Annotated in this window: 56 protein-coding genes and 3 tRNA genes (1 of these 59 cut by a window edge); 11 read left to right on the forward strand and 48 right to left on the reverse strand. The window is 61.9% G+C overall.

Translation table 11 applies throughout. From position 1 onward, the window contains the following. Positions 1 to 169 precede the first annotated feature (169 nt). From I6E60_RS00005 to I6E60_RS00015, 3 genes are all read right to left on the reverse strand, one after another. On the reverse strand, positions 170 to 904 hold the full coding sequence (locus I6E60_RS00005) for an NAD(P)H-hydrate epimerase (protein WP_197178241.1): 735 nt from the start codon (positions 902 to 904) through the stop codon (positions 170 to 172). An 11-nt stretch (positions 905 to 915) separates the two neighbouring features. Beyond that, a complete protein-coding gene (locus I6E60_RS00010) occupies positions 916 to 1,698 on the reverse strand; it encodes a DUF427 domain-containing protein (RefSeq protein WP_197178242.1) in 783 nt (260 codons plus the stop codon). A gap of 124 nt (positions 1,699 to 1,822) precedes the next feature. Further along, on the reverse strand, positions 1,823 to 3,391 hold the full coding sequence (locus tag I6E60_RS00015; RefSeq protein ID WP_197178243.1) for a carbohydrate-binding domain-containing protein: 1,569 nt from the start codon (positions 3,389 to 3,391) through the stop codon (positions 1,823 to 1,825). Positions 3,392 to 3,563: 172 nt separating this feature from the next. On the opposite strand from I6E60_RS00015, the gene I6E60_RS00020 reads away from it, so the two are divergent. Next, positions 3,564 to 4,379 (forward strand): dienelactone hydrolase family protein, encoded by an 816-nt coding sequence (locus I6E60_RS00020; protein ID WP_197121802.1) that lies wholly within the window; start codon positions 3,564 to 3,566, stop codon positions 4,377 to 4,379. Positions 4,380 to 4,471: 92 nt separating this feature from the next. On the opposite strand, the gene I6E60_RS00025 is transcribed toward I6E60_RS00020, so the two are convergent. The 10 genes from I6E60_RS00025 to I6E60_RS00070 form a co-directional block, all read right to left on the reverse strand. Then, entirely contained in the window at positions 4,472 to 4,864 is a 393-nt protein-coding gene (locus I6E60_RS00025) for an HsmA family protein (protein WP_129072887.1), read from the reverse strand. A 50-nt stretch (positions 4,865 to 4,914) separates the two neighbouring features. Continuing rightward, entirely contained in the window at positions 4,915 to 5,244 is a 330-nt protein-coding gene (locus I6E60_RS00030; RefSeq protein ID WP_197178244.1) for an antibiotic biosynthesis monooxygenase, read from the reverse strand. A 338-nt stretch (positions 5,245 to 5,582) separates the two neighbouring features. Next, the gene (locus I6E60_RS00035) at positions 5,583 to 6,002 is read right to left on the reverse strand and encodes a hypothetical protein (RefSeq protein ID WP_197178245.1); all 420 of its coding nucleotides are present in this window, start codon (positions 6,000 to 6,002) and stop codon (positions 5,583 to 5,585) included. Positions 6,003 to 7,267: 1,265 nt separating this feature from the next. Continuing rightward, positions 7,268 to 7,343 (reverse strand) — tRNA-Arg (locus I6E60_RS00040). A gap of 86 nt (positions 7,344 to 7,429) precedes the next feature. Then, positions 7,430 to 8,179, reverse strand: coding sequence for an SDR family NAD(P)-dependent oxidoreductase (locus tag I6E60_RS00045; RefSeq protein ID WP_197178246.1), 750 nt, complete (start codon positions 8,177 to 8,179; stop codon positions 7,430 to 7,432). Next, positions 8,176 to 9,024, reverse strand: coding sequence for a fumarylacetoacetate hydrolase family protein (locus I6E60_RS00050; RefSeq protein WP_197121810.1), 849 nt, complete (start codon positions 9,022 to 9,024; stop codon positions 8,176 to 8,178). Before I6E60_RS00050 ends, I6E60_RS00045 begins: the two co-directional genes overlap by 4 nt. Beyond that, positions 9,021 to 10,127, reverse strand: coding sequence for a Gfo/Idh/MocA family protein (locus I6E60_RS00055; RefSeq protein ID WP_197121812.1), 1,107 nt, complete (start codon positions 10,125 to 10,127; stop codon positions 9,021 to 9,023). Before I6E60_RS00055 ends, I6E60_RS00050 begins: the two co-directional genes overlap by 4 nt. An 84-nt stretch (positions 10,128 to 10,211) precedes the next feature. Next, the gene (locus I6E60_RS00060) at positions 10,212 to 11,240 is read right to left on the reverse strand and encodes an isopenicillin N synthase family oxygenase (RefSeq protein ID WP_197121814.1); all 1,029 of its coding nucleotides are present in this window, start codon (positions 11,238 to 11,240) and stop codon (positions 10,212 to 10,214) included. Positions 11,241 to 11,330: 90 nt separating this feature from the next. Next, positions 11,331 to 12,785, reverse strand: coding sequence for a glyceraldehyde-3-phosphate dehydrogenase (locus tag I6E60_RS00065; RefSeq protein ID WP_197178247.1), 1,455 nt, complete (start codon positions 12,783 to 12,785; stop codon positions 11,331 to 11,333). 267 nt (positions 12,786 to 13,052) lie between these two features. Beyond that, complete coding sequence (locus tag I6E60_RS00070) at positions 13,053 to 13,415, reverse strand: DUF1801 domain-containing protein (protein ID WP_197178249.1); 363 nt, start codon at positions 13,413 to 13,415, stop codon at positions 13,053 to 13,055. A 61-nt stretch (positions 13,416 to 13,476) separates the two neighbouring features. On the opposite strand from I6E60_RS00070, the gene dgoD reads away from it, so the two are divergent. After that, on the forward strand, positions 13,477 to 14,622 hold the full coding sequence (dgoD, locus tag I6E60_RS00075; RefSeq protein ID WP_197121820.1) for a galactonate dehydratase: 1,146 nt from the start codon (positions 13,477 to 13,479) through the stop codon (positions 14,620 to 14,622). 48 nt (positions 14,623 to 14,670) lie between these two features. Here the strand turns inward: dgoD and I6E60_RS00080 are convergent, their stop codons facing one another. The 20 genes from I6E60_RS00080 to I6E60_RS00175 form a co-directional block, all read right to left on the reverse strand. Then, positions 14,671 to 15,408: an SDR family oxidoreductase gene (locus I6E60_RS00080; protein ID WP_197178250.1), complete on the reverse strand. Its 738-nt coding sequence runs from the start codon at positions 15,406 to 15,408 to the stop codon at positions 14,671 to 14,673. A gap of 31 nt (positions 15,409 to 15,439) precedes the next feature. Continuing rightward, complete coding sequence (locus I6E60_RS00085) at positions 15,440 to 16,189, reverse strand: FadR/GntR family transcriptional regulator (RefSeq protein ID WP_197178251.1); 750 nt, start codon at positions 16,187 to 16,189, stop codon at positions 15,440 to 15,442. Positions 16,190 to 16,240: 51 nt separating this feature from the next. Then, entirely contained in the window at positions 16,241 to 18,355 is a 2,115-nt protein-coding gene (locus I6E60_RS00090) for an alpha-galactosidase (protein WP_197178252.1), read from the reverse strand. Between the two features lie 87 nt (positions 18,356 to 18,442). Further along, positions 18,443 to 19,792 carry a sugar ABC transporter substrate-binding protein gene (locus I6E60_RS00095; RefSeq protein ID WP_197178253.1) on the reverse strand — a complete coding sequence of 450 codons (1,350 nt, stop codon included), beginning with the start codon at positions 19,790 to 19,792 and terminating at the stop codon, positions 18,443 to 18,445. Positions 19,793 to 19,889: 97 nt separating this feature from the next. Beyond that, complete coding sequence (locus I6E60_RS00100; protein ID WP_197121830.1) at positions 19,890 to 20,834, reverse strand: carbohydrate ABC transporter permease; 945 nt, start codon at positions 20,832 to 20,834, stop codon at positions 19,890 to 19,892. A gap of 3 nt (positions 20,835 to 20,837) precedes the next feature. Then, entirely contained in the window at positions 20,838 to 21,725 is an 888-nt protein-coding gene (locus I6E60_RS00105; protein ID WP_197121833.1) for a carbohydrate ABC transporter permease, read from the reverse strand. 145 nt (positions 21,726 to 21,870) lie between these two features. After that, a complete protein-coding gene (locus I6E60_RS00110) occupies positions 21,871 to 23,058 on the reverse strand; it encodes an ROK family transcriptional regulator (protein ID WP_197121835.1) in 1,188 nt (395 codons plus the stop codon). A gap of 99 nt (positions 23,059 to 23,157) precedes the next feature. Beyond that, positions 23,158 to 24,078, reverse strand: coding sequence for an ABC transporter substrate-binding protein (locus I6E60_RS00115; RefSeq protein ID WP_197178254.1), 921 nt, complete (start codon positions 24,076 to 24,078; stop codon positions 23,158 to 23,160). Between the two features lie 8 nt (positions 24,079 to 24,086). Continuing rightward, positions 24,087 to 24,866 (reverse strand): ABC transporter permease, encoded by a 780-nt coding sequence (locus I6E60_RS00120; protein WP_197121839.1) that lies wholly within the window; start codon positions 24,864 to 24,866, stop codon positions 24,087 to 24,089. A gap of 3 nt (positions 24,867 to 24,869) precedes the next feature. Next, positions 24,870 to 25,550 (reverse strand): ABC transporter permease, encoded by a 681-nt coding sequence (locus tag I6E60_RS00125; RefSeq protein ID WP_197121841.1) that lies wholly within the window; start codon positions 25,548 to 25,550, stop codon positions 24,870 to 24,872. A gap of 13 nt (positions 25,551 to 25,563) precedes the next feature. Further along, positions 25,564 to 26,385, reverse strand: a complete 822-nt coding sequence (locus tag I6E60_RS00130) for an ABC transporter ATP-binding protein (RefSeq protein WP_197121843.1) — start codon at positions 26,383 to 26,385, stop codon at positions 25,564 to 25,566. Between the two features lie 97 nt (positions 26,386 to 26,482). Next, the gene (locus I6E60_RS00135) at positions 26,483 to 27,841 is read right to left on the reverse strand and encodes a DUF1501 domain-containing protein (protein ID WP_197121845.1); all 1,359 of its coding nucleotides are present in this window, start codon (positions 27,839 to 27,841) and stop codon (positions 26,483 to 26,485) included. A gap of 91 nt (positions 27,842 to 27,932) precedes the next feature. After that, positions 27,933 to 29,828, reverse strand: a complete 1,896-nt coding sequence (locus I6E60_RS00140) for a DUF1800 domain-containing protein (protein ID WP_197178255.1) — start codon at positions 29,826 to 29,828, stop codon at positions 27,933 to 27,935. A 179-nt stretch (positions 29,829 to 30,007) separates the two neighbouring features. Continuing rightward, positions 30,008 to 30,544 (reverse strand): redoxin domain-containing protein, encoded by a 537-nt coding sequence (locus tag I6E60_RS00145; RefSeq protein ID WP_197178256.1) that lies wholly within the window; start codon positions 30,542 to 30,544, stop codon positions 30,008 to 30,010. Between the two features lie 30 nt (positions 30,545 to 30,574). Beyond that, on the reverse strand, positions 30,575 to 31,114 hold the full coding sequence (locus I6E60_RS00150) for a YaeQ family protein (RefSeq protein ID WP_197178258.1): 540 nt from the start codon (positions 31,112 to 31,114) through the stop codon (positions 30,575 to 30,577). A gap of 63 nt (positions 31,115 to 31,177) precedes the next feature. Further along, on the reverse strand, positions 31,178 to 31,783 hold the full coding sequence (locus tag I6E60_RS00155; protein WP_197178259.1) for a nucleoside/nucleotide kinase family protein: 606 nt from the start codon (positions 31,781 to 31,783) through the stop codon (positions 31,178 to 31,180). A gap of 79 nt (positions 31,784 to 31,862) precedes the next feature. Beyond that, positions 31,863 to 31,951 (reverse strand) — tRNA-Ser (locus I6E60_RS00160). 64 nt (positions 31,952 to 32,015) lie between these two features. Beyond that, the gene (locus I6E60_RS00165) at positions 32,016 to 33,314 is read right to left on the reverse strand and encodes an LCP family protein (protein WP_197178260.1); all 1,299 of its coding nucleotides are present in this window, start codon (positions 33,312 to 33,314) and stop codon (positions 32,016 to 32,018) included. 45 nt (positions 33,315 to 33,359) lie between these two features. After that, positions 33,360 to 33,444 (reverse strand) — tRNA-Ser (locus I6E60_RS00170). Positions 33,445 to 33,532: 88 nt separating this feature from the next. Continuing rightward, positions 33,533 to 35,149 carry a PucR family transcriptional regulator gene (locus I6E60_RS00175; protein WP_197178261.1) on the reverse strand — a complete coding sequence of 539 codons (1,617 nt, stop codon included), beginning with the start codon at positions 35,147 to 35,149 and terminating at the stop codon, positions 33,533 to 33,535. Between the two features lie 133 nt (positions 35,150 to 35,282). Between I6E60_RS00175 and I6E60_RS00180 the strand changes: the two genes are divergently transcribed. Next, positions 35,283 to 36,602, forward strand: coding sequence for an aspartate aminotransferase family protein (locus tag I6E60_RS00180; protein WP_197178262.1), 1,320 nt, complete (start codon positions 35,283 to 35,285; stop codon positions 36,600 to 36,602). A 105-nt stretch (positions 36,603 to 36,707) separates the two neighbouring features. Here I6E60_RS00180 and I6E60_RS00185 read toward each other — a convergent pair whose 3' ends face one another. Both I6E60_RS00185 and serS read right to left on the reverse strand, forming a co-directional pair. Beyond that, positions 36,708 to 37,529: an HAD-IIB family hydrolase gene (locus I6E60_RS00185; RefSeq protein ID WP_307841759.1), complete on the reverse strand. Its 822-nt coding sequence runs from the start codon at positions 37,527 to 37,529 to the stop codon at positions 36,708 to 36,710. Beyond that, on the reverse strand, positions 37,526 to 38,791 hold the full coding sequence (serS, locus tag I6E60_RS00190; protein ID WP_197178263.1) for a serine--tRNA ligase: 1,266 nt from the start codon (positions 38,789 to 38,791) through the stop codon (positions 37,526 to 37,528). Before serS ends, I6E60_RS00185 begins: the two co-directional genes overlap by 4 nt. Before the next feature lie 37 nt (positions 38,792 to 38,828). Here serS and I6E60_RS00195 point away from each other — a divergent pair, with 37 nt between their 5' ends. Beyond that, entirely contained in the window at positions 38,829 to 39,932 is a 1,104-nt protein-coding gene (locus tag I6E60_RS00195) for a diacylglycerol kinase family protein (RefSeq protein WP_197178264.1), read from the forward strand. Here the strand turns inward: I6E60_RS00195 and pheA are convergent. Together pheA and I6E60_RS14615 are read right to left on the reverse strand one after the other, a co-directional pair. Continuing rightward, entirely contained in the window at positions 39,916 to 40,881 is a 966-nt protein-coding gene (gene pheA, locus I6E60_RS00200) for a prephenate dehydratase (RefSeq protein ID WP_197178266.1), read from the reverse strand. The two genes, I6E60_RS00195 and pheA, sit on opposite strands and share 17 nt — an antisense overlap. Positions 40,882 to 40,905: 24 nt before the next feature. Continuing rightward, complete coding sequence (locus I6E60_RS14615; protein WP_197178267.1) at positions 40,906 to 41,718, reverse strand: M15 family metallopeptidase; 813 nt, start codon at positions 41,716 to 41,718, stop codon at positions 40,906 to 40,908. A gap of 76 nt (positions 41,719 to 41,794) precedes the next feature. Between I6E60_RS14615 and I6E60_RS00210 the strand changes: the two genes are divergently transcribed. Next, a complete protein-coding gene (locus I6E60_RS00210; RefSeq protein WP_197107051.1) occupies positions 41,795 to 42,079 on the forward strand; it encodes a GNAT family N-acetyltransferase in 285 nt (94 codons plus the stop codon). 34 nt (positions 42,080 to 42,113) lie between these two features. Here the strand turns inward: I6E60_RS00210 and I6E60_RS00215 are convergent, their stop codons facing one another. Genes I6E60_RS00215 through I6E60_RS00235 form a run of 5 tightly spaced genes read right to left on the reverse strand, consistent with a single transcriptional unit; the run spans position 42,114 to position 46,374 of the window. Beyond that, on the reverse strand, positions 42,114 to 42,869 hold the full coding sequence (locus I6E60_RS00215) for a heme ABC transporter ATP-binding protein (RefSeq protein ID WP_197178268.1): 756 nt from the start codon (positions 42,867 to 42,869) through the stop codon (positions 42,114 to 42,116). Then, positions 42,866 to 43,924 (reverse strand): iron ABC transporter permease, encoded by a 1,059-nt coding sequence (locus I6E60_RS00220; RefSeq protein ID WP_197121885.1) that lies wholly within the window; start codon positions 43,922 to 43,924, stop codon positions 42,866 to 42,868. The genes I6E60_RS00215 and I6E60_RS00220 overlap by 4 nt, the downstream gene beginning before the upstream one ends. Further along, a complete protein-coding gene (locus I6E60_RS00225) occupies positions 43,903 to 44,952 on the reverse strand; it encodes a biotin/lipoate A/B protein ligase family protein (RefSeq protein WP_197123559.1) in 1,050 nt (349 codons plus the stop codon). The genes I6E60_RS00220 and I6E60_RS00225 overlap by 22 nt, the downstream gene beginning before the upstream one ends. Before the next feature lie 33 nt (positions 44,953 to 44,985). Beyond that, positions 44,986 to 45,447 carry an HIT family protein gene (locus I6E60_RS00230; protein ID WP_197121887.1) on the reverse strand — a complete coding sequence of 154 codons (462 nt, stop codon included), beginning with the start codon at positions 45,445 to 45,447 and terminating at the stop codon, positions 44,986 to 44,988. Then, positions 45,448 to 46,374, reverse strand: coding sequence for an alpha/beta hydrolase (locus tag I6E60_RS00235; protein ID WP_197178269.1), 927 nt, complete (start codon positions 46,372 to 46,374; stop codon positions 45,448 to 45,450). Between the two features lie 109 nt (positions 46,375 to 46,483). Between I6E60_RS00235 and I6E60_RS00240 the strand changes: the two genes are divergently transcribed. Next, positions 46,484 to 46,900 (forward strand): MarR family winged helix-turn-helix transcriptional regulator, encoded by a 417-nt coding sequence (locus I6E60_RS00240; protein WP_197121892.1) that lies wholly within the window; start codon positions 46,484 to 46,486, stop codon positions 46,898 to 46,900. Beyond that, a complete protein-coding gene (locus I6E60_RS00245) occupies positions 46,897 to 48,234 on the forward strand; it encodes an MFS transporter (RefSeq protein ID WP_197121894.1) in 1,338 nt (445 codons plus the stop codon). The genes I6E60_RS00240 and I6E60_RS00245 overlap by 4 nt, the downstream gene beginning before the upstream one ends. Here I6E60_RS00245 and I6E60_RS00250 read toward each other — a convergent pair. The 3 genes from I6E60_RS00250 to I6E60_RS00260 are packed head-to-tail and all read right to left on the reverse strand — an operon-like array spanning position 48,231 to position 51,669. After that, positions 48,231 to 49,079: a transglutaminase family protein gene (locus I6E60_RS00250; RefSeq protein ID WP_197121896.1), complete on the reverse strand. Its 849-nt coding sequence runs from the start codon at positions 49,077 to 49,079 to the stop codon at positions 48,231 to 48,233. The two genes, I6E60_RS00245 and I6E60_RS00250, sit on opposite strands and share 4 nt — an antisense overlap. After that, positions 49,076 to 50,008, reverse strand: a complete 933-nt coding sequence (locus I6E60_RS00255; protein ID WP_197107043.1) for an alpha-E domain-containing protein — start codon at positions 50,006 to 50,008, stop codon at positions 49,076 to 49,078. Before I6E60_RS00255 ends, I6E60_RS00250 begins: the two co-directional genes overlap by 4 nt. After that, positions 50,002 to 51,669, reverse strand: a complete 1,668-nt coding sequence (locus I6E60_RS00260) for a circularly permuted type 2 ATP-grasp protein (protein WP_197121898.1) — start codon at positions 51,667 to 51,669, stop codon at positions 50,002 to 50,004. The genes I6E60_RS00255 and I6E60_RS00260 overlap by 7 nt, the downstream gene beginning before the upstream one ends. An 85-nt stretch (positions 51,670 to 51,754) precedes the next feature. On the opposite strand from I6E60_RS00260, the gene I6E60_RS00265 reads away from it, so the two are divergent. Next, positions 51,755 to 52,399, forward strand: coding sequence for an alpha/beta hydrolase (locus I6E60_RS00265; protein WP_197121900.1), 645 nt, complete (start codon positions 51,755 to 51,757; stop codon positions 52,397 to 52,399). Between the two features lie 36 nt (positions 52,400 to 52,435). Here the strand turns inward: I6E60_RS00265 and I6E60_RS00270 are convergent, their stop codons facing one another. Together I6E60_RS00270 and I6E60_RS00275 are read right to left on the reverse strand one after the other, a co-directional pair. Beyond that, positions 52,436 to 53,134 carry a TrkA family potassium uptake protein gene (locus I6E60_RS00270; RefSeq protein WP_231601076.1) on the reverse strand — a complete coding sequence of 233 codons (699 nt, stop codon included), beginning with the start codon at positions 53,132 to 53,134 and terminating at the stop codon, positions 52,436 to 52,438. Next, positions 53,127 to 54,485: a TrkH family potassium uptake protein gene (locus I6E60_RS00275; RefSeq protein WP_197178270.1), complete on the reverse strand. Its 1,359-nt coding sequence runs from the start codon at positions 54,483 to 54,485 to the stop codon at positions 53,127 to 53,129. Before I6E60_RS00275 ends, I6E60_RS00270 begins: the two co-directional genes overlap by 8 nt. Before the next feature lie 90 nt (positions 54,486 to 54,575). On the opposite strand from I6E60_RS00275, the gene I6E60_RS00280 reads away from it, so the two are divergent. Further along, positions 54,576 to 55,178, forward strand: a complete 603-nt coding sequence (locus I6E60_RS00280; protein WP_197121904.1) for a CrcB family protein — start codon at positions 54,576 to 54,578, stop codon at positions 55,176 to 55,178. After that, positions 55,175 to 55,549 carry a CrcB family protein gene (locus I6E60_RS00285; RefSeq protein ID WP_197178271.1) on the forward strand — a complete coding sequence of 125 codons (375 nt, stop codon included), beginning with the start codon at positions 55,175 to 55,177 and terminating at the stop codon, positions 55,547 to 55,549. The genes I6E60_RS00280 and I6E60_RS00285 overlap by 4 nt, the downstream gene beginning before the upstream one ends. 31 nt (positions 55,550 to 55,580) lie before the next feature. On the opposite strand, the gene I6E60_RS00290 is transcribed toward I6E60_RS00285, so the two are convergent. Beyond that, positions 55,581 to 56,021 carry a nitroreductase family deazaflavin-dependent oxidoreductase gene (locus I6E60_RS00290; protein ID WP_197121908.1) on the reverse strand — a complete coding sequence of 147 codons (441 nt, stop codon included), beginning with the start codon at positions 56,019 to 56,021 and terminating at the stop codon, positions 55,581 to 55,583. A gap of 95 nt (positions 56,022 to 56,116) precedes the next feature. Between I6E60_RS00290 and I6E60_RS00295 the strand changes: the two genes are divergently transcribed. Then, positions 56,117 to 56,485, forward strand: the 5' portion of a protein-coding gene (locus I6E60_RS00295) for a hypothetical protein (protein ID WP_197121910.1). The gene runs 123 nt beyond the window's last position; only the first 369 of its 492 coding nucleotides appear in the window; its start codon is at positions 56,117 to 56,119; its stop codon lies off the right edge, out of view.

Raw genomic sequence — 56,485 nt, forward strand, 5'->3', positions numbered from 1 at the left:
CAGGAGAATGGTGGCCCCCACTTGAGGCCGGAAACCTAGCAGCAGAACTGCCCGGGACTTCCGCACCTTTGGGGTGACAAGAGGAAACATTACGTGCATTCTGCCCCCCTCGCCAACACCGACAACATCCCGGGCGTGTCGCAAAAATGAGGGCCCCAAAACACTGCGCTTAGGATGCCCGAAGTCGCACTCGGTAACCCGAAACGAAGACAGCAGGAGGCAGCTCGATACCTACGCGCCGATAAACCTCACGAGGAATTCCGATGTCGGCCAGCCAGAGAGTGCCGACGGCTTCGGCATCCAACCCCGTCTTCGGAGCAGCGAGAGTCATCGTGTGGGTCGCGGTGACGTGATCACCTGGCGCTACGCCGGTCGTGGAGTCGACCCCGGATGGGATGTCGAGGGAGACGACCGGGGCGGAGTGGTGCGACATCCATCTGATGAGTTCGGCAGCTGCCCCGTGCGGTGCACCACCGAGGCTGTAGCCCAACACGGCATCGACGAGCAGCTCAGCATCCACGGGGTCAAGCTCAGCGACCGTCGCAACTCGGGCACCGGTGGCGCGGTAGAGCGCGAGTTGGTCGGCAGGGACGCCCTTCAGATGAGACGGGTTCGAGATGACCAGGGTGACGTTGCCACCGTGGTTGGCCAAGTGGCGGGCGGCGCAGATTCCGCCGCCGCCGTTGCCGCCGGTTCCGGCCAGCACCACGATCGGTGCTGTCGGCCAGCGCTCTCCGAGGAGTTCCACACAGAGCGACGCCAGATTGCGCCCCGCGTTCTCCATCATTTGATAGAGATTGGGCCCCAGCTCCTCGACCGCAACCCGATCGACCTCGCGCATTTGCGTCGTCGTAATAGCAGGCACAACAAGCCCGCTGTCCGTTCGAAAGCTGTTAGCTGCCATGACGCGCGCTGTTAGCTCGCAGAAGTCGACGGGAAGAAGTGGGTCTTGGCCTGCGTGAGCTCCACGCCATCGATGAAGATGTCGAGCTTCTCGTTGTAGAACGCCACGAGGCCGGCAATTGGCAACAGCTGTCGCGTGGGGAAGGAGTACGACCACGCCAAATCCTCGTGAACCGTGTCGCCCACCTTTACCGACCAATAGTCGGTAGTGGTTCCCTTATAAGGGCACTCGGTCACGGTGTCATTGGCGACAAGGTGCTGAAAGTTCACGTCGGTGCGGTTGAGGTAATACCGCGTCGGCAAACCCGTTTCGTAGACCATGACCGGAGACGAGGACTCGGCAAGAACGGCCCCGTCGAGTTCGACCCGAACTGTGCGGGTCGAACGTACGGCATCCACTCGCGTATAGGGGCTTCGAGGGTGCACGAAAACTTGCTCGTCCTCCTCGAACCAGGAGTCGAGCGCATCCCACTCAAAACGCACCATGTCGGAGAGGCCCTCGAGCCCGTCGCCGGCGTACACCTTGGCTGCTGCCGGATGCTCGCGCTCCCCCACCGCGAGACCCGTGCGGTGATAGCTGCCGCGGGTCTCGTGCTTCTCCTGCGCCTCGTCAACGAGGAACTCGGACTTCACGTCGGCGAGAGGAATGTAGAACTGCGGATACGGCGCCCATTCCCACACATACAGGGCCGCCGTCGTGTCGAAGATCAGCTCGCCCGCGAAATAGCCGCGGATGCGACGCGGGACAGGCTGGATGAGGTTCTTCTCGGAAATCATTCCTGGATAGTCGTTCATCAGAACCCTCTTTCGTCAGTGGGTCCAGCCTGTCACCGTCGGCTGTGAGGGACAACACAACAGCGGCTGCCGCTCAGCGAACGCCACGGGGGCGAACGCTGGTGGCAACCGCTGCTGCGTCAGATTACGGGCGAGGCGCTCCGCCGCCGCCGCCGGCGCTTTCGCTGCCCGCCGCTGCGACTCCGGCGGTCACCGTTCCGGCTGAGTCGCCGTCAACCGTGATCGTGTAGGTGTCGCCGTTCGTGATGGCGGCATCCGACAGTACGACCGACTGGAACGACTTGACCGAGGTGAACTCGGCGATCACCGTGCCGCTGCTATCGAGCACCTGAACGGTCTGGTCGGCGCCGTACGCCTGCTCGAGTGACGCACTCACCCAGCCCTGCGCGGATGCCGTTTCGGGCGCGGTTGCCATGAAGGTCATACCGACTGCCAAGACTGTTCCGCCGTCGACCACGATGGTGCCGTTCGCATCGAGCGCACCCTCACGGTCTTCTGACGATCCGAACACCGTGGTCATACCGCCCGTGACGAGCATCGACCCGTTGGAGTCGATTCCGTCGCCGGCAGAGTTGACCGTGGTCTCGCCGCCGGTGATCGACACCATTGCTCCGTCATCCGCTTCGACGATGCCGCCGATGTCGGTGGTGGTGCTGGTGCCGCTCGTTGCATTGATGCCGTCGTCGCTGGCGTTGACCGCGAGCGCGCCACCCTCGATGGTGATCGTGAACGATTCGACACCCTCATACGAGTTCTCGACAGTCGTTGCGCCGCCCGAGATCACGATGTTGACCTCAGACTTGAGCCCGTCGTCTTCGGCCGCGAGCGTGGTCGAACCACCGGCGATCACGATGTCGGTCTCGGCCTGGACTCCGTCATCCGCCGCGGTGAGGTCGACGGTGCCGCCCGCGATGTAGACGTAGCCGCGGGTTTCGTCTTCGTCGTTGTCTGACTTGAGAGCGTCGCCGCCGACATCCACCGTGACAGTGCCGCCTTCGATGGTCAGCGAGTCTTTGCCGCGGAGGCCGTCGTCTCCGGCGGTGACCGTGATGTCACCGGAGAGGATGACGAGGTCGTCGTGGCTTGTGATGCCATCGTTGACCGCGCTGCTTACCGTGAGCGATCCGTCGCCCGAGATGGTGAGGTCGGCGTCGCTGAAGAGCGTGGCGTTGTAGTCGGCGTCGTCTCCGGTGGAGGAGAGTGAGTTCGTTCCGCTGAGCGAAACGACGACGTCTTCGGCGTTAGCGACCGCGATTGCGGCGCTCGTGGAGCTGGAGATTTTGGCGCCATCGAGCACGAGGGCAACGACGTCTTCATCGTCGGTGTCGACGACTACTTGGCCATCGAATTGCCCCGAAAGAATGTAGGTTCCGGCCGCGCTGATGGTGATCGTGGAACCGGAGACGCTCACGCCATCGCCGTCGGCAGTTGCCGTGGAGCCGTCGAGGGCGATCGAAACGGCGCCATCGAGGGTCCACTCATCGTCGTTGGTGGTCGTTGAGTTTGCGTTCGCCGCAAGAACTTCTGTCGCAACGGGTCCAAGGTTCAGATCGACGTTCGCTTCGCTGATCTCGGCGATCACGCTGGAGGTGACGGCGGGAGTTTCAACGGCGGTCGAGCATCCGGCCAACAGCACTCCGCCAATCAGAAACGTGCTGACTGCGGCGGTAAGGGTGAAGTGATTTCGCTTCATGATCAAGCTCCTCTGGTGGTTGACGTGCTCCATCACATCGGGGTTCTCTATGAGATTTCTATGAGCAAGATATGCGTGAGCCGTGGATGTCAAAACGGCGCTACAGGCCACCTTCTCGACCGAGCTCTGCCCCCACAGCGTGCGCCGCGCTTCTATGCGCGAAGATTGACCCATGACACCCGCAACCACCCCTTCCGCCCCGGTCGGCACGCTCGACGGTTGGGTTCGCGCGCCCTTCTCTGCCGCGGGCCTGACCTACGACTGCTTCGAAAAAGGGGCGGGGCCCGGCGTGGTGCTGATCCCCGAGATTCCCGGGATCACCCCGGAGGTGCTGGGCTTGGCCGAGCACCTTGTCGCGGCGGGCTTCACCGTTGTCGTGCCCTCGCCGTTCGGCGAGCCGGGCAAGGTCAAGACCCGGGGCTACATGACGCGGATCGTGCTGCGGCTGTGCGTGACCGCCGAGTTCCGCGCGTTCGCAACGAACTCGTCGCGGCCCGTCACCGACTACTTTCGGGCGGTTGCCTCCAACCTCGCCGCTCGCACCCCCGGGCGAGGTGTTGGTGTGATCGGGCAGTGCTTCACGGGCGGATTCGCGTTAGCTGCGGCGATTGATGACTCCGTGGCGGCATCCGTTCTCAGCCAACCGGCCGTGCCCTTTCCGGTCGGCCGTGCGCGCCAACTCGATGCGGGAGTCTCGCCCGCCGAGTTCGATCGAATTGCCACCCGAGCGGATGCCGGCGAAGTCTGTGCTCTCGGCCTGCGATTCAGTGAAGACACCGCTGCTCCGCGCGCCCGCTTCGACACCATCAAGGCTCGCCTCGGCGACGCCTTCGAGATCATCCAGCTGGATTCCTCGCCCGGAAACCCTGATGGCTATGCGCCGACCGCACACTCGGTGCTCACGGGCGAAGTGCGCGAGAACCCGGACAACTCGGCGGCGGTTGCCCGCGAGCGGGTCGTGGCATTCTTGCGCGAGCGAATCGGCTGAGCGGCTACGACTGGGCAGCGGGGCCCGGCTGGCGACGCGCGACTAGCAAAGAACGCAGCACTGGCGATGCTGGATACGCGAGCTGAACTGCTCTAGCCGAGGCTCGATCCCAGGGCACCAACGATGTACGGCACGAGCCAGATGCCCCACACGATGACCGAGAACCGGTGAAAGCTGGTCTTCTCGGCTTCACGGTTGCGCACCAGCACGACGATCGCCCAGGCGAGGTGCACGGCCATGAGAACGATCGCGATCACTCCCGTGACTCCCATCAGCTGGTTCAACGCGCTCTGCTCGATGCCGGCCGCACGATTCTCGGTCGCGATCAGGTTCATCAGGAACGTGCCCGTGGCATCCGCCGCTAGGCCCAGCCCAAAGAGCACGACATGCCACGGCTTGAGCACCTTCTGCACTCGCTCGCTCCACACCCCGACGGTGTAAAACACGAGGGCCAGGGTGATGAGGATGATCGCAGGCAGCAGCATCTCTCTATTTTGGCCTGTTCACGGCTCGCGAGCGAAAGTGGTTCGGGCGTTCAGCCAGTCGTCTCGACCCGCTCGACCTCATCGAAGTGCTCGACGACCGGGAACGGTTCGTAGAATTCGTGCAGCAGAGCTCGCCATTGCTGATATTCGGGCGAACCGCGAAACCCGATCTCGTGGTCATCGACGGTGTCCCACCGCACGAGCAGCAGATAGGTCTGCGGATGTTCGGCCCCACGCGAGAGCGTGAGCCCACGGAATCCCGGCATCGCCGCAATGATGCTCTTTGCCTGGGCAAAAGCCGCCTCGAACTCCGCCTCACGGCCTGGCTTGACGGGGAGAAGCGCGTGTTCGACGACGCGGCCCTGCTCAGTGGATGCCATGGCGTCACTCTAACGAATGCTCAGTGGAGCACGGCTGCGGCCGTTAACGACGAAAGCCCCACACGAATGTGGGGCTTTCTGGAGTGGTGCGCCCGGAGGGATTTGAACCCCCGGCCTATTGATCCGTAGTCGAAAACCATTCCCGCAGAACTATGCGGAAGTCGCGAAAATCACTGCAAAACACTGGTGACTGGGTGCGATTGTGATGCCGCGAGTTGACTGGGGTGCTCCCCAAATGTGGGTGAAATGTGGGCACGGCACCACTCGAGATTGTCGGTGCTCCTCACGCCTCGGGCTCTTTCTCTGCGCGATATACGTTGTCAGACGAATACCCGAAGCTAACGGTTTGCAGTCCAGCTCTCGTCTTGGTCGGGAGCGAAGTGCACGCCCAGCTCGTGTGCCAGTGCTCGCATTTGTTTAGAGAGAACGCGCCATTCTTTCTTGGTGATCTCACCGATCTCGAACCCGACTCCGCGCACCACACCGTCGGCAACGAAGATCGTTGCGGCAGCCACAGAACCGAGCGTGACATCGGCTTGCTCCGCAGAGAACCAGTCGGTTGGTTCGGTGGCGGTGCCGCCGCCACCCAAGCTCGCATCCATTTCAAGGAGAGCTTGATGCACGACCGCAGCGTCCAACGGCTGGCCGGCGGCAAGATCGTCGGGGTCGTAGTCGCGGGGCGCGATCATGAACTCGTCGTCTTCCAGCTGCGCAAGGGCCGGAACCGTCTTGTCTGGCGCCACTCTGGGCTCAGACACAAACTCCGGCGGGTTGCGCAGCGAATCGAAGTCACTTAGAGGTCGCTCGACTAACGGGGCGAGGATTGAGGGTCCGCGAGGCTCCTCCTTAACTAGGGCGTGCCAATCATCGAATTCGGTTGAGAACCAGGCATTAAACTGGTGGATATCAGAGTTTCTGCTATTGGTGCCGGCTCTTGCGCCCCACCTACGCAAATCCACAAAGAGTGGCTCGCTACCCGACTGAGAACGAAATGCCAGCTCGTTGTAATCGACATGGTCTTTGCCTTCAGCGCTGGCAAGACAGAGACGTGTCGATGCGTCCAACCGGTGTAAGACCTCAAAAATGTAGCTCGGCCACGCCTGCACGATGTACTGGGTGCGCCGGTATTGGAGCTCGGGGACAAAGCCAAATCCGATCGACTGGTCCGTCCGCCACTCGGCGGGGACTACCTCCGCTACCTCAGAGCTGATAAACGATTGAGTCCACTCCCACAGGGTTCCCACACTCGCCCAAGACGCATCCATCTCATCAATAGGTCCGCCACTGGCGGCCATCCAATGCGCTAACTCTGTCAGCCGAAAATCCAGGGTGGCTTCAGCGTGCGCCAAGTGGCGATTCGCTTGCTCTCGACTCAGGTCATAAGGTTTGATGAGAATCATCCGATCGGCCAATGTACGACGATGGTCATATTGTTTTCCTTCAACATATTTAGCACCCGTCGGAGGGCCCGAGTCTTCTTGTGATTCCACTGGCGAGAAAGCTACTCTACGCCTCAAGGCTCCCCAACTTGAGTTTTGCACGAGTTTATGCTCGCCAGAAGCAGGCAGAGTCCCCTATAAGAGGGCTCGGCACCTCAGTTTGAGTCAGAACGAAGGCCAAGAATCCTGACTGCGGCAAGTTCGCAATCGCGGTCAGGCCTGACGAGCCCTGACGCGCGATAAGTACGAGTCATCGGATTCGTTGGACCCTAGCGGCGCGAGTTGACGCGCACTGCGGAAGCAACTCACTTAACGACGTGAGTGTCGCAGAGAGTGCTGCTTGGGCTGTCACCCCATGAAGAAATAGAGGCCGGCCATGCCCTGATCCCTTGATCGAAGGTCAATGGGTCACCTCCACACCATTGACCAAATCCTAGGTAAGCACTGGGCCGACAAGAGCCGAAAGGACCGAATTCCGACCGAAATGCGACCCAAAGCGTTGTGAAGTGTGGGCAAAATGTGGGCAAACAAAAAACAGGCCTGGCCGCACTCCACGAGAAAGTGCTGATCAGACCTGTTTTAGCTGGTGCGCCCGGAGGGATTTGAACCCCCGGCCTATTGATCCGTAGTCAATTGCTCTATCCGCTGAGCTACGGGCGCATCTCGATGACTTTCGCCAACCAGAAAACTATACCAGCGGATTCGGACTGCCAGTGACACTTTTGACAGTCGGATGCCGCGAGCGCCTATTTTCTGACGCGAAGGTGCGCGACACCGCCATCAACTTCGAGCGCGGTACCCGTCGTTGAGCCGGAGAGCGGGCTTGCCAAGTACGCGACCGCGCCGGCAACTTCTTCGGGGGTGACCATGCGGCCGGTGGCCTGGCGGGCGTCCAGAGCGGCACGTTCCTTGACGGGGTCGTCGAAGCCCTGCAGCATCCGCTCCACGAACGGGGTGGAGACTGTGCCGGGGCTGACCGCGTTGACGCGCACGCCATCCGCCACATGATCCGTTGCCATTGCGTAGGTCAGCGCGAGAACGGCACCCTTGGAGGCGCCGTACAGCGCGCGCTGCGGGAGGCCATTGAGGGCGGCGATGGAGCAGAGGTTCACGATCGCGGCGTGCTCAGACTTACGAAGCCAGGGCATCGCTGCCGCCGACACCCGCGCCATACCGATGACGTTGATATTGAGAACACGCGCCCACTCGGCGTCGTCGTTTTCTTCGACGGTTCCGACCGCGCTGATACCGGCGTTGTTCACGACGATGTCGATGCCGCCCAACTTCTCGGCGGCCGCAGAAACGGCGGCGTCGACGGAGGCACGATCTGACACGTCCGCGGTGAATCCGTGGAGGCGAGCATCCAACCCCTCAGTGTTGAGGTCGAGAACCGCAACCGTGGCACCACGCTCTACTAGCGCGAGTGCCGAAGCGAGGCCGATGCCGGATGCTCCCCCCGTGACGACCGCGACGAGACCGTCGAACTCGGCGCTCATGCCTGCACCAAGGTTTGGCGAGCGCGACCGAGGCCGTCGATCTCGAGCTCAACGACATCGCCGGCACGCAGGTACGGCTGACCCTCGATGCCCATGGCGACGCCCGCGGGAGTGCCCGTGTTGATGACATCGCCGGGCTGCAGCACCATGAACTGGCTCAGGTACCAAATGATGTGGTTCACGCCGAAGGCCATATTTGCGGTCGTGCCGTTTTGGCGTTCGACACCGTTCACCCAGAGGCGCAAGCCCAAGGCTTGGGGGTCGGCCACCTCGTCGGCGGTCACCAGCTCAGGCCCGAACGGATTGAAGGTCTCGCAGCTCTTGCCTTTGTCCCAGGTTCCGCCACGTTCGAGTTGGAAAGCGCGCTCGGAAACGTCGTGCGACACGGCGTAACCAGCAATGACGGCAGTCGCGTCATCCGGAGACTCAAGGTAGCGAGCGGTTGCGCCGATCACGACGCCGAGCTCGACCTCCCAGTCGGTCTTCTCGCTCGTGCGCGGGATGAGCACGTCGTCGAAGGGGCCGACCATGGTGCTCGGGTCCTTCATGAAGATGACGGGTTCGTCGGGCAGCGTTGCACCGGTCTCTTCAGCGTGGTCGCTGTAGTTGAGGCCGACACACACGATCTTGCCGGGGCGAGCGATGGGAGCACCCACGCGCACCCCCTCGGTCTCGATAGCCGACAGGGTGCCGGCGTTGAGCGCGGCACGCACCGCGGCGACGCCACCGCTGGCAAAGAAGGCTCCGTTGATGTCGGCGGTGATCGACGTCAGATTGAAGGCGCCACCTTCATCGAGAACAACAGGAATTTCTGAGCCAACCGGCCCGAGTCGCGCGAATCTCACTGAGTGTTCTCCTTCGTTGCCAGCGCGATACCTTCGCGCTCTTGTGATTCATAACCGGCCTCGACAACCGCCATGGTGTGCATGACGTCGTCGACCGAGGTCGGAAGTGCAGAAACTGAGCCCTCGAGGTAGCGCTGAAGCGCGCTCATCGAACCGATGAAGGCATCCGGGAACCAGCTGCCCTCGAACGGCACCGGCTGCCAGCCCAGCTCGGGCTTATCGGTGTACGCGATGGCGAGAGCGTCGGGGCCACCGCGCGGGTAGTCGAGCATGAGGCCCAGCTGCGCGCGAATGGCGCCCTTGGTGCCCTCCCACTTCACGAAAGCTTCTTCGTAGTCGCCGCCGAAACCGTGGTCGTGGTTCGTGCTGATCGTGACCCGCAGCGGGCGGTCGCGATACCGCATGATGATTGTGGAGCGCGTGTTTGAGACTTGAGGCTTGGCCGGATGCCGCACCGTCGCTGCGCTCACGCTGTCGGGGTCACCCAAGAACGAGCGCACCAGGTCCATATAGTGCACGCTGTGCATGTTGAGTTCGAGACGCTCGATGCCCAGCACGTGCGGGAAGATCTCCCACGGCGTCTCGGTGGCGATACGGATCTCCAGGTCATAGAGCTCGCCAATCGCTCCCTCGGCGATGAGCGCGCGGGCGGCCGCGATATACGGCGCGAACCGCAGTTGCGTGTTGACGGCAGCAATAAGGTTCTTGCGGTGACAAATCTCGAGCAGCCCGCGCGCCTCGGCAAGATTCTGCCCGAACGGCTTCTGGATGAGCACGGCCGCGCCATCGGGTAGCTGGTCGAGCACCGCTGCATATTGTTCGGGCATGAGCGCGAGATCGTAGACGGCGTTTTTCGGAGCCGCTGCGACGGCATCCGACAGCGAGGTGAAGACATTCGGGATGCCAAACTCGTCGGCGAGAACCTGCGCCTTGGCTGCCGTGCGGTTGACGATCCCCCACACCTCAAAACCAGCTTTGCGGTACGCCGGAAGGTGCGCGTCTTTCACAATTCCCCCGGCGCCAATCATGACGATCGGGCGCGGGTGCTGCGGCAGCGCGAGAGTGTACGCCTCGGCTGGCTCACGTTCGGGAAAGGGCGACACGGGGTGCTCCGGCTCTCATAGACGGTAAAACTCGTGATCAAACGATATATCAAACGCGTGGAGGCGGCAATGCGGCGGGCAGCCCTAGATCGCACCCCGCGGTCCCTGAATCAGATCGTCGTGATGGATCTGGGCAACGTTGGGGTGCGCCCGCATTCGGTAGCGGAGCGCATTGTCTCCGTACGTTTCGAGGATCGGGCTGTTCGTGGGGTCGAGCGAAAGGCCGCGCGCTTGAGCGGCGAGCTCGGGCGGCAACTGCAGCTGCGGCATCACGGTGTCGAGAGCCGGGTTGAAGAAGAAAGGAATCGAAATGCGGTCGTCGCCGATGAGTGGCGAGATGACGCGGTGCAGCGTCGCCTTGAGGTAACCCTCGGTCGCGAGCTCGAGCATCTCGCCAATGTTCACGACAAACGCGCCCGGCTTGGGTGGAACATCCACCCACTCGCCTTGGAAGTCGACCTGCAGACCGCCCTTGCCGGGCTCCACCATGAGCAGGGTGAGAACGCCGCCATCGCGGTGAGCGCCCACGCCCTGCTTGGGCTCCGGGTTGGACTCGCCGGGATACCGCACGATCTTGAGCTGCGGGAACGGCTTGTCAGCGAAGGCGTGATCGAACACGTCCTCCGGGGCGCCGAGGGCCTGGGCCCACGCGCGCAGCAGGCGCAGCGAGACAGCGCTGAGTTTGTCGTTCCATTCGTTGACCAATTCGCGAAGCTGGGGCACGGCATCCGGCCACAGGTTCGGGCCTTCGAGGCGCCAGTAATCAGCGAGTCCGGCAGTGCTGTCGACAACATCGCGTTCCGGGCCGACGTCAATCTGTTCGCGCCAGTCGGTCTTGCCCTCGGTCAGCTCGCCGCCCACGCGGGTGTACCCACGGAACTGCGGGCTGTTGACATTCTCGACCGCAAGCTTCTGTTCGGCGGGCAGGGCAAAGAACTCGCGGGATGCCGCAAGCAGGTCATCCATCAACGATTCTTCGACACCGTGGCCGACAAGGTAGAAGAACCCCACGTCGTGGGTCGCACACAGCAAATCGTCCCGGAATTTGGCGGCCGATTCAGGGCCGCCGTCAAGTAGCGAGAGGTCAATAACAGGGAGTGCGGAATCGTTCATGCCACGATGTTTGCACGCCAAGTTTGAGAACTTCCCATTGTTACGCTCACAGCATGGGACCGAGGCGTAACACGATCACGGTTCGGAAAATTATGCTCCGACTACGGCGCGTTCGGGAATAACTTGCGGGTGAGTGTAGCCCATATGCTCGATGACACGCACGACCTGGCTCGTGTAGCCGAACTCGTTGTCGTACCAGACATACAGCACCAAATGCTTGCCAGAACTGATCGTCGCGAGTCCGTCAACAATGCCCGCGCGATGCGAACCCGTGAAGTCACTCGATACCACCTCGGGGGAATCAATGAAGTCGATCTGTTGTCGCAGAGTCGAATCAAGTGAGAGTTTTCGCAGGTACCGGTTCACCTCTTCGCGAGTCGTTTCGGTCGCGAGGTTGAGGTTCAGAATCGCCATCGATACGTTGGGCGTCGGAACGCGGATGGCGCTGCCGGTAAGCAATCCCGCCAGTTCTGGAACTGCCTTCGCGACGGCCTTCGCCGCCCCCGTCTCGGTGATGACCATGTTCATCGGGGCCGAGCGGCCGCGGCGGTCACCTGAGTGGAAGTTGTCGGTCAAGTTCTGGTCGTTTGTGTAGGAGTGCACGGTTTCGACGTGCCCGTGCTCGATTCCGTACTCATCGCTGATGACTTTCAACACGGGCGAAATGGCATTCGTCGTGCACGAGGCCGCCGACAGGATCGTGTCCGTGTCCTCGATCGTGTCGTGGTTGAGGCCATACACGATGTTCTTGAGGTCGCCCTTGCCCGGAGCGGTCAGCAGAACCCGCTTGACCCCCTTCGACTTGAGGTGCTGACTCAAACCCTCACGGTCACGCCAGCGACCGGTGTTGTCGACGACGATGGCATCCGAAATCCCGTACTCGGTGTAGTCGATCGTGGCCGGGTCGTTCGAGTAGATCACCTGGATGAGGGTGCCGTTGGCAAGAATCGTGTTCGCTTCGGTATCGACCGAGATCGTTCCCTCAAACGGGCCATGAACACTGTCGCGACGCAGCAGGCTGGCACGCTTCACGAGGTCGTTGTCGGAGCCCCTGCGCACGACGACCGCGCGCAACCGGAGTCCCTCGCCGTTGCCGGCGTGCGCGATTAGGATGCGGGCCAACAGTCGACCGATACGTCCGAAACCGTAGAGCACGACATCCGCTCCCGCCGCCTTGGGCTCGGTGCCGTTCTTGAGCACGGGAGCAAGCTCAGCAGCCAGAAACTCGCCCAGGTCGCCGCCTACCTGGCGGAACCGATTCACCAACTTCGCCAAATCAATGGATGCCGAATTCAGCGGCATCGCCGAGAGCGCCACCATGATCGGCATGGTCTCTTCGATCGGCAGCTCGCTCTCGTTGAGCTGACGCGCAAAACGGTGGGCCTTGAGAACCTCAACCGGTGACTTGTTGATGAGACGGCGACCATGAATCGAGGTCACGACGCCGTGGTTGCGATACAGCCCACCGATGAGGGGAATCATTGCCTCGGCCAGTTCTTGGCGGGCATTCCACCGGTCAAATTCGTCGCTGTGTTCGCGTTGCATCAGGTTCCTTCCGACTGCACTGTCTTGGTCCGCGGGCGCGCTTGTGGCACGGCTGGTCCCGCATCCATTCTCCCAGACGGATGCTCAGCATGCGCGTTCAGAAAAGCACAGTTCGGGCAACACTTTAGAGATCGCTAAAGGGGGCGATTCTTAACGGTGCGGATGCCGGTTTGGCCGCGGTTGTGGTGCCGCTTGTTGCGCCGAATGTGGGCGCAATCTAGACCCCACCAGAAGCAGGCGGCTGGCGGATCGCGGCAGGCGCGAAAGTTAGCGAGCTGCGTTAAACGCCACCGCGGACTGGATGAGCGACTGAAAAGCGTCAGCGTCAATCACGTCGCCCTGGTGGAGGTCGATCGCGCGTCTGACCTTGGCGTCAAGGCTGCTGTTGAAGAGACCGGTGGGGTCGTCGAGTGAAGCGCCCTGCGCAAACGTGAGTTTGACCTTGTCTTTGTACGTCTCGCCGGTGCAGATCAGTCCGTCGAGACTCCATGCTGCGACGCCATCCGGATTCGAGGGTTTTCGCCACTTGACCTCTTCCACGATCGCGGGCTCAGCCTGCACGATCAGTGCGCGAACGTGGGCAAGCATCTCGCCCCGCCAGTCGCGGTGGCTCGTCGTGGTGGTATCCATGATGCTCACTTTAGTAGTCGCCATTAGTAGGATAATAAGACTTAGTAGTTGGAGGGGCGCCATGAAGATCGCACGCATCGAAACATTTCTCGTTCCACCACGCTGGTTGTTCGTGCGCATCGAGACCGACAACGGCATCGTCGGTTGGGGCGAACCGGTTGTTGAAGGCCAGGCCGACGTCGTGCGCGCCGCCGTCGAACAGTATGCCGAATACCTGATCGGCCTCGACGCCACTCGCATCGAAGACCACTGGCAAGTGCTCACCCGCGGCGGCTTCTACCGCGGCGGCCCCGTCGCCTCCAGCGCTATCGCCGGCATCGACCAAGCACTCTGGGACATCGCGGGCAAAGCTCATGGCGTTCCCGTTCACGACCTTCTCGGTGGTGCCGTGCGCGACCGCATCCGCATGTACGGCTGGGTTGGCGGTGACGAACCCTCCGAGCTGCGCGACAATATTGCGCAACAGCTGGAGGCTGGCCTCACCGCTGTGAAGATGAACGGCAGCGGACGGATGAAGCCCATCGGCACCGTCAGGGCCATCGACGAGGTTGTAGAACGGGCCGCGCTCGCCCGCGAAGTTTTGGGGCCCGACCGCGACATGGCGATCGACTTCCACGGACGGATGACCGTCGCCAACGCCCGTCGTGTGCTCCCCCTCCTCGAGCCCTACGCTCCCCTCTTCGTCGAAGAACCTGTTGTACCCGAAAAGTCACACCTGCTCGACGGCATCGTGGCGTCAACATCGATCCCGATCTCCACCGGCGAGCGCCTCTTCTCCCGCAACGAGTTCCTCGGGCCGCTTCAGGCCGGTGTCGCGGTCGTGCAGCCCGACCTCTCCCATGCCGGCGGTATCTCCGAAGTGCGCCGCATTGCCGCCCTCGCCGACATGTTTGATGCTCAGCTGGCGCCGCACTGCCCCCTTGGCCCTATCGCCTTGGCGGCGAGCCTGCAGGTCGGCTTCAACACACCGAACTTCTTGATTCAGGAACAGAGCATCGGCATCCACTACAACGTCGGATCAGACGTGCTCGAATACCTGATGAATACGAGCGTTTTCGATTTCACGAGTGGCTACATTGAGCGGCTGACTGCTCCAGGCCTCGGTATCGACATTGATGAAACTGCCGTACGCGCCGCCGACAAGGTCGGGCACCAGTGGCGCTCCCCTGTGTGGCGTCACGACGACGGGTCTCTCGCCGAGTGGTAACCGGTCGGCAACGCCAGCGGTAGCCGAGCGCGCGGCCGCGAGTGCCCGCTAAGCGCCGAGCGTCGTTGTCATGCCGCCGTCGACAACGAGCGAAGCGCCCGTGATGTACGAGGCACCGTCGCCAGCCAGAAATTGGATGACCGAGGCGACTTCTTCAGGTTTACCCAGCCGCTGCAGGGTGGCCTGGCGTCGCGCCAACTCTTGCGCTTCAGGGGTTTGGTGATCCCACTGACGAGTCTCGATCGATCCCGGAAGCACGACGTTCACGCGCACGTGCGGCGCGTAGTCGAGCGAAAGCTGACGCGTGAGCGAAATCAACCCGCCCTTCGCTGCCCCGTACGCAGGCTGCTCGGCCCAGGACAGCACTCCGTGCACGCTCGACACATTCACCATGCTGCCCTTGGCTTCGGTGAGAGTGTCGTGGAAAGTACGCATCGCCCGGTACACGGATGACAGCGTCACCGAGAGCTGTTGGTTCCAGTTGTCTTCGCTCTGTTCGTGCGCGATGCCGGTCACTTGAAAGAACGCGTTATTCACGATGACGGCGGGCGGGCGATTCGCGGAGCGCAGCTCACGCGAGAGTTCCTCCCACTGCTCAGAGTCCGCGACGTCGAGGCGATGGGCGGTGGCTGCGCGACCGGCCGCGACGATCTTGGCGGCAACCGCGGCAGCGGCATCCACGTCAATATCGGTGACGACCACATCGTCGCCGGAGGCCGCAAAGAGGCGTGCGGCAGCGGCGCCGATGCCGTTGCCGGCGCCAGTGATGAGCACGGTGCGGGTCATGCGTGCAGCCTTCCGGTCGCGAGGGCCGCCATCAGAGCGCCGACTTTCGGTTCGCGACGAGGGCAGCCCCGGAGGGGTCTTTGCTCACAATAGTTTCGGAGTCCCGGTTCGACTGATCCATGAGAATCTTCATCGCGGTGCCGGCGGCCTCGGCGTCGCGGGCCAGGATCGCGGTGACAACAGCCCGATGCTCATCCAAGAACTGGGTGGTGGTTTCGTGCGCAAACGCGAGCTCATCGCGGGCGTGAAGCGCTGGCTCGAGCACCACTTCAAAGCGCGCCAAAAGTTCATTGCCGGACGCCGCCAAGATGGCCCGATGAAAAGCCAAGTCGGCCTTCACATGAGAGGCGACCTCGGTGTTCTCGAACGTTGCCGCGAGGTCGACCATCGCGGCTTCGATCTCGGCGCACTGCTCATCGCTGCGGCGCACGGCAGCGAGACGGGCGGCGGCGGGCTCCAGCACCTGGCGCACTTCGCTGAGCTCCAGCACCAGCAGCGGGTCGGGCACGCCCTCAGACCGCCAGGTCATGACGTCGCTATCGAGAAGCTGCCAGCGCTCACGCGGGGTGACATAGGTGCCGAGGCGTGGCCGCGCATCCACGAGCCCCTTGGTCGTAAGAACCTTGATCGCTTCGCGAATAACGGTGCGGCTGACCTGAAACTCGGCGAGCAGCGCATCCGGATCGATGATGTCTCCCGAAGCGAGTTCGCCCCGCATGATGCGGCGGCCGAGCACGTCAACAACGTGCCCGTGCAGCCCCCGGCGAGAGAAAGTAGTCATTACCGCGATAATACTGCGCGCACGATCAGTGCGCCGAGAACACCGCCGCGGTCACAGCCTTCTGGTCTCGATGATGACTGCGCTCTCGGGGAACAGGATCGGCGCCAAGAGCCCCATTTCTGCCAGCGCCCGTCCGCTCACCTCAGCCCCCGCGCACCACTGCGGGATCGAGCGAGCGGACGGCGGCGCCGCACCAGCGGGCTCGACGAGCCTCACGCTGTAGCGCGCATCCGGGTCGAGACCTGACAGCCGAATGCGGGCAGGGATGCTGGACCCAATGCCACGCAATTGAACGTAACTGTAAATCGCCGCATCCTGAGACGAGGCAACGACGCCCATGACATGAACGGGAGCATCGTCGTCACCCTGTCGAACCACGCGGCCGCTATGCAGCAGCGCGCGGTTGTCCTTGTAATACTGCGCCCACGAGGCCAGCTGGGCGCGTTCCTCTGGCGTGCACTCAGTGATGTCCCACTCAATACCGGCATGCCCGAACAGCGCGATGGCGGCCCGGAACTGCAGCGTGTGCACTCGCCCCGTGGTGTGCGACCGCGTCGGGCCAATGTGGGTGCCGAGCATCTCCGGCGGAATCGCGAACATCGTGTTGCGCTGAATGCGTTCACGTTCAAGCGCGTCATTGCAGTCGGATGCCCAGAAACGATCGGCGTGCTGCGCCATGCCCAAGTCGATACGTGCCCCGCCCGACGCACACGACTCAATCTCGACGTGCGGATGCCGCTGCTTGATCTCATCGAACAAGCGATAGATCGCGAGTGTCTGTTCATGCACGGCGGCGTGACCGAGGTGCGAAGGCTCGACCAGCGGGCGATTGTGATCCCACTTAATGTACGAGATCGCGTTGGCGCTCAGCACCGCATCCACTTGCCCGAGAACATGCGCGTAGGCGCCGGGATGAGTCAGGTCGAGCACCTGCTGGTTGCGCACCTCAGCCGGGATGCGGCCGTCGGCACCAAAAATCCACTCCGGATGCGCGCGGTACAGGTCAGAGTCGGCGTTCACCATCTCGCCTTCGAACCAGAGACCGAACTGCATTCCGGCCGCCGTGACGCGGTCGATGAGCGGAGTCAAACCCTCGGGCCACACCGCCGAGTCAATCACCCAATCGCCCAATCCGGCGTTGTCGTCGCGGCGCCCCGCAAACCACCCATCGTCGAGAACGAAACGTTCGACGCCGACCTCCGCTGCGGCATCCACAAGGGCGCTGAGCTTGTCGAAGCTGTGGTCGAAGTAAACCGCCTCCCACACGTTGAGGGTGAGGGGCCGGGGAGTTGCCGCCCCCTTGTGAGCAGGTCGCGCCCGCAGCCATTCGTGAACGCGGTGCGATACGCCGTCGAAGCCGTCGGAAGCGAAAGCGGCGACCACAGTGGGGGCCTGATAGCTGGCTCCGGCGTCAAGAATCATTTCGCCAGCAAGAAGCAGTTCGGCGGCACCCATCTCGGTCTGACCGGTGGCGGTGCGCTCGATCATGTGACGCGAATTGCCGCTCCACATCAGCCCGAGACCCCAGACCGAACCGTTCTGGAACGTGGCTCCCGGCGTGGTCGCGAACTCCATGATCGTAGAGTCATGGCTCGTGCGGCCTTCCCGAATCTCCCGGCTCCACAGTCCGGGCTGAATCTCCCGGCGGAACATTTGACGCTCGTTGACCCAGCGTCCGCTGAAGTCGATCGACTCTGTTGCTGCGTCTGGCAGCGGCATCCAGATAGCGAACTCGTCGACCTGAAGCCCGGCCGCGCCCACGTTCGTGATCGTCGAATCGATCAGCAGCACTCCCGAAGCGGTGATCGTGAACGAGCGCGAGACTCGTATGCCTGCTGCGGCATCCTCTGCTTCAAAGCTCAAGGCGGTGTCGGATGCGCTGGCCGACGTCAGGTCGAAACGCTGAGTCCAGTCGGCTCCGGCCCGGTGCGCGCTCACCGCGGGGCGACCATAGAATCCCCGGGCGTTCTCGCGCCACAGTCCGGTCGGTGCACTCACGTCGCCGTTGGGTGCGACGGCAGTCTCGGCGTGCAGTACCGCCAGATCGTCGAGGGAGTGCCGACCCCAGTCGTCACCCCAGTGGATGATGTGCGGCGTTCCGCTCGAGGTGTCAATCGCGAGGGTAACCCCCGCTGCGCTGAGGTGGTGAAGGTTCTGCGCGGTCATAATTCATTCACTTTCGGCGGGCTAGAGCCCAGAAGAGGTGGCCACCCGCGTACGGGGTTACGGATGGCCACCTGGTTACAGCGGGTGCTACTTGAAGAGCGCGTTCACCTGGTCATTGACGGCAGTCAGCGACGAGACAGGCTCCTTGCCCGACATCACTGCTTCCATCGCCGGCGTCATCAGTGCGTTCACATCAGACTTGTGGTCGGTGATGGGGAACAGGAACGTCGTTCCCTCCTCCACCTGAACCGTGAAAGCACTCACGTCTACACCGTTGGCGGCGAAGGCCTCAACGGCGGCATCCGTCGCTTCAGGAATCGCGGGGAATACGACGGCAGCATCGGCTACTACCGACTGGCACTCGAGCGAGCCCATGTACTTGACCCACTCCCACGCTTCTTCAGGATGCTTCGTACCCGCCCAAATGTTGTCGGCCAGTCCGTTGAACATCGACGCACGCTCGCCCGTCGGACCGGTCGGTGTTGGCGCAACTGCTGGAGTGAAGGAGTCAGTTGTTGCACCGAACACGTAACCGGTCATCCATGAGCCATTGCTTGCCAACGCTACTGATCCAGCGGTCAGTTGATCAGACCAGGAAATACCGGTCTGAGCTGCGAGGGAAGGCATGTAGCCCTTTTCGATGAGCGAGTGCCACCACGTAATGGTGTCCTGAAATTCAGGAGCGTCGAAGTTGTATGAGCTGCCCCAGGGGCCATCGGTTGCTTCCCAACCGTTCGCTGCCGCGAGGTAGCTCCATTGTGTTTGACCATCGCCAAGGGCGCCGGCGTTGGAGGCTTCAAACCAAATGCCGTAAGTCTTCACATTATTCTTGTCGAAGCCAGCTTCATCGCCGCGCACACCGTTTTTGTCAACGGTCAGGTGGGCGATGACGTCTTCGTAGGTTCCGCCGTCTTTCGGGTTCCAGTCAAGCGAGCCGAGCTGCTCTGCCGTGACTCCCGCGGCATCCGTCAGCTGCTGGTTGTAAAAGAGCGCGATCGTGTCGAAGTCTTTGGGTAGTCCGTACTGAACTCCCTCGGGGCTCTTCCACAGGTCGACGAGTCCGTCTTGGTAAATCGAGGTGTCGACGCCATCGGCTGCGATGTAGTCGTCGAGGGGAAGTATCTGATCGTTGAGCACGAACTCGGGGTAGTACGCCAAGTGGCTCGTGAAGACGTCGGCGCTGTTTCCAGAAACGAGACCGGTGTTGATTTTCTGCCAGTAATCCTCCCACCCTGACTGGTCGATCGAGATCGTGATGTCAGGGTTTGCCGCGTGGAAGTCATCAGCACACTGCTGGTACGCGGGCATTTGGTTGGCATCCCAGAGGCTGTACTTGATTTCTACAGGGCCATCTGCGTCAGTGGAACCAGCGGAACAACCGGCCAAGACAAGGGGCACCGCTGCAAGGGCAGCGATTCCCGCTAGTGCTTTCGTCATTGCTTTCTCTTTCTCTTGGGGATCAACCGTTCAGCGACAATGCTGATCCGGTCGCATGATCGCTCAGTGCGGAGCGAAATAATGGTGGTGTCGTCGGCTACTTCACGCCCGACGATTGGATGGATCCGACGATCTGCTTACCGAAGATCAGGATCAGGGCGAAGATGGGGATCGCCGCGAGCAGAGCACCGGCCATGAGGCCCGCCCAGTCGGGGTTTCCCGCGGGAGTCTGCGAGCGGAAGATTCCGAGGCCGACCGTGATCAGCTTCGACTCCTCTGTGGTGCCAACCAGAAGCGGCCACAGGTAGTCGTTCCAGTAGAAGATGAACTGCAACAGCGCCAACGTAATGATCTGCGGCCAGACCAAGGGCACGGCGATACGGCTGAAGATGCGCCACTGGCTTGCACCGTCGATCACTGCCGCCTCAATGATGCTGAGGTTTACGCCAAAGAAGAATTGGCGAAGGAAGAAGATTGCGAACGGTGTCATGAACATCGCGGGCAGAGCGATGCCGATGATTGTGTTGAGCAACCCCAACTCTTTAATCAGCACGAAGTTGGGCAGGATCGTGAAGATGACGGGCACCATCAACGCAACCAAGAAGAGATTGAAGACCGCATCGCGCCCCTTCCACTTGAGCAGTGCGAAGGCGTAGGCCGCCATGGCGCTAAACGCGATCTGGAACACCGTGATGAGAGTGGCCGTGATGATCGAGTTCAGCATGTAGAGACCGAAATTGATCGATGCTCCCGAACCTCCCTCGGCAATCGCTTCCTCGGGGGTTGCTAGACCGAGAACTCGCTCGATCGGGCCCAGGGTGAAGTCGACCGGCAGCAGCGAGAGCGGTTCACCGAACATCGCCCGGTTGTCGCTGAAGGCCGTACGCACCATCCAGTAGATCGGGAACAACGTAATGATTACGACAATCGCGAGAGCCAACCGGCCGAAGAACTTAGACACCGGTGATTTAGCCATTGCGGGATCTTCGGCGCTGCTCGCCCGAACTTTCTTTACCCGCTTAGTACGTGTGCTGGTGGACATGATCTACCTCTCCATGTCTGACTCGTTGGCCCGCAGTAGGCGGTTTTGAATGAGCGCGATGGTGGCGAGCAGAATCATCAGAATGACCGCGAGTGCCGAGGCGTAGCCGAAGTCGAACCTTTCAAATGCTCGCTCGAAGATGTAGAAGTTGATCGCTCGGGTTGCGTCGACCGGGCCACCGCCAGTGGTGACGGCGATGGTGTCGAAGATCTGGAACGAACCGACAACAGTGACGACCAAGACGAAAGCGAGGATCGGACGAAGCAGGGGAAGAGTGACGCTTCGGAACACTCGGAACTCGCCAGCGCCATCCACTTCTGCTGCTTCGTAGACATCACGGGGAATGGCTTGTAAGCCGGCGAAGAGCAGCAGCGCGGTGTACCCGACGTGGCGCCAGACGTTGACGAACGCGATCGTGGGCATTGCCCAGGCCTCACTGCCGAAGAAGCCAATCTTGTTAAGACCGATTCCTTCGATCACAGCGTTGATAAGACCGAGGCTGTAGTCGGCGAGCCAGAACCAGACCAGCGCGACGATGACGTTAGCGATCAAGTACGGCAATACGACGACACCCCGGATGATCATCGACCGGGTGAAGCGGTGCATCAGCACGGCTAACGCCAAGGCAATGACTGTCTGGAGCCCGACGTTGATGAAGACGTACTGGAATGTCACAGCCATCGAACGCCAGAAGACGGCATCGTTGAAAATGTCGATGTAGTTCTGAAAACCGATGAAGGTGGGGTCTCTCAGCAGGTTGTAATCCGTGAAGCTGAGGTAGAGACCACGGATGGTCGGCCACAGAAAGAAAGCTAAGAATCCGATGCTGGCAGGAATGAGAAACAGCATCGCCGGAACGATCTGATTATCCCTACTGACCTTTGCTGCCATGAGCGGAATCCCACCTAACGTCGTCGTTGCCTGAATTATTCCACTACGGAAGTAATAGAGTCAAGGGGCAAAGTGAAAGTTTTTCGGCGCAACAAAACGGTCGGGCGCGAGCCTCTTGGCGCGCACCGCACGCGGCGTGCGAAACCTACAGGGCTGAGATCGAACGGTCGAACGACGTTTGAATCGCGACCGCTGCCGCACCTTTGGCCCAGATTCCGAACCCTGTTTCGTCGACAACGAGCGAGATCGGGTCTGCATCAGGGTCACGCTCTTCCTGCACGACTCGCAACACTTCGTCGCGGGCGACATCCAAAATGCCCGTGCCCTCCCCTGCCAACAACACCTCATGAACCATCGCGAGATTGGCTGCGAGCGCGATGAAACGGCCAAGCGCTCGCGCTGCCCGATCCACGACAGCGCGCAAAGCGGGGTCGCCCGCCGCTGCCCGTTTCAGAATTTCTTCGTAGCTCAGTTCTGCACCGGTCGCCTCCTGCGCCTGCGCTCGGATGCTGTCTACCGTCAGCATCGCAGTGGCACACCCCTCGTGCCCGCGGAAGCAGCGGGGCCCTCCCGGCTCGAGTGGCAAGTGACCACCCAGTTCGATTCCGGTCTCGGCTGTGCGGATCACCGTATCGTCCCAGACGAGACCATAACCGACGCCCGCGCCGATCGTGATCACTGCAAAGTCCCGCATGCTTCGACCGAGCCCAAACCAGTGTTCGCCCTCCATGAGCGCAATGAGGTCGTTCTCGACCGTAACCGGAACCCCGAGGCGCGCTTCAAGCGCTCCCCCGAGATCGACCGACTTCCACTCCAGAAAGCGCACGCTATCAACGACACGGTTGTCTATAACCCGGCCGCCGACGGTAACGCCGACGCCGGCGATGGCATTCTGACCGTCGTCGTTAAGCTGAGCGAATAGGGCGACGATAGCGTCGATCACGTCGGCGACATCATGGCTAGCCAGCGCACGATCGGCGCGAGCGAACGCTCGGGCACGCTGATCTGACACGACGCCGAAGGCGGTCTCGCTCGTCAGCTTGACGCCCAAGAAGCGACGCGGGTTCGGCGGAATGTCGAGAGGTTTGATCGGCCTACCCACAGTGCCGCTCAACGTCTCCCCGGCTTCGACAATGAGTCCACTGTCGAGCAGAGGCTTGGATAGCCGCGTCAAGGTCGGCGGCGTTAGCTGCAGTCGCTTCAGCAGCTCACCGCGTTGGATGGGGCCGTGGATCAGGATGGCACGGGCGAGAGCCGTGGTCGGCGAGAGCACATCGACTCGACGCGATTCCGCACCGTTTTCTACTGAACTCATCGACTTGGCCTCAGACATGACACTGAGGCTACCGCAGCGTGAGTCCGCAACGTGCGAGGCCTCAACGCACAGCAAGGCGCCCTGCGCTAGTGCACGGGGCGCCTCGCTAGCAAGCAGTTAGCCCAGCAGACCCTTGTCGGTCAACCAGTCCATGGCGGCCGTTGCGGCCTGTGCCTTTTCAGTTCCTTCGACACGATCGCGCAGGGCAATCAGGTCCTCGGTCGTGAGCGCGGCCGAAATGCGGTTGAGCACGTCGGCGAGTTCATCGCTGTAAATGTTCGAGTTGAGCAGCGGCACGATGTTTTGTGCGGCGATCAAGTTCTCGGGGTCCTCCAGAACAACGAGGTTCTTCGCGACGAGGTCAGGCGAGGTCGTGAAGATGTCAGCGACCTGGACAGCGTCGTCAACGAGAGCCTTCACAGTGTCGGGTCCACCGAAGTCTTCGATCGGAACGAACGTGATGTCCTTGAGGCCGTAGAACTCTTCGAGTCCGGGGATGCCGTAGGGAAGTTCCGCGATCTGCGGGCTAGCACCGAGGCTAAACGGTTCGATCTTCTTCAGGTCTCCGATGGAAACCAGGCCCTCGGCATCAGCAAGTTCCTGAGTGACGACGTAGGCGTCCTTGTCTTCAGCGGGCGAGGAGTCGAGCACGCGGAAACCGTCGGGAACCGTGGTTTCCAAGGCACTGTCGACGTCGGCGGTGGTGCGAGCCTCGTTTTCGGTGTCATAGAAGAACAGCAGGTTGCCGTTGTACTCGGGCATCAAGCTGATCGAGCCATCCTCGAGCGCAGGAATGGTGGTTTGGCGTGGGCCGAGGTTGAACTTGGTCTCGACCTCAAAGCCCGCGTCTTCGAGCGCGAGAGCATAAATGTTGCCGAGGATTTCGCTCTCGGGGTAAGCAAATGAGCCGACGACGATCGCTGACGCATCCGTGGAGTCACCTGCGGAACTGTCGGTGGGGTCAGACGTTGCGCACCCGGTCAAGGCGACCACTGCTCCGGTTGCGACGGCCGCGATAGCGATCCGTGACCTCTTCATTGTGAACATCAGTTCTCCCCTTCGTGGGCGGTTGTTCCCGCCACCGCAGCGGACCCGAATGACCGGCTGCGGACGTGTGTGTTCCGGCGTGGGGCGCCGGGAGAGCTTCGGCGCTTGGTGAGCTGCTGCGCGATGGCAAAGAGGCCATCAACAACCAGCGCGAGCACCGTGACGAGAATGGCCCCGCCCAAAATGCGGTTGTTGTCATTGAGGCCGATGCCGCTCGAGATGATGGTTCCGATGCCGCCGAGCGAGATATACGACGCGATCACGGCGGTAGCAATAACTTGGAGGGCGGATGCGCGAATTCCGCCGATAATCAGCGGCAGCGAGAGCGGGATCTCGATCTGCGTCACGATCTGCAGCTCGGTCATTCCCATCGCGCGCCCGGCGTCGACCGTATTCCGATCCACCGACTCGATCCCGGCATACGCCCCAGCCAGAATCGACGGAATAGCGAGAACGACGAGCGCGATGATGGAGGCGATGAACGCCGCGCGAGTAAACGGCACGGTTGCCCCGACAATGACGAAGAGCGCCATCAGTAGACCCAGAGTGGGCAGCGCCCTCATTGCGCCCGTGAAGCCGATGACGAACTGGCGCCCGCGCCCGGTATGGCCGATGTAAAAGCCCAGCGGGAGTGCGATCACCGCAGCAATGGCGACTGCCACCACGGTGTAGAGAAGGTGCTCTCCAATGCGCTCTTGGATCGGCAAAGGATTCCGCGCGCCGGCAGCGTAATTAGCGGGGTCGGTGAGCCAACGAACGGCATCGAGGAAGAACTGCATGGGCTAGACCGTCCTCTCGCGCAGAGGAAGGCGCGCCCGGGTGGACTGGCCGCCGCGACGCATCCAGGGCATGAGGAGGCGCCCAAGTAAGACAAGCAGCACGTCGAACACCAGAGCAATGAGCAGACTCGCGCCGATTCCGATCAGGATTTCCTCGAGGAAGTCCCGCTGTTTTCCATTCGTGAACAGGTATCCCAGATTGGCCGACCCGATGATCGCTCCGACCGAGACCAGCGCAATAGTGCTCGCCGAAACTACGCGCAGGCCGGCGAGCAGCACCGGCCCCGCTAGCGGAAACTCGACAAGCCAGAATCGACTCCACGCGGAATACCCCATGGCCGTCGCCGCTTCCACAGCCGCTCCGGGCACCGCCGCGAGCGCGTCGGCCGCAGTACGCACCATCATGGCGACCGCATAGATAGTGAGCGCCACAACAATGTTTCGGTCATCCGTAATCTTCGTGCCGAGCAGGTACGGCAGCATCACAAAGAGTGGCAGCGACGGGATCGTGTACAGCAAGCTTCCGCCAGCAACCACCACTGATCGCATGGCCGACCAGCGATTGGCCAACCATCCCAGCGGAACGGCGATGGCGAATCCCAGCACAATGGGCAGAATGCTGAGCGCTACGTGGTTGAGCGTGAGTTCTGCCACCAACTCAAAGTTCTCGAACAGCCAACTCATACGAAAGCCTGCATCAGTCGGCCTCGAGGATGCCGGCGGGGCGCCCATCAGCATCGACGACCAACGTCGCATTGTCACCGTCACGATGCTGCAAGCGAAGCGTGCGCTTTCCCTTGTCGGCGCCGATGAAAGTCGACACAAAATCGCTGGCTGGGTTTGCGAGAATTTCGGCCGGCGTGCCGACTTGTGCAATGACGCCGCCATCGCTGAGGATCACCACTTGATCCGCGATAGCGAATGCTTCGTCAATATCGTGGGTGACGAACACCGTGGTCTTGCCCAGTTCGCGCTGCAAACGGTTCAGTTCGAGTTGAAGCTCTGCTCGCACTATCGGATCAACGGCGCCGAACGGCTCGTCCATCAGAAGAATGTCGGGGTTGTTGGCGAGCGCTCGCGCCACGCCCACGCGCTGTTGCTGGCCTCCCGAGAGCTGATCGGGGTACCGGTCTGCCAACGCGCGATCAAGCCCGACGGTGTCGAGCAGTTGCAATGCGCCCTGGCGAGCATCTTTTTTGGAAACACCAGTGAGTCGTGGAACCGAAGCAACGTTGTCAACCACGCGGCGGTGCGGAAGAAGGCCTATCGCCTGCAGCACATAGCCAATTCGACGACGCAGTGTGACGGGGTTGAAGGTGGCCACATCCTCGCCGTCGATCAGCACCTCGCCTGACGTCGGGTCGATCATGCGATTGATCATGCGGAGCAAGGTTGTTTTGCCTGAGCCAGACGAACCCACGAACACGGTTGCCTTGTGCGATGGCAGCACAAGAGAGAAGTTTTCGACCGCGAGGGTACCGTCGGGGAAGCGTTTCGTGACGTTTCTGAATTCGATCATGACCCGCAGCTCATCCCCCGTCAGCGTGACGATCGACGGGTGTCGGGCTCGCCACAGCCTCTAGTCTATTCGCTGCGGGCTGTGTCGCCCCGGGCAGCTACGCCATCACGCCAATCGGCGACACCTTCCAGTCGGGGAAGATGATGCTGGCGTCGGCCGCGCTGAGATCGAGGCGGTTCATGACGACCTCGCCAAGAAGATCGCGGAAGTCGTTGCTGCCGGGAACGTCGCCGTGATCGAGCACATCAGCCCCGAGGCCCTCCCACTTGCCGTGCACGCCGCCCTTGACTCCGCCACCGAGCACCATGGCGAGGCCGCCGTGACCGTGGTCAACACCTGAGCTGTCGTTCTGACCTACGCGACGACCAAACTCACTCATGAGCACCACAGTGGTGGTGTCAGCCTTCGGGCCAAGGTCAGCGAAGAATGCCGCGAGACCGTTGCCCACAGCGCTGAGCATGTCGTGCATGTCGCCCTTGTCTGGTGTGCCGATGTCGGTGTGCATGTCCCAGCCACCGAGATCCAACGTGCCAACCCGAAGGCCCACATTCGCCCGGATGAGGCTGGCCAACGTCGCGAGGTCGCTAGAGAAGTTGTCGTCCCCGTAGCCACGCGCTTTCGCGTCTCCAGCGGAAGCCGCAATTTCGGAGGCTTCGCTGGAGGCGCTCAAAGCGAGGTTGGCTTGCTGCGCGATCGGGTGATCTAGCCCGGTGTAGAGACTTGCAAGGGCCGTGCGAGTGGGCTCAAGGAGCGAGTCATCCACGTCAATCGCCATGCGCTCGAGGTCAGGAACAACGAGCGCATTCGAACCACCCACGAGAGAGCGAGCAAGACGATCGCTTGCCCCCACCCCGCGCCAAGTCGTTCCTGGACCGCTCTGCTCAAGAGCGCGGTTGAGCCACCCCGTTTGCGAAGCGCTGCCAGCGGAGCCACCGCGTTCGAGGCAATCCTGCGCTTGGAAGTGGCTTCGCGAAAGGTCGGGCGTGCCGATAGCTGGCACAGCAGCGATCTTGCCCTGAGCCATCATCGGCTTCAAGGCAGACAGCGCCGGGTGCAACCCGAAACCGCGTTCGAAGGCAATGAGACCCGAGTTCTCTTTGACCGCGATGCCGGGGCGTGCCTTCAAGAGGTCAGCGTCGGTAGCCGGAACCAGCACGGAGAGACCGTCCATTCCACCGCGGAGGAAGACCACGATAAGCGCACCCGTGTCAGGCGAGCCGGGGGCCGCGTACGACGCCTGCGTGGTCACGATCTGGGAGCCGATAGCGGCGACTCCGGCCATGAGCCCGCCCTGCAGCATCCGTCGGCGGGTAAAGCCTTTCGACCAGAGCTCGCGTCGTGCCGTCTCCTCGGCCACCACAATCTCGCTATGGGCTCGCACTGCGGAATCTAAATCAGTCGGACCCAACTGTCGCCAGTCTGGGCAGTCAGGGTGAAGGAAACGGGTCTCGGTCATTAGAGGGTTCTTTCTCGAGTCGGGTTCGAGCTACAGGGGAGGGTGAGTCTGGTCAGCGCAGTCGATTAGCGCAGTTGATTAGCGCGGTCGATCAGCGCAGTTGGAAATAGGGCGAGTCGAGCACGAGGGCCGCGAGAGCGGGGACCTGCCACGCATCGCCCGCTTCGGCTTCAGTAGAACCGTCAGCATCGAGATACGACAGCAGCACAGCGCGATGGGTATCACTGAGCGGACGGCCGATCATGCGCTGAGCGATGCTGTCGACCCATTGGGCGTTCGTCTGCCCCGTGGTCGGCACGAGTTCTTCGCTGAGCTTGGCGGGTGGGGTGAGTCCCTTCATCCAGCCACCGGTCAAGCTCCGGTGCAGGTTCCACCGCGACACTGTCTGGCTGGCAGAAAGCCAGGCTCCGGTGACGTCGGGGAAACCATTGGGCGGGGTCCACGTGAGAGGCGCGTGCCCAAGATTCTGAAGAACCCAGTAGAGATTTTTGGCACCATCAGCAAGCTTGTCGCTGGGCTGAGCGCCAACCGCACGGGCCGCCCCCACCGCATCTTCGAGCGGCCGGCGCGCTTTCTCTCCGATTGCCGACCAGAACTCGTCGCTGGCAAAAAGCTGCTTGAGCACGGGAAGGATCGCGGTGTCGTTGTCGAGGTAGGTCTGAGCCAAGCGATCGAGCAAAGCCTGGGGCGGCGAATCCGAAACGAATCGAACTGCAAGCTTTCGGACGACCGTCGCTGCAGTTGCGGGGTGATGCGCCAGCACGCTCACGTAGCGGTCGCCCATTTCGAGCCCGCCCTCAGCGGTAGTGTTTTCGTCGGTAAAGAACGACGTGGCGACGGGGCCGACGTAATGGCGATCCGCGCGATAGCGGAATTCGCCGGTCTCATAGTCAATCCCGCGGCCCGAGAGGATCATGGCGCTATTGCGCACATCATCCTCGGTGTAGCCCGACGCGACTCCCAGCGTGTGGAGCTCAAGCAACTCACGACCGAGGTTCTCGTTGACATTCCCCTTGTTTGACTGCTCGTTGTTGAGGTAGGTCAACATGGCGGGGTGTCGCATCGCCGCATACAGCATGGCGGAATACGTGCCGAGAGCGTTCGCCCGAATAACCGAGTTCGCATAGTCGGGCCCCGTGGCCCACACGCTGTCTGATGGCGTAGTCACATTCAGCAGGTTCGAGAACACATCGACAACGACTTCAAACAGCTGGCGCTTGCTGAAGACCTGTGCCGCCAAGGTTCCTTGGCCGGTCTGACGTGCAGCATCCCAGCTGTATTGCTTGATAGAGGAGCGCACTTTGGCAGTAGACGACTTCGCGAGAGGGAAGGCAGCCCACGCTGCATCGCCATCCGGGTCTGCGATGGATGCCGGAGCAAGTTGTGCGCCCAACCACTTGTCGATTCCCATCGACGAGAGGTCAACGAAGTCGCTGCTGCGCGGGCCAAAAGTCGCGCGCGCCAGCAAGTGAGAGTGGGTTTCGTCGTTGTCGGCGACGCCGGTGGAGATAACCTCGGGAGCGGTCGACCCCTTTTGCGGTGTTGGCTTGGTCGCGGGCTTAGCCGCTGATGGCGTGTCAGCACGGGGCGTCGTGCCGGTTCCTGCGCCCGGATTCGCGTAACTCTGGTCGCGGTCGGCGGGCGGGTTTGCCGTTGCCGGCGAGCGCGGGTCTTGAGTCGCCGGCGGGTTCGTGCCCCCGGTGGGGTTCTTCGTGGCCGGCGGGTTCGTGGATGTCGCGCTCGGTGTCGGAGTGGTCGGCACTGGGGTGTTGCGAGGCGCAGACCCGGTAGCCGGAGGAGCCGCAGGAGGGCTCGCGCCATCCGGAAGCAGAGAGAGGGTGCTCGCCGGACCAAATGCGGCACTGCTCGCGGCGGCCGCACCGACGGCGGCAAGAGCTGCGATGCCACTCGTGATAATCATGCGACGAGCGAGTAGAGCCTCGCCGTCACCTCGCGGACGTACGTCGGGATCTACAGGAGGATTCACGCCAAAGTCCTTCGTCGGGCTCACGTACGCCGGTGTCGACTAGGTTTCGACAGCCACTCACGCACTACTGAATAACGATTCAGCATCGACCCTATGGGGAGAAACACCCCCTGTCTACCCCCATCGGGGGTACACGCGGGTAATTGTGAAAATCTTTCGCCCGCCACGGCGTGCACGGCTCAGCGCGCGGGCGCTACCGTTCCGCGCGCGGGATAATCGGTATCAGTGACGTACTCGAGACCATGAATGATGGCTTTCACCGGCATCCGACCAAACGGCATGCTGGAAACAGTAGTCCAGAACACGGTGTTGTCGGCGTCAAGAATGAACATGCCCGGCTCGCTAAACAGCTCCGGTTCGCCCTTCTTGAACCCGCTGGAGAGGAAGAGACCCCACTCGCGAGCTTGCTCCTCGCTCAGCCCATAGGCGAGAGGAAGCCGCGAGAGCTCCCAGTCTTCGATCGAAATCGTGGCGCGCTTGAGAGTGTCCATGCTGATGGCCACAATGCGCCCCACTCCGGCTTCGCGCAATGCATCCATATTCTCGTCAAGCTCACGCAACTGCTTGCGGCACACCGGGCAGTGAAGGCCCCGATAGAAAACGAGAAGAGTAAAACGGCCATCGGCGCCCGTTCCCAGCGCGAGATCCTCAAGGAAACCTCCGCGCGCGAGCGGCAACGAAAGAGCGGGAGGTTGGGTGCGCGGCAGAATAGTCATCTTCTACCCCAACATAGCGGTGGGCGGCATTCATTCCACGTCGTGGCTATGCAGTGCCGAACTCACCGTGGTGCCGTTGAGCTCGAGATACAGCTGCCCCTCCGTCACCGACAGGGTGACAGCGTTGCGTCGCTCCAGGGCGGCCACAGCGTCTTCGATGAAGCCGGGATCAAAGCTGCGGAAGACAATTTCGCTCGCATTGTGAATCTTCTTGCCTGCCCACGGAGCTGCAACCTTTACCGGGTCACGGTGCGTGTAGATGGCGACCCTGTCGGCCAGTTTGCTTCCGTAGTGGAGTCGGGCGGCATCCGGTGCACCGATTTCAATCCAGGCCGTAATCGTGCCGGTGAGGTCGCGAACCAGAACTGCAGGTTCATTGGTCGACGAGACTCCCTCGCTGAATGCGACTCCCTCTTCGAATTCGAGGCAATACGCGAGCACACGAGTCATCATGTACAAGTCTGTTTCAGAGGGATGCCGCGCGACGCGAAGCGTGAAGTCGTCGTAAACCCCGCGGTCCACATCCGCCAATTGCACCGTGAAAGTGTGGATCGTTGAGCCAGTTGCCATAACGCCCGAGCCTAGCCTGTGGACGCGCCGGCGCTAGCCAGCGCTCAGGCGCCAGCCATGCGCTCAGGAAGCAGCGACGACGGCATCCGCTCGCTGGCGCGTCGTGCGGATGAGCACAGCATTGGGTTCGTCGACCTCGGTAACCCAGCGGGCGGCATCCGCCTCCGAACGCCCGTAACGCTCGTGACGGGCCACGAGCCTGTCGCGCCGAAGGTCGTCATTGATGTCGAGATACCAGACCTCATCAAGCAGGGGTCGTATCGCACCCCAGCCGGCATTGTCGTGGAGAAGGTAGTTGCCTTCCGTCACGATCAACGGGGCATCGCCGGGGAGCAGAACCGCGCCAGCGATGGCGGCGTCGATCGCTCGATCGAATCGCGGAACGACGACAGTCTCCCCGGCACGCAGCCGACGCAGTGTTGAGGCAAGGCCTTCAACATCGAAAGTCCCCGGCGCACCCTTCTTGTTCCGAAGGCCTAGACGGTCGAGGTGTTCATTGGCGAAGTGGAAACCATCCATCGGGAGGATGGGCACCGCGAGCTTCTCCGCGAACGTCGACTTACCTGCCCCGGGCGGCCCGACAACGCCAAGCAGAAAGGGCGCACCGCTTGTGCGCTCGCTCAGCAACTCGATTCGCGCGGCCGCTTCGGCGACGGTGTAGGTTTTCACGACGTCCCTTCGCGTTGGCAATGATCACCGCTCTTAACGCAAGAAAACCCTTGAACAATCAAGGGTTTTCTTTGCAGAGCGGAGACGGAGAGATTTGAACTCTCGGTACCCTTACGGGTACTCCACCTTAGCAGGGTGGTGCACTAGGCCGGACTATGCGACGTCTCCAGACGTACTCAGCAATCATAACCGCTTAGGAGCGGAACGACGAACCGAGCCGCAAATAGAACGATTAGTAGCTGTTCGTGATCGTGCAGGTCTCATCCGCAGCGCTCTGGCCACGAATATCGAGAACCTCGGCATCAACCTCAGGAGCAGCCGTTGCATTGGGGTCGGCCGACTCTGTGGCTTCGGGGTCCGTAGTCGATTCAACAGAATCAGGGTTGACGTAGGACCCCATGTCGTCTCCAGCGTTTGCGAGCACAAATGGTTCATCGGCCGCGATCAAGTCAATCATTTGATCACCCAGGTACGTGTTCGGCTGAACCTTGCCCGAGTACACGCCGACGCCGCCAGTGGTACCGGGGTACTGCACAAACTGAACCGTATCGAGCGGAACATCCTTCAACGCCAGCGCGATGGAGACGAGGGTCGGAACATCGCTGAGTCCAGTCGACAGCTGCATGTTATCGATCGCGGCTTGCGCCAGATTGTAGAGCTTCTTGTAGTCACCGAGCGTGTCTTCGCTCTTGAGAGTGCGCACCATCGAAGAAAGATAAACCTGCTGCGAACTAATGCGCGTGAGGTCACTACCGTCACCCACACCGTGGCGAGAACGAAGGAAGCCTAGAGCTTCAGCACCCTGAAGTACATATGTGCCTGCTTCAGGAAGGTTGATGTCTGCGAGCGGGTCAACGAGCGGGCCATCGATACAGACAGGAACGCCGCCGATGGCGTTGGTCATCTCGATGACACCTTGGAAAGTAATAACGCCGGCGAACTGGATATCGAGGCCGGTGAACTCTGACAGCGTCAAGACGACACAGGCGAGGCCTCCATACGACATCGCCGTGTTGAGCGCCTCGGTGGAGTAGTACTTGTTGTAATCGCCATCCAAGCTCGGGCACTCCGGAATACCCATAACCAAGTCGCGCGGAAAGCTGATGGCAGTCGCAGATTGACCGTCAGCCGCCACATGCAAAATCATGTTGACGTCATTGAGTTCACCAGATTCAACCGCTGCGGAGCCTCCGACGCCGTCCTGATCGACGCGAGTATCGCTACCCACGATGAGGATGTTGAAGCCACCCTCAAAGCTGCCGATCTGAGGCGGAGCGCCTTCGGTTTCACCAATGAGGGCAACGGTGTCACGCTGACTATAAATATTGTCAAAGGCGACAGCACCAACAGCGGCACCACTGACCAACAAAACAGCGAGCGATGCGGCAACGACCTTAGCGATCGAGCCCCACGGTCCTGGCTTCTTCAACCGTCCGTGACGTGCCAGACCTTGGACTTCAGGCTTTTTCTTCGAGTCGGTGCGGTCGACAGAGCGCGAACGCAACTCTGAGCGCGGACGAAGTTCACTCATCGCACTCCCCTTTCTTTAGCCGGAAACAAGACATGACACGCAGAGCGGAGGGCGTGGGATTCGAACCCACGAGACATTTCTGCCCACCAGTTTTCAAGACTGGCTCCATCGGCCGCTCGGACAGCCCTCCTTGCGTGACGCAAGTTCAGAGTGTATCTGATGCCCGCAAGGCGTACCTGAAAGGCAGGCTAGAAGGCTCGAAATGGGGGTAGTGAGGTCTAGCCGTGCAGCCGAAGCGCCGCCCACACCTCAAGCCGCCCCTCGAACGACTCCAGATCGAGGTTCAGGATGCTCGCCGCTTGGTCGACGCGCGACCGCACCGTATGCCGATGAACGCCGAGCTTCGCAGCCGTCGCGCCCCACGAACAATCGTTCGCAAACCAGGAGCGCAACGTCTCCACGAGAGCCGCCGAATGCGCGCTATCGAAATCGCTGAGCGGCGTGAGCACTCGGTGCGCCACTCGCTCAGCACCAGCAGCCTGGAGCACCCCGAGCATTCCGGAGTCGCCAATATCGGCGAAATCAGTGAGCCCAGCCTGACCGCTGCGAGCGTAGAGGGCGCTGGATGCGTGCCCGAGCGCTGCGCCCAGCCCCGCATAATCGACGGCACTGGAGCTGCCTGCCACGAGCTCGTGGTCAGCGATGAGTTGTGTGAGGTCTCGCTGCACGTCGGTCAGTTCAGAAGGCAGTGCGGAGAACTGCTGCTGTGCGCCCGCTTCAACGAGAACGACGACGGTGTCGCCGCGAACGGCGAAAAATGCGCTGCCGTCGGCATCGAGCGAGAGGGCGTCGAGGGCATCCAGTACGAAGTGGCTGTGGGTTTGCCGTGCAATCGCCACGACGCTCAGCGGCGCTACCGGAAGAGCGCCCCACACTTCGCCAGCAATCGCCGCGGCCGCGGCGACGTTGCCTGAGAGCACCAGCTCGAGCAGTGACGATCTCAGCTGACCACGCGTGGCATCCAGGGTGCGGTTCTGTTCAAGCGCAAGGGTGGCCATCGCGATCACGCTCGTCACGAGTTCGTTCTCAGCACGATCAAGAGGCACGCCGCGGCCAAGAGCCAGCGCACCGCGCAACTCTCCGTTCTGGCCGAGGGTCTGGATGGTGACTTGCCCAGAGTCGAGGGTGAAGGCGGTGGATGACCGGCTGCCCTTGCGCAGCGCCCGCGCCACCTCATCCCTTACCGGCTGAGCAAAGCGAGCTGCGGAGCGTTGCTGGCCAGGAACGGGGATCGGGTGACCTGTCGCGTCGAAGAGCCCAACCCAGCATGAGAGTTGACGTTCGAGCTCGATGAGGGTTGACCGCAAGCCTGTTGGTTTGAGAGCGGCGTGCGAAATGGCTTTGTGGGCAGAAATCGACCATGCCATGCGACGGCTGCGCTCCGCCGCGATGCGATCAGCGACTTCGCGGATGACCGCAATAAAAGGAACGCGATCAGGAACGTCAATAAGGGGGAAGCCCACACGCGCACAAGCAGCAGCGAGCGCCTCTGGCATTCCTTGGTGAAGAAAGTGCGTTGCGAAACCGAGCCCGACAAGACCGGTGTCGATGAGGCGCTCAATGTAGGAGTCGTAGTCGTAAAGCTCAGCAGCTGCTCCGAACCCGAACTGCGCACCATCGGTGAGCAAGACATTGCCGCGGCTCAAGAACGGCGTCGGGTCATCGAGGTCGGAACTGTGCACCCAACTGATCGGAGCGCTCATTCTGGCCGTGAAAGCGGAGCTGAGTCTGGCACTCTCCACGGGGCTGGCGTTAGCGCCTCCGGTGGCGCTCACCTCGATCACGCTCAGTCGCAATGTGCGCCTCGTGAGCAGCCATTGAATCGTCGGGAGCATCCGGTTTCTCCCCTCATCGCCCTGTAGTCACATTATGTCGAACAATTGGTGATCTGGTGTACATATTGGCAGCCACGCGCGAGTGGCCGGCAGCAATAGTTGAGTCATTCAGCTTCGTCACGAAAGGTGCCCCATGAACTCCGCGCCCGCAACACCCCAGCACAGCAACGCCGACACCGTCGCGCTTGACCGCGCCCACGTATTCCATTCCTGGTCAGCACAGGGCGCACTCAAACCGCTCGTGCTCGAAGGCGGCCTCGGAAGCATGGTCTGGGACGACGAAGGAAACGAATACCTCGACTTCTCGAGCCAGCTCGTCAACGTCAACATCGGCCACCAGCATCCAGCAGTCATCGCCGGCATCAAGGCACAGGCCGACATCATGGCTACCGTCGCGCCGGCCCACGCCATCAACATCCGCGGCGAAGCAGCCCGCAAAATCACCGACCACGCGCCCGACGGCATGAACAAGGTCTTCTTCACCAACGGTGGAGCGGATGCCAACGAGAACGCCATGCGCATGGCCCGCTTGCACACCGGCCGCGACAAAATCATCTCGCGCTACCGCTCGTACCACGGCAACACCGGATCGGCCGTAGTCGCCACCGGCGACTGGCGCCGCATCCCCAACGAATACGCTCGCGCCCACCTGCACGTGTTCGGCCCCTACGAGTACCGCTCCGAATTCTGGTCGGACTCCCCCGAACAAGAATCCGAGCGCGCCCTGCACCACCTAGAGCGCACCATCCAAGCGGAAGGCGCCGAGTCAATCGCCGCGATCCTGCTCGAAAGCATCCCCGGAACTGCTGGCGTGCTGACCCCGCCGCCCGGCTACATGGCTGGTGTTCGCGCGATCGCCGACAAGTACGGCATCCTGCTGATTCTGGATGAGGTCATGGTCGGCTTCGGTCGCACCGGACACTGGTTCGCGTTCGAAGCGTTCGACGTGAAGCCCGACCTCATCACCTTCGCCAAGGGAGTGAACTCCGGCTACATCCCCGTCGGCGGTGTGATTATCTCTGACGAGATCGCCGCAACGTTCGACGAGCGCGTCTTTCCCGGCGGACTCACCTACTCGGGTCACCCCATCGCGGCTGCCTCGATCGTCGCGGCCATCACCGCGATGGAAGACGAAGGCATCATCGAGAACGCTGCCATGATCGGTCGCGATCACATCGGCCCCGGCCTTGCCGCTCTCGCCGAGAAGCACGACTGCATCGGTGACGTTCGCGGAAGCGGCGTGTTCTGGGCGCTCGAACTGGTCGCCAACCGCGAGACGCGCGAGCCTCTCAGCGCGGCTGACATGGGCCGCATCAAGGGTGCGCTCGTGAAGCGCGGACTGTTGCCGTTTATTGCCGACAACCGCATCCACGTCGTACCGCCGGCTGTCGTGACACCCGACGAAGTTGCGCGCGCCATGGCCATCTACGACGAAGCGCTCAGCGAGCTTTAACAGAGTTCTGCGCCGAAGGGGTTCAGCGCAGAAGCGGGTGGTTTGGCCGAGCTCGGCGTTCGGGCTTGGGCTCGGCTAAACCTCGCTACGGCGTTCTACGGCTCGCTACGGCTTGAAGGCGGCAAGAACGAGCGCGGCACCGTCGTTGAGATCGCTCTCGGTGACCTCGTTGGCGACCGCGAGCACGTCATCCGGAGCCTGGCCCATCGCAACGCCACGGCCGTGACGTGACGCCCACTCGAGCATGTCGATGTCGTTGCGACCATCACCCATGGCGAGCACTCGCGTGCGCGGGATACCGAGACGCGAACGCACATTTTCGAGCGCCGTCGATTTGTTGACGCCATCGGGCGCGATATCGAGCCAGGCAGTCCAGCCCACGTTGTAGCTGACCTTGTGAAGGCCCATTTTCTCGACAACCGAGAGGAAATCATCGACTTGGTGTTGGGGCGAGATCACGACAACGCGTGTCGCCTGCACCTTGACGAGCTCCTCGAACGCGACATCTTCACTCACCGCACCAAGGGCGCCGTCGGGGAACTTGCCGTTGACAAAGAACTTGCCCGTCGCATCCTCAACCGCGTAGTTCGCCGAACCCAAGTGCTCCTTGATGCTCGTGAGCACCTCTCTGGGGTTGAACATCTCCACAAATTCGCGACTGTAGCCGCCCTCGCCCATCGGGTTGCGCTTGAGCGTAATCGCCCCGTTAGAGCAGACCACGTACTGCGGCTTCAGCCCGAGCTTCTGCAGAATGGGCAAAGTCATGGCAACCGAACGACCGGTGGCCAACATAACTTCGTGCCCGGCATCTCGAACCTTCGCGACCGCCGCAATAACGGCGTCGTTCATCTCGCCCGACTCGAGCAGCACAGTGCCATCGATGTCGAGTGCGATCATCCAGCGGTCATCCTGCGCTGCGGTTGTCACGCGATTGGCTCCAAAATTTCTAGGCCACCGAGGTAAGGGCGAAGTGCTTTCGGCACCACGACCGACCCGTCGGGCTGTTGGTGGGTTTCAAGAATGGCAACCAGCCAGCGGGTGGTTGCGAGAGTTCCGTTGATGGTCGCTACCGGGGCGGTTTTGCCCGACTCGGTGCGATAGCGGATGTCGAGACGGCGCGCCTGATAAGTCGTGCAGTTCGAGGTGGAAGTGAGTTCGCGGTAGGTGCCCTGAGTAGGAACCCAGGCCTCAATGTCGTACTTGCGAGCAGCGCTCGAACCGAGGTCACCACCGGCAACATCGATCACGCGGTAGCTGAGTTCACACGCCTGCAGCATCGATTCTTGGAACGACAGCAGGCGCTCGTGCTCGGCCTGAGCATTCTCGGGTAGCACGTAGCTGAACATCTCGAGCTTGTTGAACTGGTGCACCCGCAGAATGCCGCGGTTGTCTTTGCCCGCAGAACCGGCCTCACGGCGGTAGCAGGTCGACCAACCGGCGTAGCGCAGCGGGCCCTTCGAGAGATCGAGGATCTCATCGGAGTGATAACCGGCGAGCGCCACTTCACTCGTGCCGGTGAGGTACAAGTCGTCGGCGGGCAAGTAGTAAATCTCGTCGGAGTGCTCACCCAAGAACCCGGTGCCGGCCATCATCTCGGGGCGCACGAGCGTTGGCGTGATGAGCGGGATGAAGTCGCCAGCGATAGCGCGATCGAGAGCCATGTTCATGAGGCCGATTTCGAGTCGCGCACCAACACCCTTGAGGAAGTAGAACCGGCTGCCCGATACCTTCACGCCGCGGGGAATGTCGATTGCTCCCAGGATTTCGCCGAGATCGGCGTGGTCGCGGGGCTCAAAGTCGAACTTTTTGGGAGTGCCAACTTCGCGCACGAGCTCCCAGTCATCCTCGCCACCCACGGGAACGCCCTCAACAGCAATGTTGCCGAGTGCACCGACGATGCGAGTGAACTCTGCCTCAGCCTCGGTGGAAACCAGCTGAGCGGCCTTCACCCGAGCAGCCAGCTTCTGAGCCTCAGCGACGAGCGCCTTCTTCTCTTCGGATGGCGCCTGAGCAACCTTCTTGCCGAAGCTGTTTTGCTCGGCCCGGAGCGCCTCAAATTCGCCAATACTGGCGCGACGCTTCTGGTCGGCGGCAATAGCATCGTCGACCAACTGGACCGAAGCTCCGCGCGCGATTTGCGACCGCCGCACGGCTTCAGGGTTTTCTCTAAGAATTTGGGGGTCAATCACCCCTACAGCCTACCGATTCATGGCGTAGCGTTTATCTGTGCCCACCCCTCGAAACTCAAAACCTAAAGTTGCGGTTGTTTACAACCCCATCAAGGTCGATCTTGCCAAGCTCAAGAAGATGGTCACTGCTGCGGCGAAGGCCGCCGACTGGGCTGCCCCCATCTGGTTTTCCACGACCAAGGAGGATGCCGGCCAGAACGTCACCGGCAGTGCGATCCGTCGTGGTGTCGCCGTGGTGATCGCTGCAGGCGGCGATGGCACCGTGCGTGCTGTGGCCGAGGCCCTCGGGGGCAGCGGAGTCGCGTTGGCTGTCGTTTCGGCGGGCACAGGTAATCTGCTCGCTCGCAACTTGGATCTACCAACAGGCAGCATCCGCGACAGTGTTGAACTGGCCTTCCACGGTGCAGACCACGCCATCGACCTCGGCATGGTCGAAATTGTGCGGGACAACGACGAGCACGAAAAACACGCCTTCTTGGTGATGGCGGGCCTAGGGCTCGACGCCAAGATGATCAAGAACACCAGCACGAAGCTGAAGAAAGCTGTCGGCTGGTTGGCCTACGTCGACGGCATTGCGCGGTCCATTCCCGAGCTGAAACCTGTGAAGCTGCGCTTCAGCGTGGATGGCTCCCCCAATCGTTCCCTCAGCGCGCACACCGTGATCATCGGCAATTGCGGATCACTGCCCGGTGGTTTGCTGCTGATGCCCGAAGCCCAACCCGACGACGGCATCCTCGATATGGCCGCGCTCATACCTCGCGGTCGTTTCGGGTGGCTCAACATTTGGAACAAGATTGCGTGGGAGAACGGCGTGCTGCGCAAAAGCGTGATCGGCCGCCGCATTATCGACCTCTCGAAAGACGTGCGTGACGTGCGCTACGCGAAGGGCAGCGACCTCAACATGATCGTCGATACTCCGGAGGAGTTTCAGCTCGACGGAGACGACTTCGGTCTCGCCAAATCAGTGCACGCCTGGGTGGAACCCGGCGCGCTCATTGTGCGCGTACCGAAGGTTCACACTCGCGCCGAAGTACGGGCTCATTCCAAGGCGCGATCACAAGCGCGCACCACTGCGCGCACGACTGCGCGCACCACCGCTCAAGAAAAAGCGCGAAGCAAAAAGGCTACGGCTCGCGAGTAGCCGAAGGCTCGTTAGTGGTGATGGCCCGCAACCAGTCGCGTGCCTCAACAAACACATCGTTGCCGTAGCGCGGCGTTACCGTCGTGGCGAGCTTGTCTGCCCGCGGGTAGCTGCCCAAGAAGATGACGTTCGGGCTGAACCGCTTCAACCCGAGCAGCGCGTCTGCCACCCGCTCATCGAGGATGTGCCCCTCAAGATCGATGACGAAGCGGTAGCGACCTAGCTCGTCACCAATCGGCCGCGATTCGATGAGGCTCATGTTGACGCCGCGCGTCGCAAACTGCTCAAGCATTTCGAGCAAGCGACCAGGAGCGTTGTCGGGGAGTTCAACGATCACACTCGTCTTGTCTGCGCCGGTCGGCTCAGGCAATTCGGTGTTTGACGAGACCAGCACAAACCGCGTCACAGAGTTCTGGTTATTCGCAATGTTCTCAGCGAGAACCTCGAGCGGATAGTGCTCGGTGATTCCGGGTGGGGCGACTGCGGCATCCGCAATGCTGTTGTCGAGCAAGGATGCGGCAGCGGCAACGTTGGAGGTCGCAGGGATGTAGCCGTGTTGGGGAAGCTGGGCATCAATCCAGCGCCGCGTTTGCCCATAGGCGACCGGATGCGCGTTCACCGTCGTCACGTCGGCGAGCGTCGTTCCCGGCCGGGCCACGAGCACGAAGTTCACGGGCACCAAGTATTCGCCCAAGATCCGCAGATTGGGGGTGTTAGTCAAAGCATCTTGAGTGACACTGACGCCACCATCGATCGAGTTTTCGATCGCGATCATCGCGGCAACGCTGCGACCGCTCGTGACATCGTCGAGAGCTTCGCCAACGTTGTTGACGCTCTTCCAGCGGGCACCGACCGCTTCCGGAACCTGCTTAAGCGCGGCCTCCGTAAAGGTTCCGGCAGGCCCGAGGTAGCTGTAGCTCACAGTGTCGGGGTGCGGCGTCGAAGTCATGACACGAGTTTAGGGTGCCAGCGGCTAGCCGTAGTTCGGTGCCGCAGGCAGACCAAAGAACTCCTCCAAGGTTTGGATGCCCGTGCTGTGAAGTTCAGCGGCAAGTGCATTGCCCACGTAGCGCATGTGCCATGGCTCGTACTCGTACCCGGTGATGTCGGTTTTTCCCTCGGGATAGCGGACAGTGAAGCCGTACTTCCAGCCATTTTCCGCCAACCACTGCCCCTGCGGGGTGTCACCAAAGCACTGGTCAAGGGTGCAATTCGCAGGCGACGCACTCACGTCAATCGAGAGACCGGTTTGGTGTTCGCTGTGGCCTGGGCGCGCGCTCGTGAGGTCTGCAGCCTCTTGCCCAAGACTTGATACCCAGCCGGCATAGACGCTCTCTTGAGACCAATAGCTGCGGTAGGAGCTCTGCGACTGCATCTGAAGCCCGGTTTCAGCTTCGAACGCAGCAAACATTTCGATGACCGCCGCTGCAGCATCCGGCGTCAAGTAGGGCTCATACACGTACGGCACATCGACGAACACGAGGTTCGGTTCGTAGGTTTGCGGGTTGAGCGGGCGAAGCTTGTTCGCCACGACCCAGAGACTGCTCGCATCGTCGATGGAGAACTGGGTTTTGTCGAACGTGGGAGTGGGGGTAGGTGTTGGCGTCGGGGTGGGAGTGGGCGTCGGAGTAGGCGTGCGGGTTGCGGTCGCAACCGGCTCGGGACCGGGCTCAAGCGCGACAAACGAAGCCACTGCGGCGATAACGATCAGCACGAAACCGGCGACGGCGATGATGATCAATCGGCGGTGCGACCCGCCGGAACTGGGGGGAGGAGAATCAGACACCCGTCGATACTATTCCCATGCTTTGACGCGCCGCAGAACACATCCCCAGCCGAGACACCGCGACTAGGCTTTGGTCATGGCCAGCGAAGTTATCCACGACCCTGCAATGCACCGGTACGAGTTGCTTGTCGATGGCGTGCAGGCCGGACTCGCCGACTACCAGCTGCGCGACGATCAGATCGTTTTTGTGCACACCGAGATTGATCCCAAGTTTCGAGGCCGGGGTCGCGGCAGCGAACTAGCCCGCGGCGCCCTGAATCTGGTGCGTGCCGAAAGCGAAACCCGCGTCGTGGCAAAGTGCGAGTTCATCGATAAATTCATCACCGATCACCCCGAGTACCGCGACCTTCTCAGCCGCTAGTCGCTCTTCGCGGCTGGTCGGTCAATCGCCGCCGTCAGCGTCGGGGAACGACTACCGGATGCCCGCCAACGTCGTGCAGGTCGACCGCGAGGCCATAGACCCGCTCGACGCGCTCGGCGGTGAGTACTTCGCTGGGAGTACCGATCGCGTCGAGCGTGCCGTGCGCAACGAGGGCGAGGCGGTCGGAGTAGGCACCGGCGAGGCTGAGGTCGTGGAGTACGACCACGACAGCACGACCATCGGCGGCCATCGAGCGGGCAACCCGCATCACCTCTTCTTGGTGGCGCAGGTCGAGGGCTGCAGTCGGCTCATCTAAGAACACGACGGGGGTGTGCTGAGCGAGAACTCGCGCGAGCGAGACGCGCGCCTTTTCGCCCCCCGACAGCGTGGTGAACCGGCGCTCGCTCAGGTGGGCGACATCCGTGACGGCAAGAGCATCATTGACGACGGCAACGTCGTCACGGCTATCCCTGGTTCGCGACCACGGGCTTCGGCCCATGGCAACGACTTCAGACACCCGGAAGGGAAAACTGACTGTGTTCTCTTGAGTGAGAACGGCGCGCAGGCGGGCGAGCTCTGCATGTCGGATGCCGCCAATATCCCGCCCGTCAATGGTCACGGTTCCGCTGTCTGGCTTGCGGTCGCCGCTCAAGACCGACAGCAGCGTCGACTTTCCGGCACCGTTGGGCCCGACGAGGGCAAGGACTTCGCCCGGAGCTACGTCGAGGCTGACGTCGTCGAGGATGGCGCGAGAGTCGAGTCGAACACTCACGTTGCGCGCGCTGATCATGCCCACCCTCCGCTCTGGCGGCGTTGGCGGAACAGAAGGTAGAAGAAGAACGGGCCGCCAATGAGCGAGGTGAGGAGACCGATCGGTAGGTCGCCGCCGGGCACGACGGAGCGGGCGAGCAGGTCGGAGAGCACGAGCAGTACTGCGCCGCCGACAGCGCTGGCAATGATGAGCGGGCGATGGGCCGGCCCGATCGCCATCCGCATGGCGTGCGGCACAACCAAACCGACGAAGGCAATGATTCCCACAAACGCCACGGCAACACCGGTGAGAAGAGCAACGATCACGATCGACACGATGCGCAGGCGCTCAACGTTCACACCGAGGTGACGAGCGTTGCGCTCCCCCAGCGCGAGCAGGTCGAAGGGGCGCGCGAGCACCACGGCGGCGACGAGACCGATCGCGGTGACGAGCGCCACGATGAGCACTTCGCTCCAGCGCGAACCATTGAGCGAGCCCAGTTGCCAAAACACGATTTGTTCGCGGCTGCCCGAGTCGGCGACGAACAGCAAGAAAGCGAGGCCGGCGCCAGCGAAGGCGTTCACGGCGATACCGGTCAACAGCAGCGTCACCACTTCGGTGCGACCGTTGGCCCGCGAGACGAAGTAAACCAGCAGCGTGGCGAGCAGCCCGCCGACGAAAGCAAAGAGCGCAATCGCACTGTCACCGAGCGCGGCAACTCCCACCACGATCGCAATCGCGGCACCAAGAGCGGCACCGGATGAAACACCCACGACGCCAGGTTCGGCCAGCGGGTTGCCAAAGATGGCTTGCATCACAGCGCCCGCAACGGCGAGCGCTGCACCCACGACCATGGCCATCGCAATCCGGGGGAAACGCACCACCCAGAGCGTGGATTCCACGATCGAATCGGTGGGTGCCCAGGCGTTCTGGATGCCGAGCGAGCGCAGCAGCGATCCGCCCACTTCGGCAGGGCTCACCGGAAGTTGCCCGAGCACAGCCGACGCCACGATGCCGCCCAGCAGCAGCGCGGCAAGGGTGAGCGTGAGGGTCAGGCCGCGGAGAGTGGTGTTCACGGAACGCGCTGCAACCATTCTTCAGTGCCGAATTTTTCGGTCACGAGTTCTTCAGCACGAGCGATCTCATCGCTGGTGAGTTCGCTCTCGGTGAGACCGTGCAGCCCACGGAAGGTGGCAACCATTCTGTCGATGATGTCGGCACGTTCCATGCCGGTCTGGCTGCGGAGCGGGTCGACTCGCTTGGCCGCCGACTTGGTGCCCTTGTCGCTCATTTTCTCGCGACCGATGCGCAGCACCTGCACCATCTTCTCGCCGTCCATGTCGTAACTCATGGTGACGTGGTGCAGCACAGCACCAGCACCGAGACGCTTTTGGGCTGCCCCGCCGATCTTGCCCGTGGGGCTCGCAATGTCGTTGAGGGGTTGGTAGCTGGCATCGATGCCGAGTGATTTGAGAGCGATGATGACCCACTCGTCGAGGAACGCATACGAGTCAGCGAAGGTCATGCCCTGCACGAGCTCGACCGGCGCGTAGATCGAGTAGGTGATGACGGTGCCCGCCTCCATAAACATGGCGCCACCGCCTGAGATGCGGCGCACGACCTCGAAGCCGAACTTCTTCGCGTTCTCGAGGTCAACTTCGTTGCGCAGAGACTGGAAGCTGCCGATCACGACGGCGGGCTTGTCCCATTCCCAGATGCGCAGAGTGGGTTGGCGACGACCGGAGGCAACCTCTTCGGAGAGCACCTGATCCATCGCCATTTGCAGGCGCGGTTCGAGAGGTGGCCCAGTGACGATCTGCCAGTCGTAGTCTTTCCAGGTCGTGGCACGTTGCAGTGCACGACGGATGGCCGTGGCGACCGACTCGGCAGAGAAACCGAGCATGACGGTGCCCTCGGGCAGCGACTGCTGAATCGCGGCCGTGATGGTCTTCGCGTCAGAGTTTGCGGGGAGCCCGTTGATGGCGGCGTTGATGTCTTCGAGAGCATCATCCGGTTCAAGAAAGAAGTCGCCGGCGAGCCGGAAGCTGGTGATGGCGTCGTCGACAACGTCGAGATCGACCACTACGAGTTTTCCGCCAGGCACCTTGAATTCGCCGTGCATCACTCACCCCTGTCTAGTTGTACCGAATCCAGCCTACTGGGCAGTGTCAGCCTGCGGAATTGACCAGTCAAGCGGCGGCACGAACTCGCCGTGGCCGTGCTCGATCATGCGGGCCCGCAATCGCCGAAAAGCTTCGTCCAGAGCCGCAGCACCCGGGTCGCGGTTGATGCCCGTGTGGCTGTATTCATACACATTCCACGACGGCCAGACGTGCAAGTGCGCGTGCGGCACCCGGTAGCCCTCGAACATGAGACCGACCCGGTCGGCATCCCACTCGTCACGCTGGGCAAGGCCGATGAGCCGCCCGACCCGGAAGATGTGCATCGCAAGGTCTTCGTCGAGTTCGCTCCACCGATCAACCTCGAGGCGCGGAATCACGAGCACATGGCCTGGCTTGCGGGGCTCGATCGTGAGAATGGCGAAGACACGGTCATCCGCCCAAATAAAGCGCCCGGGCGAGCGGCCGTTCAGAATCTCAGTGAAAATTGATGCCATTTATTTGGGTTCGGTCGCCTCGGGTTGGGCTGGCGCCGGAGGTGTCGCGTCAGGATGCACGGGCTTGAGCCGAGCATCGAGCCACACCACGAGGTCTCGAATGACGTCGTCTTTGTTGGTCTCGTTGAAGATTTCGTGGCGGGCACCCGGATACACGATGGCCTCAACGTCGGTGAGCTTGGAGCGCACCACGTAGTCGGCAGCGAGCGCCTCGATGCTGGCTTCACCGCCGAGCGAATCTTCGTCGCCGATCATGATGAGGATCGGGATGTCGCGCTTGAGGTGTTTGGCCGGACGACCGAGCAGACGCATGCCGTCGATGGGGCCGAAGAGTTTCAGAGCATCCGCGTAGAACGTCAGCGGATCGTGCACGAAGTCTTCGGCGACCTGCGCATCGCGGCTAAGCCATTCGTAGCCAGTGGTGCCGAGGTCTTTGTGCTTGGCGTTGAGGTTGCCGCTGTTCATGTGGGCGAAGGTGCGGTGCGCGGTGCCGGTGAGGATTGCCACTTCGTATTCGTCGGCGTGGTGATTGAGCACGTCTTGCACCATGAGGGAGCCCCACGAGTGACCGAGCAGCGCCAACGGAAGGGTGGGGTTCTCGGCCCGAATGATCTTCGTGAGGTCGCGGATGTTTTCGGTCGCCGCCCGCAGGCCGCCCTTGCCGAGCTTGCCCAGTTTGCTGGCGTCGCCCGCGTTCTGGTCGAGACCGGTTGCACCGTGCCCACGGTGGTCATCGGCATAGACCGTGTAGCCGGCAGCGACGAGCGCTTGGGCGAGATAGTCGTAGCGGCGGGCGTGGTCGCCGAGGCCGTGCGTGAGCTGAAGCACCGCATGGGCTTTGGGCGATTGCCACACGTAATAGTGAATCGTCACTCCGTGGGCATCCGTGTAGGAGTGATCAGTTCGTGGCACCGTGAACTTGGGCATTGGGCCTCCTTGCTGCCTCCATTCTATGGCGGCGAAGTTCCAAGCAATATGGGTAAAGCTGGCCAGATTCACATTTAGTTAGCAAGACTAATTTGCTAAACTAACGAAAGTGCCAGACAAACTAGACGACGAGCTTCGAATCACCCTCATGCGTATCGCTCGTCGCATCCGCCAGCAGCGTCACGACGACACCCTGAGCGACAGCCAACTCTCCGTTCTCTACGTGCTGACTCACCACGGCGGCAGCACCCTCGCCGCCCTCGCCGAGCATGAACACGTCACCCCGCCCTCGATGAACCGCACCGTCAACTGCCTCAGCGACGAAGGCCTGATCACCCGCTCCAGCTCGCCAGACGACGGCCGCAAAGTGCTCATTGAAGCCACGGATGCCGGAATCGAGTTGGTCGACAAGACCCGCCAACGCCGCGCAGCTTGGTTCGCCGCAGAGCTCGAGGGGCTCAGCCCCGAGGAGCATGCCGCCCTGCACGCCGCCATCCCCGTTCTCGTGAAGTTGGCCAATTCGTGAGCGCAATGTTTCGCTCGCTTCGCCTCTTCAACTATCGCCTCTGGATCATCGGTGCTGTCGTCTCCAACACCGGCGCCTGGATGCAACGCACCGCGCAAGACTGGATCGTGCTTACTGACCTGACCGATTACGACGCCGCCGCTCTCGGGTTCACAATGGCGCTGCAGTTCGGCCCCATGCTGCTGCTGATGCCACTCACAGGAATCATCGCCGACCGTTTCGACCGTCGCACCGTGCTGCTGTGGACCCAATTCAGCCAGTTTGCTCTTGCTCTCGGCCTGGGTATCCTTGTGATCTCCGGTCACGTGCAGTTGTGGCAGGTCTACGTCTTCGCACTCCTGCTCGGAGTCGCGACCGCGATTGATGCCCCCGCTCGTCAAGCGTTCGTCTCAGAACTCGTGAGCGACAAAGACCTGCCCAACGCTGTGGCGCTCAACTCGATGTCGTTCCAGACCGCTCGCCTCATCGGGCCTGCCGTAGCTGGCGTGCTCGTCGCCGCGATCGGTGCCGGGCCGGTCTTCATCGTGAACGCGGCATCCTTCGCCGGCGTACTCGCCTCGCTCTGGTTCATGCGGCGCGGGCAGCTCTTTCCGGTGGCGAAGCTTGGCCGAGCGAAGGGCCAGATTCGGGATGGGCTGCGCTATGTTCGCGGCCGGCCCGACATTCTGATTGTGCTCGTCATGGTCTTTCTGGTCGGCACCTTTGGCTTCAACTTCCCCGTCTTCATCGCGACCATGGCCACCGGAGTCTTCGGCAAGGGAGCCGCCGAGTTCGGGCTGCTGTCGTCGATGATGGCGGTCGGTGCGGTCGTCGGCTCCCTGCTCGCCGCCCGCCGCGAGCGCGCCCGCTTCGGGGTCGTCATCGTGGGTTCTGCCTTCTTCGGGCTCGCCTGTCTCCTCGCGGCTTTCGCCCCCAGCTACTGGACGTTCGGCGCCGCCCTCACGATCATCGGCGTCTTCTCGCTTACCATGATGACCACCGCCAACGCCTACGTGCAGACCTCGACAACGCCCATCATGCGCGGTCGCGTCATGGCTCTCTACCTCGCGATCTTCGCGGGCGGCACGCCGATCGGCGCCCCCATCGTGGGCTGGGCAGCCAACGAACTCGGGCCCCGCTGGGCGCTCGGTATCGGTGCCCTCTCGGGTTTACTCGCCGCTGCGGCGGCCATCATCTGGCTCGTCTACAGCCGCGGGATGCGCGTGGGTCGCGTGCCCGAAAGCCGCTTCCGTCTGCGCTTGCGCTTCCCGCCCGAGCCCACGCCCGATGAAGAGCGTGAGCTCGCCACCCAAGAGATCGCGATCGTTGAAACCACCACGCGACGCACTAGTTAGGCCTCGCGGGTAATCTCCACACTCACGAACAGTTTGGAGCCGAAGGGGCCTGCGTACACACCGCGCAGCGGCGGCACGTCGTTGTAGTCGCGACCGCGACCCACGAGCACGTGCCGATCACCAATGTCGATGAGGTTCGTGGGGTCGTAGCCACGCCACTGCCCGTTGCAGAACCATTCGATCCACGCGTGGGATTCCCCGACGACCGTTTCACCAATCGCGGCATCCGGTTTCGGGTGCAGGTAACCAGACACATAGCGGGCAGGAACCCCCACGGAACGCAGCGCGCCCAAAGCGAGATGCGCGATGTCTTGGCAGACACCTTTTCCCCCGGCCCAGGCCTCTGTCGCCGTCGTCGCCACCCCAGTGACGCCGCTCATGTACTGAATCGCGTTACCGATGGCCATCGAAATTTCGAGGGCACCAGCACAGGCATCATCTGACTTCGCTGCGATATCTTTCGCGAGCGCAATCACCTCTGCTGGGGGCTCAGTGCGCCGCGTCTGGGTCAAGTTCTCGACGGCTTCCATCGAGAGCTCGGCCGTGGCGATCATCTCGTCCCAGCCAATCGACTCGAAGTCGTGGGTGCGCTCATGCACCTCAACCAGACTCGTCGCGGTGAGCGACAGCTCCTTGTGGCCCGTCAGCACCTCGAAGGAGGCGACGCGGGTTCCCCAATAGTCGACGTAGTTGCTCTGGCTTGAGAGCGGCAAGATGTCCAAGTTGGAGAACAATACGAGTTGGCCCTCAACGCTGGCGGGAAGCATCCGCGCCTCGTTGTAGGACGCCGTAACTTCGCCGCCGTAGCTGAACCCTGTGGAGTGAACGATCCTGAGACGCTTCATGAGATCTCTCCAACCCACTCGGGAGCAGCATTCGTCGGGAAGTAGCGCTGACGCACTGCCTCCGAAGCCGCACTCGTTGCTGCCTGCACACGATCCATGTGGTGCGGCAGGTCATCCAAAATTTCAGCGATCGGTCGATATTCGAGCTCACTGCGGATCTTGCCCAACAGCCGCTGCGCGTCGTCGCCAACCCCCACGCGGTTCATGCGCCGCGGTTCAAGTTCGCGCATGCAATCCTCTGCCCGCGATACCGAGAACAGAATGCTGCGCGGGAACAAGCGGTCGAGCAACAAGAACTCGGCCGCGTTGCTCGCGCTCGGCACACCACGGTAGGTGCGCAGGTAAGGCTCGTAGGCACCACAGGAACGAAGGATGGTCGTCCACGACGGACCACTGGCCTCCGTGAGACTGCGGGTTGCCAGCAATCGCGCCGTCATGTCTGCGCGTTCGAGGCTGCGACCGAGCGTGAAGAACTGCCACGCTTCGTCCCGACTCGTCGCGGACTCGATGATTCCCACGGCAAGAGCGGAGCGTTCGCGAACCCAGGCGAAGAAATCGCTGACTTTGTCTCCGGAAATGCGGCGCGGCATCCGAGCCTGCGTTGTATTGAGGCACTCCCACAATTCCGTCGACACGATCTCGCGAGCACGCCGGGCATTTTCACGAGCAGCACCGAGCGAATAGGCGATCGAGGCAGGCTCGGTGCGGTCAACAGCAAGGATCGACAGCACGTCGCCACGAGTGAGAACAGCATCAGCGGGAGCCTCGCTGCCCATCACACTCAAGAGCGCGCGGCAGGCATCGTCTTCTTCAATCCACGGGTCTTCGAGCAACAGCTGAAGGTGAACGTCGAGGATGCGGGCGGTTCCGTCAGCACGCTCAATGTAGCGCCCGATCCAGAACAGTGATTCTGCAATGCGGCTCAGCATGATTGACCTCCCTCGGTGTCGACACTCTGCTGTTGCTGCTCTTCTTGACGTTGACGCTGAGTGAGCGTTCGCGTGCTGTCCTGATCTTCAACATGGTCAGCATGCCCGGAGGCTTCGAGAAGCATTTCGGGAGTAATGACCGTGATGGCTTCGGTATCCGCCTGACGTTCGACCAGACCCTGGAGCGTGCTCTCGGACGCTTCGACCTTCTCGCGACCGACAACCCACGTGTCTTTCGAGCCACCACCCTGCGAGCTGTTGACCACCAGCTGTCCCTCGGGCAACGCGACGCGAGTGAGGCCACCTGGCAACACCCACACATCGTTTCCGTCGTTGACCGCGAAGGGGCGAAGGTCGGCGTGACGCGGTCGCATGCCGTCATCCACGACCGTCGGAATCGTCGATAGCTGCACAACCGGCTGCGCAATCCAGCCCCGGGGATCCTTGAGGAGCTGCTTCTTGAGCGTCTCCAATTCAGCTTTGGATGCCGCTGGGCCAATCACGAGGCCCTTACCGCCGGAGCCATCAACGGGCTTGATCACGAGCTCATCAAGACGGTCGAGCACTTCTTCGAGCGCTCCCGGATCTTCGAGTCGCCACGTATCGACGTTGGGGATGATCGACTTCTCGCCGAGGTAGTACTCGGTGAGATCGGGCAAGTAGGTGTAGACGAGCTTGTCGTCGGCAACACCGTTTCCGACCGCGTTGGCGATCGTGACGTTTCCGAGGCGAGCAGCGAGCATCATGCCCGGGCTGCCCAACATCGAGTCGGCACGGAACTGCAGCGGGTCGAGGAACTCGTCGTCAACCCGGCGATAGATCACGTCGACGCGGGTGGGACCGGCAGTGGTGCGCATCCAGACCCGGCCACCGGAGCAGAACAGGTCACGGCCCTCCACGAGCTCGACGCCCATGAGGCGGGCGAGCAGCGTGTGCTCGAAGTACGCAGAGTTGTAGACACCCGGAGTGAGCACAACGACGTTGGGTTCATCCACGCCGCCGGGTGCACTAGCGCGCAGTGCCTGCAGCAACTTGTGGGGGTAGTCACCGACGGGGCGAACCCGCATCGAGACGAACAACTCGGGAAGCGTCTGCGCCATCACTCGACGGTTCGAGATCACATAGCTCACACCGCTGGGCACGCGCACGTTGTCTTCGAGAACGCGCCACGCACCAACTTCGTCGCGGATGAGGTCGATACCGCTGACCTGAATCCGCACGCCGTTGGCGGGCTCAATGCCGGCCGCCTGCCGATGGAAGTGGCTGGAAGAGGTGATCATGCGAGCAGGAATCACACCATCTTTGATGGCATTCTGCGGCCCGTAGATGTCGGCCAGGAATGCTTCGAGCGCACGAACACGCTGTTTAACTCCCGACTCGACCTGTTTCCACTCGGAGAGGTCAATAACCCGAGGAACCGCGTCGAGAGGAAAGGGCCTCTCTTCGCCAGCGAAGTCGAAGGTAACGCCCTGGGCGAGGTAACTGTCGGCGAGAGCTTCAGTACGTCCGCGCAACTCTTCTTGCGTCATTTGCGCCAGCGCGTCATGAATCTCGCGGTAGGGGCGACGTATCTCGCTATCGGCAGAGAACATCTCATCCCACGCGGCTGGTCCGGTGCGTTTGGAGGCGCTTGATGTGTATCCGTCAAACAAATCTGCCATGTACAGACACTAGGCCGATTGAAACAGTTTCGCTCGCTAGTGCGTTGATTCAGCCGAAATGTCTTGCACAATTTACAGTTAAGTAATGGCTGCCAACCTCCCCACAATTCTTGTTCTCCCTGGCGGAGGTTATTCGCGACTCGCACCCCACGAAGGCGAGCCCGTTGCTGCCTGGTTGCGATCGATTGGCTGGAATGCCCGCGTCGTCGAATACCCCGTGAGCACCAAACATCCAGCCCCTTTGCTGGCAATTCAGTCTGAAATTGCGAAAGAACGTGCGCTAGGGGCCCCGCTCGTGGGCGTTTTGGGCTTCTCCGCTGGCGGCCATTTAGCTGGTCACGCTGCCGTCGCGCCCGTCGCTAAGCCAGAAGAGCGCCCCGATTTCGCGGTGCTCAGCTACCCCGTTGTCAGCATGGTGACGCCGACGCACGCCGGGTCACGCGAAGAACTCATTGGGCTGGATGCCAACGATTATCTTCGGGAAGACACCTCTCTTGAGTTGTTGGTGACACCCGCCACTCCCCCGATGTTTATCTGGCACACCGCCGCCGACGAACCCGTTCCGGTCGCAGAGCACTCCTACCCGCTCGCTACCGCGCTGGCAGAGGCCGGAGTACGCCACGAACTGCACGTCTTCGCGGACGGCAAGCACGGCTTGGGCCTTGCAGAAGGCACGCCAGCCGAAGCGTGGCAGGCGCTCTGCGAGATCTGGTTGAGCTCGCTGCGCTAACAGCCGCTCGCGCGCGCCGGCTGCCTGTTCATTCCGCTAACGACGCAAGCTGAAGGCTTCTGCCTTGCTCGTGGGGCCGGAAACCAGAATGGTGTCGTCGGCAGCAATAACCGTTTTCTCGTCAGTGTAGGTCCACGCTCCGCCGTGCGGACGCACCGCAGTGACCGTGACGCCCGCCGTTGAACGAACCCGCGATTCCCCGAGCGTCTTGCCGATGATCGCGACGGGCGGCGCCATCTTGACGAGCGAAAAATCGTCGCCGATCTCAAGGTAGTCCTGCATGGAACCGCGCACGAGGTGAGCTACCCGGCGACCCATCTCCTTTTCGGGGTAGATCACGTGGCCCACGCCGAGTTGTTCCAGAATCGTGCCATGCGCGTCGCTCACCGCTTTCGCCCACACGTGCGCCACGTTGAACCGCAACAGCAGCGAAGTCGTGAGAATGCTCGCCTGAATGTCACTGCCGATCGCGACAACCACGCGATCGAACTCAGGCACCGCCAACTGCTGCAGCACCTCTTCACGCGTTGAATCGGCGGCGACCACATGAGTGAGCTGGCCGTTGAGTTCTTGCACGATCGACTCATCCAGATCGATGCCGAGCACTTCAGTGCCATTGGCCATGAGCTCCAGCGCGAGGGCGCGGCCGAAACGGCCCAACCCGATCACCGCCACCGAATCTGCGGCAGCCACACTCGAAGCATCCGAACCAGAGAACATGCGCAATTTAGCCAATGATCGGCCTTTCTTTGGGAAGTTCATACAGGACAGCGCGCTCACGCAGAGCGAGCGCGGTAGCAAAACTAATCGGACCAAGGCGGCCCACAAACATGAGAACAGCGAGGATCAGTTGCGCCGCGACCGGCAGTTCAGGGGTGATGCCCTCTGAGAGCCCGACCGTGCCGAAGGCCGAGACGGTTTCGAACAGCACCGGGCTCAGCGGCAGCCCCGACAACAACATGATCGTGACCGTGGATGTCGCCACGACTCCCCCCGACAGCAAGACCACCGCGATCGCTTGGCGGTGCACCGCGCGCGACAGTCGCTTGCCGAAAACATTCACGACGCCGTCTCCGCGCACCTCCGCGAGGAGGATGAAGAACAGCACCGCAAAAGTCGTGACCTTGATGCCACCGGCAGTGCCGGCCGGGCCGCCTCCGATGAACATGAGCGCGGTCATCCCGAACTGGGTCGCTTCGCTCATGGCACCGATATCGATGCTGTTGAAGCCAGCGGTGCGGGTCTGCACGGATTGGAAAAACCCGGCGAGAATCTTGGTGTGCCAGTCGAGCGGGCCGAGGGTCGCGGGGTTGTTCCACTCGATGAGCGTGATGTAGACGGCACCCGCGACGAGAAGCAGTGGAGTCGCGGCGATCACGATGCGCGTGTTCATGCTCCACTTGAGACGGTTTCCGCCGAAGCGCAGCAGTTGAATGATCACCGGGAAGCCGAGACCACCGAGGATGATCTCGGCACAGAGCGTGAGCGAGACCACCGGGTCGTCAACGAACGACATCATGTTGTCGCTGAAGAGCGCAAAGCCAGCGTTGTTGAACGACGACACTGCATGGAAAAGCGCGAACCACGCCGCCTCGCCCACGCTGTAGCCGTAGCGAAGCAGGAACCAGAAGAAGAGGATGACCGCACCGGCACCCTCGATGATGAGGGAAATCTTGAGCACACCGAGAATCAGCGACCGCACGTCACCGAAACCAACATTCTTGGTCTCTGCCGCGGCCGTAATGCGAGAGCGCAGCGACAGTCTTCGCACGACGGCGATACCGATGATGGAGGCGAACGTCATGACTCCGAAGCCGCCGACCTGGATGAGCACCATGATGACGACCTGGCCGAAGCCGGTCCAATACGTGGAGGTGTCGACGATCACGTGACCGGTCACACACATCGCGGAGACCGCAGTGAAGAACGCCTCCACGAGGGTTGCGCCGCCCGGACCGGTACGCGAAATGGGTAGCGCCAGCAGGGCTGTGCCCGCTGCGATACCAATCAAAAACCCGAGAAGAGTGAGCTGCGCTGGGTGAACCAGTTTTCGCTTGCTCCCCGTCCCGCGAAGGATGTTGTGCACCGGGATACAGTACGCCTGTTTGGGGCCAATCGTCACGACTTTTCATTCGCTACTGTTAAGAGCAACCACTGCAACGACCGGAGGCTCGCCGTGCCCAACGCCCCGGACGACCGGCCGCAGGCTCACCGGCTGCCCGCCGACGCTGACGAGCTCCACGCGCCGCTGCGCCGCCCGTGGCATTTCCCGCGCTGGCGACGGCGCTTGCGAGCCCGGCTGCCGATGAACAGCGACATCGAGATCACCCGCACGGTTGTGGGGATGCCCGAGATGATCCGCATCCGACCTCGTCATCTTGCACTCGCCGCCCTTGGTGGTGGGCTTGGTGCTGCTGTGCGATTCATCATCGCGCAGACGACTCCGATCTGGGAAACCCTCTCGCTCGGGACCGTGATCGTCAACGTCGCGGGGCCGTTCCTGCTCGGGCTGCTGCTGCAGAGTCTGGCCGAACGTCAAGAATCTAGGCGGATGCGCGTGATCCGGCTCCTTACTGCCGTCGGGTTCTTGGGCGCCCTCACGAGCTACGCGCAGCTCGCAGTTGACATTGTGATCGTCTCTGAACGCCACCACGTTCTGCTCGCGGTTGCTTACGGTAGCGCAACGCTCATTGCCGGAGCGGGAGCCGTCTGGCTGGGCGTCTTTACGTCGAAGAGTTGGTTCCGCATTCTGCGCCAGCACGAACGGTTGGTTCGATGATTCTCGGAGCACTCTTCATCACCGTCGCGGGCGGGCTGGGCGCCGCCCTACGCCTAGCCGTGAACGCGTTCGTGCACCGCCGCATCCGCACCAACTATCCCGTCGCAATGTCGATCATCAACATCACCGGATCGTTTCTGTTCGGCCTCATCACGGGAATGACGGCCGGTCATTTCGTGCCCGAAGAACTCGGCCTCTACGCCGGAGTCGGCATGGTGGGCGGCTTCACCGCGTTCAGCACGACAAGCTTTCAGACTCTGCGGCTGCTGCAAGAAAACCGGGTGTGGCTCGCCATCGCGAACTCCTTCGGCATGCTTGCTGTCGCCGTGCTGGTAGCGGCGCTCGGACTCATGATCGGCCGGGCGCTCTGACCCAGCCGTTCGCTGAGTCCCGACGGCGCACTTAGGCGCTGATCGGCTCCAACACGAAGACCGGAATCTCGCGCTCGGTCTTGGCCTGGTAATCCTCATAGTCGGGGTACGCCGCGACCGAACGCTCCCACCAGAGAGCCTTCTCGTCACCGGTCACCTCGCGGGCCATAAAATCACCCTTGATTCCCACATCGTGCAGCTCAACGTGCGGCTGAGCGACGATGTTGTAGTACCAGACCGGATGCTTCGGTGCCCCACCGAGCGAGGCAACAACGGCATAGTTGCCATCGTGTTCCACTCGCATGAGCGCGGTCTTGCGCAGCTTGCCAGATTTGGCACCCACCGTGGTCAAGACAATGATCGGCATCCCGCGCATGAGGTTGCCCTCGTGGCCGTTGCTGGCTTCAAAAACGTCGGCCTGGTTGCGGGCCCACTCTGACGTGCTGGGTTCGTACTCTCCTGTAAGCGGCATGGCTCCACGTTACCTGCCGACACCTGAGCCTGTTACTCAGAGATAGGTAGTTTTTACTCACGCGCCCGAGCACGGCCGAGGAGTTTACTTGGCGCATGATCACTTCACAGCGCGCGCTGAAAAGCGCCATCGCCATCTCCCTTGCGGCAGGGCTCTCCGTCTCCCTCTCCGGCTGCTTCGGCAACCCGCTCGAGGACTTCACTGACAACCTCATCGAGAACACCGTTGAAAACGCGATTGAGGGCGCAACCGGTGTCGACGTGGATGTCGATGGCGACGGCACTGGAGGCTCGCTGCCGAAGTCGTGGCCCGCAGAAGTACCCGCGCCGGACGGCGACATCCTGTTCTCGCTCGGCATCGATGGGGGCTACAGCGCCACCATCAACGTGGGGGATGAAGCGGCAGCGCAAGCTGGCTACGACAAGCTCGTCTCGAGTGGCTTTGAAATGATTTCCGAGCTCTCG

Source organism: Salinibacterium sp. SWN167 (genome assembly GCF_015864665.1).
GTDB lineage: Bacteria > Actinomycetota > Actinomycetes > Actinomycetales > Microbacteriaceae > Rhodoglobus.

Coding starts and splice junctions, on each gene's coding strand:
- I6E60_RS00005 (WP_197178241.1), bottom strand. CDS start 904: ATGGCAGCTAACAGCTTTCGAACGGACAGCGGGCTTGTTGTGCCTGCT.
- I6E60_RS00010 (WP_197178242.1), bottom strand. CDS start 1,698: ATGAACGACTATCCAGGAATGATTTCCGAGAAGAACCTCATCCAGCCT.
- I6E60_RS00015 (WP_197178243.1), bottom strand. CDS start 3,391: ATGAAGCGAAATCACTTCACCCTTACCGCCGCAGTCAGCACGTTTCTG.
- I6E60_RS00020 (WP_197121802.1), top strand. CDS start 3,564: ATGACACCCGCAACCACCCCTTCCGCCCCGGTCGGCACGCTCGACGGT.
- I6E60_RS00025 (WP_129072887.1), bottom strand. CDS start 4,864: ATGCTGCTGCCTGCGATCATCCTCATCACCCTGGCCCTCGTGTTTTAC.
- I6E60_RS00030 (WP_197178244.1), bottom strand. CDS start 5,244: ATGGCATCCACTGAGCAGGGCCGCGTCGTCGAACACGCGCTTCTCCCC.
- I6E60_RS00045 (WP_197178246.1), bottom strand. CDS start 8,179: ATGAGCGCCGAGTTCGACGGTCTCGTCGCGGTCGTCACGGGGGGAGCA.
- I6E60_RS00060 (WP_197121814.1), bottom strand. CDS start 11,240: ATGAACGATTCCGCACTCCCTGTTATTGACCTCTCGCTACTTGACGGC.
- I6E60_RS00065 (WP_197178247.1), bottom strand. CDS start 12,785: ATGCAACGCGAACACAGCGACGAATTTGACCGGTGGAATGCCCGCCAA.
- I6E60_RS00070 (WP_197178249.1), bottom strand. CDS start 13,415: ATGGATACCACCACGACGAGCCACCGCGACTGGCGGGGCGAGATGCTT.
- dgoD (WP_197121820.1), top strand. CDS start 13,477: ATGAAGATCGCACGCATCGAAACATTTCTCGTTCCACCACGCTGGTTG.
- I6E60_RS00080 (WP_197178250.1), bottom strand. CDS start 15,408: ATGACCCGCACCGTGCTCATCACTGGCGCCGGCAACGGCATCGGCGCC.
- I6E60_RS00085 (WP_197178251.1), bottom strand. CDS start 16,189: ATGACTACTTTCTCTCGCCGGGGGCTGCACGGGCACGTTGTTGACGTG.
- I6E60_RS00090 (WP_197178252.1), bottom strand. CDS start 18,355: ATGACCGCGCAGAACCTTCACCACCTCAGCGCAGCGGGGGTTACCCTC.
- I6E60_RS00095 (WP_197178253.1), bottom strand. CDS start 19,792: ATGACGAAAGCACTAGCGGGAATCGCTGCCCTTGCAGCGGTGCCCCTT.
- I6E60_RS00100 (WP_197121830.1), bottom strand. CDS start 20,834: ATGTCCACCAGCACACGTACTAAGCGGGTAAAGAAAGTTCGGGCGAGC.
- I6E60_RS00105 (WP_197121833.1), bottom strand. CDS start 21,725: ATGGCAGCAAAGGTCAGTAGGGATAATCAGATCGTTCCGGCGATGCTG.
- I6E60_RS00110 (WP_197121835.1), bottom strand. CDS start 23,058: ATGTCTGAGGCCAAGTCGATGAGTTCAGTAGAAAACGGTGCGGAATCG.
- I6E60_RS00115 (WP_197178254.1), bottom strand. CDS start 24,078: ATGAAGAGGTCACGGATCGCTATCGCGGCCGTCGCAACCGGAGCAGTG.
- I6E60_RS00120 (WP_197121839.1), bottom strand. CDS start 24,866: ATGCAGTTCTTCCTCGATGCCGTTCGTTGGCTCACCGACCCCGCTAAT.
- I6E60_RS00125 (WP_197121841.1), bottom strand. CDS start 25,550: ATGAGTTGGCTGTTCGAGAACTTTGAGTTGGTGGCAGAACTCACGCTC.
- I6E60_RS00130 (WP_197121843.1), bottom strand. CDS start 26,385: ATGATCGAATTCAGAAACGTCACGAAACGCTTCCCCGACGGTACCCTC.
- I6E60_RS00135 (WP_197121845.1), bottom strand. CDS start 27,841: ATGACCGAGACCCGTTTCCTTCACCCTGACTGCCCAGACTGGCGACAG.
- I6E60_RS00145 (WP_197178256.1), bottom strand. CDS start 30,544: ATGACTATTCTGCCGCGCACCCAACCTCCCGCTCTTTCGTTGCCGCTC.
- I6E60_RS00150 (WP_197178258.1), bottom strand. CDS start 31,114: ATGGCAACTGGCTCAACGATCCACACTTTCACGGTGCAATTGGCGGAT.
- I6E60_RS00165 (WP_197178260.1), bottom strand. CDS start 33,314: ATGAGTGAACTTCGTCCGCGCTCAGAGTTGCGTTCGCGCTCTGTCGAC.
- I6E60_RS00175 (WP_197178261.1), bottom strand. CDS start 35,149: ATGCTCCCGACGATTCAATGGCTGCTCACGAGGCGCACATTGCGACTG.
- I6E60_RS00180 (WP_197178262.1), top strand. CDS start 35,283: ATGAACTCCGCGCCCGCAACACCCCAGCACAGCAACGCCGACACCGTC.
- pheA (WP_197178266.1), bottom strand. CDS start 40,881: ATGACTTCGACGCCGCACCCCGACACTGTGAGCTACAGCTACCTCGGG.
- I6E60_RS00210 (WP_197107051.1), top strand. CDS start 41,795: ATGGCCAGCGAAGTTATCCACGACCCTGCAATGCACCGGTACGAGTTG.
- I6E60_RS00215 (WP_197178268.1), bottom strand. CDS start 42,869: ATGATCAGCGCGCGCAACGTGAGTGTTCGACTCGACTCTCGCGCCATC.
- I6E60_RS00220 (WP_197121885.1), bottom strand. CDS start 43,924: ATGGTTGCAGCGCGTTCCGTGAACACCACTCTCCGCGGCCTGACCCTC.
- I6E60_RS00225 (WP_197123559.1), bottom strand. CDS start 44,952: ATGCACGGCGAATTCAAGGTGCCTGGCGGAAAACTCGTAGTGGTCGAT.
- I6E60_RS00230 (WP_197121887.1), bottom strand. CDS start 45,447: ATGGCATCAATTTTCACTGAGATTCTGAACGGCCGCTCGCCCGGGCGC.
- I6E60_RS00235 (WP_197178269.1), bottom strand. CDS start 46,374: ATGCCCAAGTTCACGGTGCCACGAACTGATCACTCCTACACGGATGCC.
- I6E60_RS00250 (WP_197121896.1), bottom strand. CDS start 49,079: ATGAAGCGTCTCAGGATCGTTCACTCCACAGGGTTCAGCTACGGCGGC.
- I6E60_RS00255 (WP_197107043.1), bottom strand. CDS start 50,008: ATGCTGAGCCGCATTGCAGAATCACTGTTCTGGATCGGGCGCTACATT.
- I6E60_RS00260 (WP_197121898.1), bottom strand. CDS start 51,669: ATGGCAGATTTGTTTGACGGATACACATCAAGCGCCTCCAAACGCACC.
- I6E60_RS00265 (WP_197121900.1), top strand. CDS start 51,755: ATGGCTGCCAACCTCCCCACAATTCTTGTTCTCCCTGGCGGAGGTTAT.
- I6E60_RS00285 (WP_197178271.1), top strand. CDS start 55,175: ATGATTCTCGGAGCACTCTTCATCACCGTCGCGGGCGGGCTGGGCGCC.
- I6E60_RS00290 (WP_197121908.1), bottom strand. CDS start 56,021: ATGCCGCTTACAGGAGAGTACGAACCCAGCACGTCAGAGTGGGCCCGC.